Origin of the sequence: Collinsella sp. An2 (genome assembly GCF_002160065.1) — a bacterium.
GTDB lineage: Bacteria > Actinomycetota > Coriobacteriia > Coriobacteriales > Coriobacteriaceae > Limicola.
In genome coordinates, this window is sequence record NZ_NFJW01000017.1 from 1 (window position 1) to 41,697 (window position 41,697).

The window sequence follows — 41,697 nt, forward strand, 5'->3', positions numbered from 1 at the left end:
GAATCCTACACCTGCGGGGACGCGTCCGGAAGGCCGCCCGCAAGGGCGCGCCCCCGTCGCGCTAGGTGCGGAAACGCCCTGATCGCTCAAAGCGTTTCGCTGAGGTTGAAAATCAACCGAAACCACGCTGAGCGCCGGGACGAACGATGTCGGGGACAAGTTGCCCGACGTACGATCGGGCTTGAGGCGCAGACGCAGAATGCTACGACGCGCGCTGTGGGGCTGGCACGCAAAGGAGACGGGCGCCGCTCTAACATCGCACATGCGCACCACGTCTACTATATATAAGTGTACGTGAGACTCACCCGCGCGCGGCTCTGCCAGGCACCGCGCGGACGATACAGGGAAGAGGGGCATGCCATGCGGAAGATGCGACTGGCGAAACGAGAGCTGCGAGAGCAGGAACAGCTGCGAGAGATTGTCGACACCTGCCAGACCGTGCGCGTAGGCTACAGTGACGATGAAGGCATGGCGATCGTGCCCATGAGCTTTGGCTACGAATGGACCGGGGACGACGCAGAAGCGAAGCACCTCGTGCTGTGGCTTCATTCCGCGGGCGAAGGACGAAAGGCGGATGCCTTCTCGCGCAACGGCGAGGCCGGCGTGCCCGTGGCAATCGAAATGGATATTGAAGACGGACTCATCACCGGCGATTATAGCTGCGCCTATTCTTACGCCTACCGCAGCATCATGGGCGCGGGCACGATTCGTCCCGCGGTGACGGTGGACGAGAAACGGCACGGCCTCGACCGCATCATGGAGCACCTGGCGCCCGGGTATCCCACGGGCTATTCCGATGAAGCGCTCGAGCGTGTCTTCGTGTGGCGCGTTGACCTCGACCACATCACCGGAAAGCAGCGTGCCCCGAAATAGAACGCCCAGCAGAGCACCTAGCAGAACGCCTAGGGAGGGCGGCTCCGCCATGAGCACTTGCTGGCGATTCGTCAACGCTCAGTAATGTTCCGGAATCAGCCTCGATTTTGAAGCGAAACTGAGCGTTGGCGAACAGGGCGGCCGTCGACACTCAGTTTCGCCCCACATGCTTCGCTCCACACGCCTCGCTCCACACGTATTACGCGGCGCACCTGATGCCCGGACCCGTCACCGCGCTCACATTCTCTTCCCTTCTATGCAAAACGCCCTGCATCGCATGAGCGGTGCAGGGCGTTGCAGTTCCCGATATGTTGAGAACGCTACTCGGCGGCAGCCTCGGTCTCAGCAGCCTCGGCAGGAGCCTCAGCGGGCTCAGCGGCAGCCTTAGCAGCCTCGGCCTCGGCCTTCTTGGCGGCCTCGGCGGCGTACTTCTCAGCACGCTTGGCCTTTTCGGCAGCCTTGGCCTCGCGCTCGGCAGCCTTCTTGGCAGCGGCCTCCTCGGCGGCCTTGGAGCGAGCAGCCTTCTTGGCAGCCTCGCGCTCGAGGGCGGCCTGAGCAGCGCCACCGAACTTGTCGGCGAAGCGCTGGACGCGTCCACCGGTGTCAACGAACTTCTGCTGACCGGTGTAGAACGGGTGGCACTCGTTGCAAAGCTCGACGCGGATCTCCGGGACCGTAGCGCGGGTCACGAAGGTGTTGCCGCAGGAGCAGCGAACCGTGCACTCCATGTACTCGGGATGGATTCCAGGTTTCATAGCAGGGACTCCTTATGGTCGTGTCCTGGTTACCAATCAGGACGTAAGGCGTCTTGGTTTCCGACCAAGACAGAACAAGCCGATAGTGTAGCACACCGTCGATCTTCCTTTGCCGCACGACATTGCGCCACAAAAGGTTCACCAACGCGGCGACTGCTCGGCCGAGAAGTCCGGCTGGCCGCTTCTGCCAGTCGGTTCCGCTCGCCGCTTCCACTCGTCCCCTCCGCCCGCCGCCCGGCTCGCCGCTTCTGCCCGTCGGTTCCGCTCGCCGCTTCTACCCGTGCCGCCAGTCGCCCCCGCCCGCCGCCCCTAGTCGCCCCTGCTCGCCGCTGCACGCGGCGCGCCTTGCCCCCCTCTCTCTCTTAACGCGCCTTCATATCTGTGTTGCCTGCGTGTGTCGTGATAACGAGGACGAATGAACCGAGCTTAGACGCGGGTACAATGCTGGATACGTGCATCGCTTTCGGCTGGAGCGACATGGCTCTGCCCCGCAGCACAAGCGCATGCCGCACCTCGCGGGCGAACGGTCGCCCAGCGAGCTCGGGGGCCAGCCGGTCTCCCGGCCCAATCCCCGCGGGCCCGCCCCGCCAACCAGAAAGGACTTCCATGGCCGACCTCGCCTCGAACCGCATCGTCATCACCGTCCTCGGCAAGAACCGCCCCGGCATCGTCGCCGGCATCTCGCGCGTCCTCGGCGAGGCCACGGTAGACATCCGCGACATCACGCAGAGCATCATCGAGGACATCTTCACCATGACCATGCTCGCCGACATGGGCGACTCCCCGTTGGACTTTACCGAGCTCCAGGAGAAGCTGCAGGCCGCCGGCGACGAGATCGGCGTCACCGTTCAGATGCAGCGCGAGGACGTTTTCAACTTCATGTATCGCCTGTAAGCCACAGACTCGCAGGCCTCGAGGGACGCGCCGCCATCCGCAGGTAGTAAGCACCGCGCCAAAGCGGCGCGCCTCGACACCGACAATCGGCACACCGCACGAAGCGTCTGCACCGACGCTCGCTTTGTCTTAACCATAGGGATCATCTAGATGGGAGGCAGCTGTGATAGATCAGTATTACAACCACAGCACCGTATATCAGCGCCATACAACGGACTTTGCTAAATCGCGTCGCCTCTCGCCGGCATCGAAGCGCCTGTACACGGGCGCCTCGATGGAACCCTATGATGAAGAGCTCTACCGCGAGCATAACGTCAAGCGCGGCCTGCGCAACGCCGACGGATCCGGTGTGGTCGCCGGCCTTACGCGCATCTCCGACGTTCACGGATACCGTATAGAAGACGGCGAGTTCATTCCCGACGAGGGCAAACTCACCATTCGCGGCTATGACATCGCCGACCTCATCGACAACGCACAGGCCGAGGACCGTTTTGGCTACGAAGAGCTCGCCTACCTGCTGCTGACCGGAGCACTTCCCCGCTACGACGAGCTCGAGAGCATCGGCGCGCGCATCGGCAGCCTGCGCCTGCTGGAGGACGAGTACATCTCGGAGTTTCCTATCGCTACGAAATCCAAGAGCATCATGAACGTGCTTCAGCGCGCCGTGCTGCTGCTCTACGCATTCGACGAGACGCCCGACGACACGTCGGCGCCCCATGAGGTAGACGTGGCGCTGTCGCTGCTCGCCCGTTTGCCGCGCATCGCCGCGATCGCCCACATCACGCACGAGGCCGAGACGAGCGGCGTGCGCGTTGTGGTGCCCGCGCCCAACGCGTCGTCCTCCATGGCCGAGGCCATCCTGGAAGTGCTGCGCGGCGGCCCCGACTTCACCCATGAAGAGGCCATGCTCCTCGACGTCATGCTCATGCTCCACGCCGAACACGGCGGCGGCAACAACTCGACCTTCGCATGCCGCGTGCTTTCGTCCTCCGCGACCGACGCGTACTCTGCCTATGCCGCAGCCATCGGCTCGCTCAAGGGGCCTCGCCACGGCGGCGCGAACGCCCAGGTCACCAAGATGCACGCGGACATTCGCGAGCACGTCGAGCACTGGGACGATGACGACGAGGTTGCAGACTACCTGGCAAAGATCCTGCGCCGCGAGGCCTTCGACCATTCGGGCCTCATCTACGGCATGGGACACGCGATCTACACGCTCTCCGACCCGCGCGCCCAAATTTGCAAGCGCTATGCGCGCCATCTGGCCGAAGACAAGGGTCTGGGCGAGGAGTTTGCCCTCATCGAGCGCATTGAGCGGTTGGCACCCGAGGTCATGCGCGACGTGCGCGGCACCACGAAGCCCATCTGTGCCAACATCGACCTCTACACGGGGTTCATCTACAATATCCTGGGCGTGCCCGAGACCCTCTTCACCCCGCTGTTCGCCGTGGCCCGCATGGCAGGTTGGGCAGCTCATCGCATGGAAGAGCTCTACGGCGCCCACCGGATCATCCGCCCCGCGTACAACTCGGTCATGGACGACGTCACCTACGTGCCTATCGCCGATCGTCACTAGCGTCGCGTCCTGCCGAGCGAGCCGCATGTAAGAACCAGGACTCCCATGATCGTATTCTCCGACCTCGACGGAACGTTTTTCGACTCGCACAAGCGCATTCCCGCGCTGAATGCCAAGGCGATGGACGAGCTTGCCGCACGCAGCATAGAATTCGTGCCCTGCTCGGGACGTCCCCTGGCCGGCATCGTTCCCGAGGTGCTGGAGCATCCGTCGGTGCACTACGCCATCTCAGCAAACGGCGCCGCGGTGACCGACGTTCGCACGGGGATGACGCTGCATCGCATTGACCTGGGGCTTGAGCGGGCACTCGCCATATACCAGCTTGCCTGCAACCACGACGTGACCTTCGACTTCTTCGCCGACGGCCACGACTACATGTGCCGCGAGCAATACGACCGCCTGGCCGAGTTCGTGGACGACCCCTATGTGCTCGCCTCCATGCGCACCACGCGTACCCCGTTCGACGGTGACCCCGTGGACTTCGCGTATACGCTAAAGCACATCGAGCGCATCGCCATCTACTGGCGCGACCCCGCCGACCGCGACACCCTGGAAGCGCAGATCTCTCAGGATGAAAGCGTCGCCATCGTGCGCTCGTACGACACGAATATCGAGGTCTCCGACGTACGGGCCTCCAAGGGATCCGCACTCACGTGGCTCTGCGACCACCTGGGGATTCCCGTTGCCGAGGCCGTCGCGTTTGGAGACAACATCAACGACATCTCGATGATTGAAGCCGCGGGAACCGGCGTCGCCGTGGCAAACGCCGAGCCCGAGGTTCGCGCCGCTGCCGATGTCATCGCGCACTCGAACGACGAGGCGGGCGTAGGACGCTTTGTGCTGGAGCAGCTAGGAGCAACGCTGTAGATGCCGCTCTAGAGTGCACGCAGACGCCCCCGGCTCCCGACGACGAGTGGCCCGTCCGCGGCGCACGCCTCTTTCGACAGGGCCATTCACCCGTGGCGCATGGCCCAGAGGATGCGATTTAAAGGCTCGTGACATAGCTCCCGAAAAACTCGTTTCGGTTTTATGCAGTTAAAAATCAAAACACCGAGTAGAGGGCCCAATTGCACCAACAAAACCCCTGGATTCGCGGCGTCGACACGATGGTCTACTCGTCAAATTGGAAATTAACTGCATAAAAACGAAACGAGTTTTTCAATGCCATAAAAAGACCCACTGGAAACGGTTCAAAAAGCCCTTGATTGCACCACCCTGAAGTTACGAGCACGATTCCGAAAATACGAGCACCTTCCCGAAGTTGCGAACACGATTCCAAAATTGATAGAGCTTTTCGTCCAAAAACACCTTGAAAACAGGGGTGGAATGGCCGAATCGCGCACGTAACTTTAAGCGGGCGTACGCATTTTCAATCGAGCGCACGCAACTTCAAGCAGACGCATGGAGCGCTACTCGGCTGTGCGCAATATTGACCGACGTGTCTTTCAGGATGGCCAACTCAACGCCATGCGTCCATCCTGCGTTGTAGAGACTTATTGTCTGTAGACCATCTGTCGGCATTCCTGGATATTCCTTCGCGAAGGGGTACCCATGAATGTTATTCACGTGTTTGCCAGCAATGTTCGGATGTATCGAAAGCGCCTCGGCCTTTCGCAGGAGGCGTTTGCCGAAAAATGCGGCCTGCATCGCACCTACATCAGCTCGCTTGAGCGTGAAAAGCGGAGTATCTCACTCAAGAACATCCAACTTATCGCCGAGGCGCTCGGCATAGAACCGTATCGCCTCTTCATTGAGCACGACTCTCCCGCCGACCTCGACGCCGAGGACGCCCTGTTTGCCGACCGAACCCATAAGCAGCAATAACGCGCCCCGCCTCCGTGGACGGCCCATACAACGACGCCTTTGAATCAGCGAAAACCTACGCTCGCGGCGCCTAACAGTGCCTCGTCGCATCCTCCTGCGCCGCGCCAACCCGCAGCAAGATACTCTATATTCGTAGAAGCACCATACGTGCCGCCAATCGATCGCGGGGGCACCGAAAACCGCACTAACGGCGCTCGTCACTCAAGGCGCGCGGCGTCTGGTCGGGTGTCCCGGCGCTATGGCCCGACGCGCCATCGCCGTGACCGGGCATCCAATCGCCGCGGCCATCCGCCGCCGGACGCTGCTCGGCGGGCTATTGATAGAGGAGGAACCTGCTATGAACCGCATCGGACATACCACCAACGCGGGATCGAGAGCCATGTCGGTCAGCCAAATGTCGGTCAGTCGACGTGGTTTCGTGATGGGTGGCCTCGGCATCCTCGCCGGGCTGACGCTTGCCAGCTGCACGAACGCCGATGACCACAGCGCCGCAGGCTCGGCGCAGGCCGGCTCTGCACCCACAACGTCCGACGCTGTAACCATGCGCATCGGCGCTTTGAAGGGTCCGACCGGCATGGGCCTTGTCGGTCTCATGGACGCCACGGGCGCGCTCTCCGCGCCCGATAACGACGCAGCGAGCCCGGTGGGCACCGACCCTGCCGGCATCGGAAGCCTTGCCACGACCTATGAGTTCACCCTCGCCGGATCTGCCGACGAGCTCGCTCCCCGCCTCATCCAGGGAGACCTCGATGCCCTCTGCGTACCGGCGAACCTTGCCGCGACGCTCTATCAGCGCACCGAGGGCAACATCGTGGTATCGAACATCAACACGCTGGGAGTGCTCGATATCGTGGAGGCCGGACAGACCATCCAGACGGTACACGACCTGGCCGGAAGGACCATTCATTCTGCCGGACGCGGCTCGACGCCGCAGTATGCGCTCGAGTACATCCTGCGAGCGGCAGGGCTCGAGCCGGGCACCGACGTCTCGATTGAATGGCACAGCGAGCACGCCGAGTGCCTTGCTGCGCTGCAGGCGGACCCTACCGCGGTGTGCATGCTGCCCCAACCGTTTGCAACGAGCGCCCTGTCCAAAGTCGATGGCGCGCGAATTGCCATCGACCTCTCCGAAGCGTGGAATGACGCCGCGGCGAGCGCCGGAAGCGACGCCACCCTTGTGACGGGTGTAACAGTAGTGCGCCGAGCTTTCGTGCAGGACCACCCCGACGCCGTCGAGGAATTCCTGGACGCCTACGCGCGCTCCGTGGACTTCGTCAACGATGACCCCGCAACGGCGGCGCAGCTCATCGAGGCCGCGGGCATCATCGACGCGACGGTGGCGGAGCGTGCAATCCCCTACTGCCACATCGTGTGCACGCGCGGCGAAACGATGCATAGCGAGCTAGAAGGGTACCTGCAGACCCTCGCGGACGCCGACCCCTCCAGCGTGGGCGGATCCATGCCGGACGACGATTTCTATCTGGTCGACGCGACCTCTGCATAGCCTATGCCAGACCGAAAGCACAGCACAGGCGGGCGAAACGCCATCGCCAACGACACCCGCGCCGCACAGCGGCACGAGGATCGCCATCAACGTGGCTCGGGACGACGCCTTCGCGGCTGGGGGCAGCGCCGTCGCAGCCGGGAGCAATGCCTGCCGAACGACGGCCGAACGGGCCCACGTGGGAGCTCGACAGCCCCGGCCGCGTCGAAGCGCCCGACGCGTGGCCTATCCCTGTGGGCAATCGCAACCTGGCTTGTGCTGTGGCAGCTTGCGGCCCTGGCGCTTGACAGCGAACTGCTGTTGCCAGGCCCCTTGTCTGTGCTTTCACGTCTCGCTATGGCAGCGCTGCAACCCTCCTTTTGGGGCCGTCTGGGATTCTCGCTCATCCGCGTGGTCGCCGGCTTCGCAGGCGGCATGGCCATCGCCTCCCTGGGAGCTTCGCTCGCCGTGCGCCGCCCACACATAGAGGCGTTTCTTGCCCCGCCGATCGCGCTTGCCAAGAGCGTTCCCGTTGCGGCGATCACGGTCCTCGCCCTCGTGTGGCTGCGCGCAAGCGAGCTCTCCGTACTCGTTGTGATGCTCGTCGTGACGCCCCTTGTCTACGAAGCCCTGCTTGCCGGCCTGCGTGCTCGTGATCCACATCTCGATGAGCTGGCCCGCGTCTTTCACCTCGCACGCTGGCGCCGCGCTCGCTACATAACCTTGCCCCAGCTCATGCCGGCCATACGGTCTGCCTGCACAACGGGGCTCGGCATGGCGTGGAAGGCATGCGTCGCAGCCGAGGTCATCGGCATTCCTCTGGGCTCTGTTGGCGAGGCGTTCTACGATGCCAAGGTCCATTTCGACACGCCCGGGCTCTTCGCCTGGACCGTCGCAGTGGTAGTGGCTTCCGTGGCGATGGAGAAGCTGCTTGTCGTCGCCCTGGATGTGCTGCACAGGGCGGCGTTGAGTGACTTTACGGTCGAACGGATTTCCGCGGTGGGCGCGCCGTCTGTTCCCGGTTCCAGCTGCCCCGCGAGTGACAGAGCGCCGAGTGCGCTCCGCCTTGACGAGGTATCTCGCCACTTTGTCGGAGGCGCCGGCGTCGGCCCCATCTCGCTTGATGTGCGTCCCGGAGCGCCGATTGCCGTCATGGCCCCCTCCGGAGCCGGCAAGTCGACGCTGCTGCGCATCGCCGCCGGACTCGAGGTGCCGGGCGCTGGTACCGTCGCGCGACCTGGTAGCGGGCGCGCGTCCACGGTCTTTCAGGATGACCGGCTCATCGAGGGGGCAAGCGCGCTCACCAACGCGCGCCTAGCGGTTCCAGCAGGTTCGCGCGAGTGGCAAGAAGCACCCGATCTGTTGCGCCACCTTGGACTCGAGGACTGCATGGCGCGCCCCGTCGAGACCTGCTCGGGCGGCCAGCGCCGACGCATCGCGCTTGCCCGGGCACTTCTCGCTCCACATGACGTTTTGCTGCTGGACGAGCCCTTCACCGGCCTGGATGACGAATCCCGCGCCGCAGCGGCGGCGCTGGTTCGCACGCGTGAAGAGGGTCGCTGCGTGCTCGTTGCCACGCACGACCTGCGCGACGCGGACCTTCTCGGCGCGCAGGTCGTGTATCTCAGCTAGGTCAATCGGCTGCGCCCCAGCCCGGACGACGCCGGTGCGGGCGGGCACATGCCGGCGCGGGCGGCCGCACCCCAGCGCGGACAATCCCGGTACAACCCACTGCGCCCCAGCCCGGGCGCACGCCGACGCGACCAGCCACATGAACCCACTTGGTGAACCCGCTTACACGTATTCGAAGCGCTCGGCGTCGAAAACACCCTCCGGACGAATGCGCATGACCGGAATGACGGGAAGCGGCAAAAAGATCATGCCCATGATGGGGTCGAGCGGTGGCTCAACGCCCGTGGAGCGAGCTTCGCGCATGAACAGGTCGTGCTCGCGTGCGACCTCCTCGGCAGGCTTATCGCTCATAAGGCCACCCAGCGGTAGATCGATGCGCGCCACCACCTTGCCGGCGCGCACCAAAACAAAGCCGCCCTGCCCCACCGCCTGAACAGCGGCGAGCATGTCGGCGGGATTATCGCCCACCACGCACACGTTGTGAGAATCGTGCCCGATCGTAGAGGCGATGGCACCGCCCGAAATGGTGTAGCCGCGCACCCAGCCGCGCCCGATGTGCTTGCCGACCAGCCCCAGGCCCGCGGGCCCCTGGCCGTCTGCACCCGCAGCCTGCGCCGCCACGCCGCGACCGTGGCGCTCCACCAGCGCGATGCGCCGCAAGCCCTCGCCGCTCTCGGGCCGTGCGACGCCGGTGACGGCATTGCCGGGAATAACGTCGATCACTGCCTCGCCCGGCGTGAAGGGATAATCAAACACCTCCTGGGAAAGCTCCGGAAGATGGACGGACCCGCGCAGCGTGGCCTCGAGGCGGGCAACCTCCTCGGACTCCGGAAGAACCTCGCCCACGAACGCGCCGTCGCGCGCAACCAGCTTGCCCGCAGAAAAGACGAAGGCCGGCGGACGCACAAACGCCAGGTCATCCAGAAGCAGCAAGTCCGCACGTTTGCCGGGGGCAATGGCGCCGCGCCGCTCGAGCGGATCGGACACGCCATGGTCCAGCCCAAAGCACTCGGCAGTCGAAAGCGTTCCCATGGCAATCGCCGTCACAGGATCGATGCCGGCATCGATAGCCATGCGACACGCATTGTCGATCATGCCCACGCTGATCGCGTCCGAGGGCGCACGGTCATCGGTTGCCAGACAGCACCGACGAGCCCGGAAGGGATCATCCCGAACAAGCGGCGCAAGCTGCGCAAGGTCATGGCTGCAGGTGCCCTCCCTCAGCATGATGTACATCCCGCGCGAAAGCTTGTCGAGGGCCTCCTCGGGCTGCGTGCACTCATGGTCGGCGATGATGCCCGCCGCGGCATATGCGTTGAGGTCACGCCCCGCCGCGAGCGGCGCATGTCCGTCAACCTGGCGCGACATCGTCTGGGCGGCCACGCCGACGCGCCGTACGGTCTCCTCGTCCGCGGCATAGATGCCGGGCGTGTTCATCATCTCGCCCAGACCAAAGATCTCGCCGGGATGCTCATCCATAAACGCGCGCATGTCCTGCGCGGTAATGCTTGCCCCGGCCTGTTCATCGGGCAGCGCCGGTACGCACGAAGGCATCATGAACTTGATGTCGAGCGGCGCGCGGCGCGCATCCTCAATCATGAACGCCAGGCCATCGAGGCCGCAGACATTGGCGATCTCGTGGCTGTCTGCGATGGCGGTCGTGGTGCCGCGGGCAAGCGCCATGCGCGCGTACTCAGCCGGGCGCACGTTGCTCGACTCAATATGCAGGTGTCCGTCGATGAAGCCCGGCGCAAGGAACCTGCCCTTGCAGTCGATGACCTCGCGCGCCTCGTCGTCGGGCACCTCCGAGTCGCGGTCGTCAAACAGCACGGACGCGATCGCCCCGTCGCGCACCGCCACGCGACCCGGCACCACGCGATGCCCGTACACGTCCACGATGCGCGCGTTGACGAACAGCGTGTCCGCAGGCTCGCGCCCCTCGGCGGTGTCAATCAGCTTCTTGTGCTGCGCATCCAGCATGTCTGTTTCCATGCTCGCTCCCCTCGATGTCGCTCGTTGGATGCATCGTACCCGAGAGCGGCCGCCGCGATGCACCATACTGCCAACGGCGCACAGCTGTACCGCAGCCATATAAAACAGGGTCGCGGCGCTGCGCCACGACCCCGTGTCTCAATCGATTTTCGTCCTGCCGCGTTCCTTGGGGACACCGCAGAAAGAACGTATGGGCCCGTCCTACTTCAGGCGCGCGAACTTACGCTTGCCCACCTGCAGGACGACGCCCGCATGCAGCAGCCCGGGCTCGACGTTGTAGCTCTTGGGGGCAACCGGCTGCTGGTCGATCTTCACGCCGCCGCCATCGATCAGACGACGGGCCTCGCCCGTCGAAGGTGCCAAGCCGGCTGCGCGCAGCACGCCCGCCAGATAGATCTTTCCCTCGTCGTTGGGGGTCAGGTCAACCTCGACCTCGGCGATGTCCTCGGGCAGCTGGCTCTCCTTGAACACGCGGTCGAACGCGGCCTCGGCCTCCTCACCCGCGCCGGCGCCGTGGTAGGTGTCGCACAGGTCGCGCCCGAGCGCACGCTTGAGCTCGTACGGGTCGGCGGAGCCGTCGGCGAGCGCGGCCTCGATCTCGTCCACCTCGGCCGGCGTCTTAGAGCTTGCCAGGCGGTAGTACTTGCCAATCATCTCGTCGGGGATGGACATGGTCTTGCCAAACATGTCGGCCGGCTCGTCGGTGAGGCCGATGTAGTTGCCGTAGGACTTGGACATCTTGCGCACGCCGTCGGTGCCCTCGAGCAGCGGCATGGTGAGCGCGACCTGCGGCTCCATGCCCATCTTCTCCATGAGCTCACGGCCGGCGAGCAGGTTGAACAGCTGGTCGGTGCCGCCCATCTCCACATCGGCCTTGATCTTGACCGAGTCGTAGGCCTGCATGACGGGGTACAGGAACTCGTGCAGGGCGATAGGCGTCTGGGACTGGTAGCGCTTGGTGAAGTCGTCGCGCTCCAGGATGCGAGCGACCGTGAACTTGCTGCAGAGCTCGAGCATGCCCTTGAGGTCGAGCGACAAGATCCAGTCGCCGTTGTGCACGATCGTGGTCTTCTCGGGGTCGAGGATCTTCATGGCCTGGCTCACGTACGTGGCGGCGTTGGCCTCGACCTGCTCCTGGGTGAGCTGCGGGCGCGTGGTGTTCTTACCGGAGGGGTCGCCGATCATGGCAGTACCGTTGCCGATGATGAGCGTGACCTTGTGGCCGAGGTCCTGGAACTGGCGCATCTTGCGAAGCGGCACCGCGTGTCCCAGATGCAGGTCGGGGCTCGTGGGGTCGACGCCCAGCTTGATGTTGAGCGGCACGCCGCGCTCGAGCTTCTTCCTCAGGTCCGCCTCGGGCACAATCTGGGCGGCGCCAGACGTGATGATGCGCATCTGCTCGTCGACTGGCAGCAAATCTCTGTCCTCCTCATGAGATAGCACCCTCGCCTACGGCCGGCCATCGGCGCGGTGGCGGTGCTGGTGTTCGCATAACCCATCTAATATAGCCGAGAAATCCGTTCGTCGTGAATGATTCATGTGAGAGTGCGGCCCGTTATGCCGAGCAACAAAACGTACACTCGCCCGCGGTTGTGCAGCAATCCACATGCTCGTCTGCGGTTCTGCAGCAATCCACACGTTCAACCCCCGTTTTTTGGCCTCGAACGTGTGAATTGCCACCAAACATGTCCCGAGCGTGAGAATTGCGCAAAGATGCGGCCCCACTCGTCGGAGGCTTGCCTACAGCTGCCCGTGATATCCCACGATCGATTCCTTGCCGTACCACTGGGCCAGGCGGAAGTTGATGTAGTTGTCCATGTTGTCGCGAATATCCCCCATGAAGAGGACCTTCGGCCCCACCGTATAGAACGGGACCTCGAGCTGATCTTCGGGACTCGATTCAATGAGGTCGATGCGGTCGCACACCTGTTGGTCGTACTCCTGGGCCGTGCCGGTCATGAGCGCATGTGCCGCAGAGATGGAGACGAGGTCGTCCACATGACGACTGTCGACGGCGAGCGCTACCAGCGAAAACGCAAGCACCGCAGCAATCGATGCGTACAGCACGGCAAGAAGACGGCGACAGGACGAGGCCCGTTGCGCGCCGACTGTTTGGACGCCCGCGCCCGGCAACGCGGCTCGTCCATCGACTTCAGACACCGCGGGCCGCGCATGGGCACCCAACGCTGCGGGACGCTCCGCGGGAGGCGACGCCGCATCGAGCAGCCCGTGCGCCTCGGCACGGCGAACACACCAGCCCACGAACCATCCCACACACAGCAACACCGCCAATACGAACAGGTCGTAGCGAATGTTCTGAACGCGACCCGGGCCGACGGTTCCCATCGAGTAAAACGTGGGAGCAAAGCTCGCCATAAAGAGCGCCAGCGACGCCAGGGCGGGAACGCCGGGCAGATGATAGGAGCACCTTGCCTCTTGGGCGATGCGCACCATGACGGGCAGCAGGGCAAGCAAGCCCAGGACGAGGTAGCCGTTTGTCCACAGCACCGCATACTCGATACCCGCCAAGCCGCTGCGCACCAGCGTGAGTACCACGCCCAGGTTGTCCCCGGCAAACTGCGATACCTGGCGGGCCTCGTTTCCCGGCGCGGCCATGGAGACCACGAAGCCAGCAACAAGAACAAAGAGCGCCGGCAGCAGCAAGGCGGCACGACGCGGCCTGCGGGCAAGCCCTGCAACCGCCACAGCAAAGAGTCCGACGGCGCTCACAAGGCCCGTGACGAAGTTGCCGCCAGCCACCACAAACGCAAGCGCGGTAAGCAGGAGCGACCGCAGCACAACGCCGTGGCGAGTGAGCGGCCCCCGATGCGTGCATCCGCGTAGCAACCTTACGGCAAGCCCTGCCATCCCAAGCATGAGCGCATGGTAGAACGTGTAATAGATGGCCGAGTTATACCACCAGAATCCCTCCACGGGACTCGGCAGCAGCTGGGTCTGCAGCAACAGCGCCACGCACGTCACCGCAAGCCACGGCGCGCGGCTTGCGCCCACAACGTCCCGCACGGCAACCGACGTCGCATACCCCGTCGAGAGGACCAGGCTCGCCATGATGCCCACAGCGCCCGCGCCGTAAAGCGCCTCCGAGAACACGCCGGGCTGCAACGCCATAAGAAAGATCGCTGAGTAGGTGCCCTGCCAGGAATCGTAGGTATCGATGACCTCCTGGATCGCCGCGCGCACGGCACCCGCTATGCCGCCTCCCGCCTGCAGCACGAGATAGGCATCGACGCCGTAGTGCCAATCGTCGGCGTAGCTGTGGTCAAAGGCAGAGATCGCCACCATAGGGACCAGCGCGACCACAAGCAATGCCACCAACGCGGCGGCCAAAAGAACGAGCCAACGCGGGCTGCGGACTGGGTACGCACCCGTTATGGTGAGCGGCGGAGAGGCCTGCGCGGAATCAGGGGGCGCCACCGTCGACCCAGGGGACGCCTCAGCTGGCTCGGGAGACGCGCCTGTCGGCCCCGGTGTCACTGCGGTCAACCCGGAGGACGCGCCGCGGCAAACCGCAGGGGCTTCCTCCACCGCAGGGGATGCCCCAGCCGGCTCGAAGGCCGCCCGCACCGATTGCCGTACCCGCTTATGCCCGCTCAGTGACATGGCCTCTCCTACCTTTCGCCCTCGTCTTCGCGTGCGTCACGCTCCGGGTCAGACACGCCGCAGGGCTCCACCCCGCAAGCACCTGCCTCGACGGCCCAGACAACCCGATCGCCGAGTGCGCGCAACAGGTCGCGACGAACCGTTGGGCGCTCGTCGAAGATCCGCGTCCTTCCGCGTGCGTCCACCACCACGGACAGCCGCGCGCCGCCGGTCTCGACCAGCCAGCGCCTCTGTCGGCGACGCGAGCACGAGGCGCACCTACCGTCGCAGGGGCCCTCAGCGGTGAGCAGGCAATGCTCGCACACCATAAGCTCGGAGCGCGCGGCCGCGACCATGCCCATCGTGACCTCATCGCCCACGGCATCGACCACCAAGGGCGCATCATCCGCATCAAGCTCGCCGGACAACCAAACGCGCCGCGCCCCCATGCGCGCAAAGGCGCGGACCGCCTCCGCGTTGGTCGCATGCAAGGGCGTTGCGGTATCGAAGGACGCGCCCGTCTGGCGCGCGAGCTCGATCTGCCCCAGGTTGCGGCACACCACGCGCCCTGCCCGGGAACAGACCTGCAGGACCCGGTCCACATCGTCAGCGCGAAGCACCTCGTCGAGCACCACGGTCAGCCGGCCCAGGAGGTCCTCCCACGCAGCGAAGTCCTCGGCGATGCGCCAGGCAAGGACCGCGACTTCACGGCCCTGTGCAGTTGCAAGCGCGCGCGACGCCGCGTCGACGCTGTCGACGAGCACGACCTGCGCTCCGGCGACAGAAGCGCGCGCGTCCGCCCCATGCGAGCTCGCGCTGCGTGGGCCCAGCGACGCGCCCGCCGATTTGTCGGCACCCGTATCCGCCCACGTTTCGGGCAGGTCCCCAAAGGCGTACGCCTGCTCGATCGCGTCGAGGTCGGCATGCGCACGCTTTAGCGCGGCGGACGTCTCGGCGAGCACCCGGGCGCTGCGCACCAGGTGGACGACGCTGCCGACCGTGACCTTGCGCTTACAGCGAATCCACAGGCGCTCCCCCGCCGCCCCATCTGCCGTACACGGCACCTGGGGCCACCGTGCAGGAACGTCGGGCGGCGTGTCCGGCCCCGGCACAAAGCGGATCTCGAGCGTGTCTCCCGCAGCAACATCTCCCTCAAGCTCCACGAGTACCGCTTCGTGACGACGCTCGACCACCGTGCCCACCCGCACGCCTTGGTTACACGAGCGCTCCGTGCTCATGAGGTCGGCACCCGAGTCGCCGCGTAGGTACCCATCTGTAAACCCACGGTTGAAGGAGCGCCCGAGCTCTCGGGCAAGCGCCGGCGCGTCATACGGCACCCCCGCCGCCGCGGCGTCGAGCGCCATGCGATAGATGCGCGTCACGTTGTAGACGTAGTCGGGGTTCTTCATGCGCCCCTCGATTTTGAGCGACGCCACCCCTGCCGCACATAGCTCGGGAAGGTGCTCGAGCCCCAGATAGTCACGCGGGCACAGCAGCTTGTCGCCATCCGATCGGGCGCACGTGTGCCCCTCCTCGTCCTCCAGGCCATAGGACAGCCGGCACGGCTGCGTACAGTCGCCCCGCATGGCAGAGCGACCGCGGCGGCAAGCCGAAAACGCGCAGGCGCCCGAGTACGAGATGCAGATGGCCCCGTGGCAGAACACCTCAATGGGAACGCCCGTCTCCGTCAGGCCGAAAATCTCGCCGGTAGTGAGTTCGCGGGCCGAAGTCACACGAGAACATCCCAGCTCACGGGCCATGCGAACCGCCTGTACCGACTGCGCGCCCGCCTGCGTGGAGAGGTGCAGCTCGACGCCCCCCACGTCGCGAAGCAGGCGAGACGCCAGCCCCAGATCGGCCACGATGAGGGCATCCGCGCCGGCGTCGAGCACCTGGCGCGCCAGGGCTACCGCCCCGTCGAGCTCCCCCTCATAGACCGTCACATTGAGCGCCGCATAGACCCTCACGCCATGCTCGTGGGCATACGCGCAGGCACAGGCCAGCTGGCGGGGCGTGAACCCCTCGGCGCTCACGCGGGCGTTCATGCTGCCGGCGCCCACATAGACCGCGTCCGCCCCGGCGGCCACGGCAGCCAGCAATGCGTCCACGCCGCCGGCAGGAGCCAACAGCTCGGGAACCGCACCTGCGCCTTGCGTCATCATGCTGTCTGACCCCTCTCATCGCCGCCGATAAGGTATGCAATCGGTCTGGAATTTGCCTGCGTCTAGGATACACGAGGGCCTTTGGGAGCCGCTTGCGCTAATGTGTAATAACTTATGTTCCTCGCTAATCCCCGAAGCCCCTCGCTCCGGGGCGTCATTGGAGGTCTTCATGGGTCCACGCGAACGTCATCGTCGCACCGTTGCCAAAACGCATACCGCACCCATCGTCATCGTCTCGCTGCTCGGCTTCTTTTTGGTCGCAGGCGTCGCATTTGGCGTAGGTATGATCGGCAACGTCAACCGCTGGCTTCAGAACCTGCCCGACTACACCAACACCGACCTTTACCTCACGAGCGAACCCAGCGTGGTGCTGGACGCCGCGGGGAACGAGATCGCGCGCTTCTACACCCAGAACCGCACCAACATCTCGTGGGACGAGTGCTCGGACTACGTGAAGGATGGCATGGTCGCCACCGAGGATGAGCGCTTCTACGAGCACAACGGCGTCGACCTCATCGGCATCGCGCGCGCCGTCATGGTGCACCTCACGGGCGGCTCCGAGGGTGCTTCGACCATCACGCAGCAGCTCGTGCGCAATACCATCCTGTCCGACGAGCAGTTCGACATCACCCTCGAGCGCAAGGTGCGCGAGGCGTATCTGGCGCTCAAGGTCGAGGAGACCTACTCCAAGCAGGAAATCCTCATGATGTACCTGAACGCCATCTACTACGGACACGGTGCCTACGGCATCGAGGCTGCCTCGCAGACCTACTTCTCCAAGCACGCCAGCGAGCTCACCCTCGCCGAGGCCGCGCTGCTCGTGGGCCTGCCCAACTCGCCGTCCACCTATGACCCCACGATCAACCCCGACCTGGCCATGCAGCGTCGCAACACGGTTCTCGACCGCATGCTCTCGAACGGCAAGATCACCCAGGAGGAGCACGACGCCGCGCAGGCCGAGCCCATCAACCTCAACGTCACCGAGAGCTCCGGTACCGGCAAGGACGTCTACGCGTATCCCTACTTCGTGGACTACGTGCTCGAACTTCTGCAGGACCAGTTCTCCTACACCGCCATTTTCTCGGGCGGCCTTACCATCCAGACCTCGATTGACCCCACCGTGCAGCAGGCGGCCGAGCAGGCCGTCACCGACCGACTGAACACCGTGGGCCTCGACGGGCTTGAGGCCGGCGTGACCATCATCGACAACAAGACCGGCCAGATCAAGGCGATGGTGGGCGGCCGTGACTACTACGCCGACGAGAGCCACACCAACCACGCGACCGCCGGCCGCCAGGTGGGCTCCTCTTTCAAGGGCTTCACGCTTGCCACCGCCATCAAGGAGGGCATGAACCCGAGCATCCCCATCAACTGCAACTCGCCCATGACCTTCGACAACGGCACGAGCGAGATCCACAACTACGGCAACCAGAGCTACGGCACCATTCCGCTCACCCGCGCGACCGAGCTCTCGTCCAACACCGGCTTCGTGCAGGTGGCCAAGGCCGTGGGCAACGACAAGATCATCGAGCTTTGCCGCCAGCTGGGCATCGACGCCGACATCCCCGACGTGACGAGCACCACCCTGGGCGTGGCGAGCATCTCCACGCTTGAGATGGCCGAGGCCTACTCCACCTTCGCCACAGGCGGCCTGCACCGCGACGCCGCGGCGATCGTCTCGGTTACCAACCGCGACGGCGAGACCGTCTACCAGCAGGACACCACCGGCGAGCAGGTGCTTGACACCGGCGTCACCGAAGTCGTGACCGACGTGCTCTCGGGCGTCATCTCCCGCGGTACCGGTACGGCTGCGCGCCTGTCGGTGAACCAGCCCTTCGCCGGTAAGACCGGTACCACCACCGACGTTGCCGACCTGTGGTTCTGCGGCTACACCCCGCAGTACACCATCGCAACCTGGACCGGCTACTCCGAGGGTGCCATCCCCATCCGCATCGGTGGACGCGACGCACTGGGCGACGACCTGACCCTGCCTATCGTGCGCAACATCATGAACACCATCCTTGCCGATGTTCCGCGCGAGGAGTTCCCCACCGGCGAGACGCCCACCTATAAGAGCAACAGCGTGTGGCAGGTCGAAGGCAAGTCGCTCGTTGGCCTGAAGTCTGCAAGCACCGATGAAGAGGACGATGCCGAGTCTCCCGATTCCAGCGAGTCGCCCGAGTCGCCTTCTTCGCCTACGACCAGCCCCTCGTCGCCGAGCAGCCCGTCGTCGCCGTCGACCACGCCCGATTCGCCCACGGTGCCCGAGTCTCCGACTGAGCCCACCACACCTGTCGATCCCGGCACCGGCGGTGGCACTGGAGGCGGCGGAGGCACCGGCGGCGGCACTGGCGGTGAAACCGGAGGCGGTGGTACCGGCGGTGAGACGGGCGGCGGCACCGGTGGCGAAACCGGAGGCGGCGCTGGCGGAGAAACGGTTACTCCCGCAGCGTAGCGTCGAGCGCCCGAGGTTGAGCGTCGCCCCGCTTCGTCCGAGGTCTCGCCTGATTGGGAGCGACGACCGCACGTGCCTCCTTCGTCGACAGAGCTTACGTTCGTCGTTCTTGCGTCTCTCGTCATTGTTCCTCCGGCGCCTCTACATCCGACACCTCTACATGGATATGAGAAAGGCCCCTTCGCGGGGCCTTTCTTTTTGCCTGGATGACGCGTTGTTGGTGTCGCGTTGCCTAGATGTCGCGTTATGGATGTTGCGCTGTTGGTGTCGCGTTTCGAAAGATGGTCAATAGTAGTTGCTGGACTGATTTTCGCCACGTTATTCGACCAAGAATTAGTCAAAGGTAGTTGCTAGTCTAAAAAGCGGCGCGCCAAGCGGCGAAAAGATAGTCAAACGTAGTTGTTGGACTACATTTGGCAGCCGGGACTCCCAAGAGCAAGGCCGAGCAAGCGCTACTGCTTACGCGTATGCAAAAAGTAGTAGACCAGCAGTGCGATGAGCGCGATGGGAAGCAGCATCACCAACGCCATGACCAGGATATGGATGAGTGCGATCACGATAACGTCCTTCTCGATAGATCATCATGCTTGGTCGACAGTCCTCTGCAGCCCTGGGACCAAGCTTTGAGTGTACACGACGCTGCGGTGCTCAACCACCCCTGCAAGAGCCTGATATCGCGTAGAGGCTGATGTGCTCCCCCGCTCGCATACCTGTCGGGGCAAGGCGCAGCAACGCTCATACGGCCAGCGTCGCCCCACACAGGGAACGAGTCCGCATCGCCCCCACACAGGGAACGCACCCCTTTCGCCGCCCACATGCATGAACACATGCACGAAGTACCTACGGCTCCGCCTTAACGATGGGGATTGCAGAGCTTGCTGATAAGCGCCTCGAGACGTTCGCCGTCCTCGACCGTCTTCGCAATAACGAGAATGGTGTCATTGCCCGCCAAGGAGCCCAGGACATCGGGCAGCTCGGCAGCGTCGACAGCCGCAGCGATGCCCGACGCCGTTCCTGGCTGAGCCTTGATAAGCACAAGGTTGTCGGTGCGAAGCACCTCGACTACCAGCTCGGAGACCATGCGCTGCAGATGCAGGTCCTCGGCCAACACATAGACACCCTCGGGCAGCTTGCGCAGTCCCATGTCGGCGATGTCGCGTGATACGGTCGCCTGCGTGCAGTCGTAGCCACAAGCCTTGAGCTCATCCACCAGCATGCGCTGCGTGCGGATATTCTTGTTGCGCACGATGTCCCGGATGGCGTCCTGACGCCCGTTCCGCTTTTTTGCCATACGCCGTACCTCGAATCTGGATGCTTTTGAGAATCTCTCGTGATTGTGCATAGTTTACTCAAGATACACCGCAATGATGCATAGCTTGGCAAATAATTCAAAATGTAACGAATGATAGATGGATGTATGATGCACCGCGGCAGCCCGAGCCGCCCGATGCAAGTTCTGCGGGCTATACGGTATGGGGGGGTAAACACCTACAGCGGATGCGCTAGGAAGGAGATCGCTTCCCCCAGCAAAAGCCGACCGCCGGCCGCCAGGCCGCAGAACCGCCGCGCTAGGCTGAAGAACTAGGCCGCTTCACCCTGCAGGGCCCGTCCGATGCCCCTAGGCCACAGAACCGCCATGCCAAGCGAAGAACTTGGCCAGTTTCACCCAGCAGAGCTCGACCGGCGCGCTAGGCAGGAGATCGCTTCCCCAGCAAAAGCCGACCGGCGGCCGCCAGGCCGCAGATCCACCACGCTAGGCCGCAAATCCGACGCCGCCAGGCTGCAGAACCGGCGCCTCGAGGCTGAAAGAACTAGGCTGCAGAGCCTGCACCGATAAACGGCAGGTGAGACCCGCGAGCAAAGCGATTGAGCTTTGCGCTGAAGCAGCAGGCAACGACGTTGCCCTTCGCGATAGGCCCAAACATGATGCCAAACCTGTGGCCGTCCCCCTGCAGGGCAGCAATGGTATCGCGCGTGCTTGGAGCCTCAATCATGTCGCGCACCCGCTCGGTCCGCTCGATGGACGAGACGGAGCGCGTAGAGCACACATTCTCGATGCTCATGATGATCTGCGACAGATGCATGCGATGAATGGCGCGAGAGAAATGCGCGTCCTCGGCCATGTTCCAGCATGTCGCCAGGTTCTGAAGCCGCTCGTGCTCGTGCTCGCAGCGCACGTACAGGAAGGGGTCGAGCGTCGTCGGAATACCGCGCTGCTCGCGCGGCGCGTGATAGGCCGCCTCCTCAACCGACCCCACGCGGGAAACATCCTCTATGTAGCGGAAGATGAAGTCCTCGGGGTCGCCGGCAATGCCAAACCGCAGTCCAAGCTCGTCAAGGCGGTCGCGCTGCAGCAGCTTGCCCTTGTGAAGGTCGAACAGGCCCTCTTCGATCAGCATATAGGCGTTGCGCCGAAACTCGGACGCCGTCGTCGTGACCTCGCTCGAAAAGCTCACCACGTGCGACGAGCGCTCGCCGCTGGAGAAGTACGTGTCAAACGAGTACGAGGGGATGACCATCTGCAGGTCGTTGCGCTCGGCAGCCTCAACAAGGCTCTCGAGCCCCCGCATGCCAAACCAGTCCTCCTGCTCCATGATAAGCAGATAGGTGCCGCGCGCGGCATCGATGGCGGCATCGAGCCCGCGGCACACATCGTCGGTATCGAGATGGATGACATCAAGGCGCATGTCGCGCTCGGCGGCGCGGGTGCAAATCTGCAGGGTACGGTCGGTCGATGCGCAATCGGCCACAACAAGCTGGACGCTTTCCAGCTCCTGCCCCAGGACGCTCTCTGCGAGGCGCGCGATGTGCGTAGCAGCATTGTGCGCCGCAACCACGACGGTAACCCGCGGACGCTGTTTCATTCGACGCGCCAACTGCTCAGCCTCCAGAACGACGGAATTCGGCCTGTTATGCCATGGTATCACCATCATTTTTTGGCTTTCCGTCAACAGGGAGGGCTGCACGCCATGCACAGATGTTCATCACGCGGGGAACACACTTCCCCGCCGACTCTGCGGGCGCGTTACGGAACCGGCACGAAGGCACCCTCGTCATAGCGCACGCTTGCAAAGGTAAGACCCTCGGCAGGAGCCGTGGGACCCGCTGCGGTACGCTCGCACGCGGCCAGCGCGTCTGCAACCCACGAGGGCTCGCGTCGATGCATGCCCACCTCGACAAGCGTGCCCACGATCGTGCGCACCATGGAGTGTAGAAACGCGTTGCCGGTAATGGTGAAGGCCAGCACATCCTCGCCCAGCTCGCAGGTGCGCTCGAATCCGACCTCCATGACGTTGCGGCACGTCGGCTTACCCACGGCCGAGGCGACTTTGCAGAAGCTTTTGAAGTCGTGCTCCCCCACCAGATGCTGCGCCCCCTCGAGCATGGCGTCTTCGTCAAGCGGCAACCGGTGCCACCAGACGTGCCCACGCGTGAGCACGGGACGGTCGGGACGGTCGGCGATGCGATAGATGTAGGTGCGCGCCCTGGCGTCGAAACGCGCAGAGAAGCCCTCTGGGGCTCGGAAGACCTCGCCGATGGCGATGTCGCGCGGCAGCAGGGCATCCATAGCGCGCAGCCAGCGGCGCTGGGGAATCTCGAGCTCGGCAGACGTCGCCGGCACGCTGACGTACTGGCCAAGGGCATGCACCCCGGCATCCGTGCGCCCGGCGCAGGTGAGGTCCACCTCACGCCGCAGGAACGTCTCGAAGGCGCAGCGGAGCTCTCCCGCCACGGTATGGACGTCGGGCTGGGGCTGCTCGGCAAATCCGCTGTATGCGGTGCCGTCGTATCCCAAACGGAAAACGAGGGCCCCGTCCCAGGCCGTATCCTGCGGAGTCGTGGGCGTCGCGATGTCGGTCGTCATGGTTGGCTCCTTGCTCGGGTTGTTGACGCTATTGTATCCAAGGCACGGCGCCGCGCAGGGCGTGACGATGCGGCGCGCGAGGCGTCGCCGTGTGTCCACGCCGCATATCGGCTTAAACATGGGGCCGTGGGGCTGCGAGGCTGCGAGGCCGCTGGGCCGCGCCGACGCAGCCTGAGCCCGCGGGCCCAACACGTCGGCTCGACATGCGGAAGGGCTTGCCCGGTGTTTCTAGAGCTGCGCCGTCCCCACAACGATCGCGACGATCACCGCAGCTCCCACGGCAAGCGTCGCGCGGTCGAGGCCGGTGAGTGGACGGGGCGGCAAGTCGCTTCGAGACGCTTCCTCGTAGCAGCGCGCATCCATGGACTCCGCCACCCGGTCGGCACGGCGAAACAGCGACACCACCGCCGGCACGAGCACCGCACCCCACAGGCGGATACGATGCACGAGCCCGCCCTCATCGAACCGGACGCCGCGAGAGCGCTGGGCGAGATTGATGCGCGACACTTCGTCCATGGCAAGCGGGATGAACCGCAGCGAAAGCGACAGCACCAGCCCGATGGGACCCACCGGCACTCCGACGCGCCTGAGCGGGCGCATGAGACGCACGCACGCGTCGGCAAGCTGGGTAGGCGTCGAGGTGTCGGATACGGCAAGCGCAAGCCCCACGAGCAACACGATGCGCATGACCGCTCCCCCCGCACGCCACGCCCCGGCCAGACTGAGGCCGAAGGGGGCGGCAAGCATGATCTGGGCGGAGCCGTCGCACGAGATGAGGTTCGCGCACACGACGAGCACCAGCAGGGCCACGACAGGCCTGAGGGCGCGCACGGCTCGGCGCGGCCCAATCGAGCCGGCGGCGAGGACGCCCAGCAACACCAGCACCCACACTGCAAGCGCAAGCGGAGTCGGCGTCGCAAAGATCGCAATCGTAGCGGCCATGAGCAGCCCGATCTTGACTCGAGTATCCACGCGATGGAGCAGCGAGTCCGGGACGGAAGACGCCTTGGGTCGGCGCACGTCCGCCACCTCGTCCGACGTGGACGCAGCGGGTATCCCGGCGCAGACGTCCTCAACACACCAGCGCAACGTCCACGCCTCGGGTGCGGCCAGCCCTGCCCTACCGAACGCCCCGCGGTCCTGCGAGAGCTCCGTCACCGTGCCCGACCATGCAATCTCACCGGAGCGCAGCAGCACCACACGGTCGGCGACCTCAAGCCACTCCTCGAGGTCGTGGCTCACCACGATCACCGGAGCACCCTCATACGCCAGCGTGCGGACCACGCGGTGCATGTCGGCGCGTCCCGCGGCATCAAGCCCGCTCGTTGGCTCGTCAAACACGTATGCACGCGGCTTCTGAGCAAGGATACTCGCGACGGCAACGCGGCGCGCCTGACCTCCCGAGAGCGAAAACGGATCGCGAGGCAGCAGCTCATCCGCGACACCAGCCACCTCGCAGGCGCTCGTCACATACGTGCTCAGGTCATCCTCGGCAACGCCCGCATTGCGCGGCGCGAATGCGATTTCATCCGCGACGCTCCCCAAAAACATCTGGCGCTCAGGATTTTGAAAGGCGACACCCACCATACCGGCCGTCGCCGTCCTGCCGTCAACGAGCGCATGGCCCGAACTTGGGACATACAGACCCGCCACGACGCATCCAAGCGTCGACTTGCCAGAACCTGTGGCACCCGCAACCAGCAACACCTCGCCGGGGGCGGCATCGAGGGTCACGTCATCAAGCGCCGCATCCATGCCATAGGAATACGAGACGCCCTGCAGCTGGACGCCCGCCGTCTGAACGCCGCCGCCTCGCTTGTTTGAAGCGCCCGCCTGCGCACCGCCGCCTCGCATATTTGAAGCCCGCGTCTGTGAGCCGTCGCCTCGCCCGTCGGCAGCCCGTGCCGGCCCATCGACCCGGTCCGCGTACGCGCCTCCCACGCCTGTCGCACGCATAAGATCGCGTACCCATGAGCTGCAAGTGTCGCCAGAGCGCTCCAGACCGTCTGTAAGCCACGTTACAACCTGCTCGGGTGCCCAAGTACCCGAAGGCCGATACCCGTGGCTCAAAGCGCATCTGAGCGAATCGATATATCTACTTGCGACCAACGTGCGGTCCCAAAGGCCGCCAGACGACAGCAAAAGCTCGAACGGAGCCCCCTCCCAAACGACGCAACCCTGCTCGAGCACAAGGACGCGATCGCTCATGAGAACTTCAATGGGATCATGAGTGACCTGTATGACTCCCATGCCACGTTCATGTGCAAGAGCGCAGAACAGCGTCCTCAACGCGGGGCGCGACGCGCTATCAAGCTGCGCCGTGGCCTCGTCCAGCAGCAAAAAGCGGGGCTCCATAGCAAGTACGGAGGCAATGGCCAGGCGCTGCTGCTCGCCACCGGAAAGCGCTTCCACCTCCCGGGCCTCACAGCCGGCAAGCCCCACCGTTGCAAGCGCCGCCCCAACACGCGTCTCAACCTCGCGCTCTTCAAGACCGAGGTTCCGCGGACCAAAGGCGACCTCGTCGCCAACTACGGTGGACACCATCTGATCGGCAGGGCTTTGAAATACATGGCCGACGAGGCGCCTCACCTCACGGCGGGACACCTCGTCCGCTGCGGGGTCAAGGCCCTCGACACGCACCATGCCGGGATGCGCCAACATGGCGCCACAAAGAAGGTTCACAAGCGTCGACTTGCCCGAGCCGTTCGCCCCCACCAAGGCGACGACCTCACCCGTGCGAAACGTGCAGCTCACGCCTTGAAGCGCGTGAATGGCTGGAGATGTCGGCTCGCCATCGGCGACGTCGGCTTGCTCCCGACCGCCAAAGCTCACCTGTGCATCGCGCACCTCGATCATGGTTTCACCCCGTCTGTTATGCCCGTTCGGCAAAAAAACCGGCAAAATGCGAAGACCCCACAGCCTGGCGTTCCATCCACGCGAGCAACCTGCACGGTCCCATGGCTCAGCATCACGGCACGCCTGACATCCCTACATACAAAACGAGGGGCGCATATGCACCCCTCGCATACTTGGCATATTGTGCCACCGCTGTGTTACTCAGCGGTCTCCTCGGTAGCCTCAGCAACCTCGGGAGCCTCCTCGGCAGCCGGCTCCTCGACCTTCTCAACCTTGGTCGGGGCAGCAGCCTTCTTGGGGGCGGGAGCAGCCTTGCGCTCCTTCTTTACCACGGGCTCGGAAACGATCTCCATGATGACCATGGGGGCGTTGTCGCCCTTGCGGGGACCGAGCTTCATGATGCGGGTGTAGCCGCCGTTGCGGTCGGCCCACATGCCCTGAGCGGCCTTGTCGAAGACCTCGGCGACGAGGTGCTTGTCGCCCAGCTTGGCGATGGCAAGACGACGGGAGTGCAGGTCGCCCTTCTTAGCCCAGGTGATGATGGGCTCGACATAGCTGCGCAGCGCCTTGGCGCGGGTCTCGGTGGTCTTGATGCGATCGTTCGCAAGAAGGGCCTGAGCAAGGCTCTTCTTCATCGCACGGGTATGAGCGGCGTCGGTGCCGAGCTTCAGACCCTTCTTCTTGTTGTGACGCATGTGTACGTTCTCCTCTATACGCGAAGCATTAAGCCTTCAGGCTCAGGCCCATGGACTCAAGCTTGTCTTTGACTTCCTCAATGGACTTCACGCCAAAGTTGCGGATGTTCAGCAGGTCGTTCTCGGAGAACTCGACAAGCTGACGAACCGAATGGATGCTGGCACGCTTGAGGCAGTTGTAGGAGCGGACGGAAAGGTCCAGGTCCTCGATCTGCTTATCGAGCTCGGCGTTGTCGCTCGAGACCTCGGGAGCGAAGATCGAAACCTCCTCCTCTTCCTCGGGGGTGTCGGCAAGGTTCATGAAGGCCTGCATGTGCTGGTTGATGATGTTGGCAGCCTGCACCACGGCGTCACGCGGCGTGAGGGCACCGTTCGTCTCGATCTCCAGCACCAGACGATCGTAGTCGGTGTGCTGGCCGACGCGGCATGCCTCGACAAGCTTGGCGCAGCGACGCACAGGAGAGAACAGCGAGTCAACATGAATGACACCGATCGGATCGTTGTCACGCTTGTTGCCCTCATACGAGACATAGCCACGGCCGTAGCCGATGCGCATGCTCATGGTGAGGTGACCACCCTCGTTGAGGGTAGCGATGTGCTGCTCGGGGTTGACAAGCTCAAACTCAGACGGGATGAAGAAGTCCGCACCGGTGACCTCGCAGGGACCGTCAACCGAGATGGTAGCGGTCGCCTCATCGGTGGTGCCGAGAGACCTGAAGACCAGACCCTTGACGTTCAGGACGATGTCGGTGACGTCCTCGACCATGTTCGGGATGGTCGTGAACTCGTGCTGGGCACCATCGATCTGGATCGCCTCGACTGCAGCGCCCTCAAGGGAGGACAGCAGAACGCGGCGGAGCGAGTTGCCAAGCGTGTCACCATAGCCGCGCTCAAGCGGCTCAACGGAGACGCGCGCAGACGTCTCGTTGATTTCATCGACCTGAACCTGAGGCCTAATGAATTCTGACATGTATTACCTCCAGCCTCAGCAGCCCAAATGGACTACTTGGAGTAGAGCTCGACGATGAGCTGCTCTTTGATATCGGTGCTGATCTGCTCGCGGGTCGGGAGCGAGAGAACGTTGCCGGACAGCTTCTCGATATCGACCTCGAGCCAGCCGGGAACCTCGAAACGCTCGGACTGGATGAGAGCCTCTTTGATGGGGAGGAGGTCACGATACTTCTCGCCTACAGCGACGACGTCGCCCGGCTTCACGAGGAAGGAGGGGATGTCGACGCGGCGGCCGTTCACGGTGAAGTGGCCGTGACGCACGGTCTGACGGGCCTCGCGACGGGTGCGAGCGAAGCCGAGACGGAACACGACGTTGTCGAGACGGCTCTCGAGGAGCGTCATCAGGTTGTCACCGGTGACGCCGGGCATCTTGAGAGCGCGCTCATAGTAACGGCGGAACTGCTTCTCGAGCACACCGTAGATGAACTTAGCCTTCTGCTTCTCGCGCAGCTGCATGCCGTACTCGGATTCCTTGCGGCGACGCTTGGGCTGGCGAATAGATTCCTTCTTGCTGCTGTAACCCAGCTCAACGGGATCGATCCCGAGCTGGCGGCAGCGCTTGAGAACAGGCGTCCTGTCGATTGCCATTGTATTTCGATCCTTTCAGAGTTACACGCGACGACGCTTCTTGGGGCGGCAGCCGTTGTGCGGAATGGGGGTCTTGTCCTGGATGCTCGTAACCTCGAGGCCAGCAGCCTGGAGGGAGCGAATGGCGGTCTCGCGACCAGAGCCAGGACCCTTCACGAACACGGCGACCTTGTGCATGCCGTGCTCCATAGCGGCCTTGGCGCAAGCCTCGGCAGCCATCTGCGCCGCGAACGGCGTGCTCTTGCGGGAACCCTTGAAGCCGACCTGGCCAGCGGAGCGCCAAGCGATGACGTTGCCTTGGGGATCGGTGATCGACACGATCGTGTTGTTGAAGGTGGAACGGATATGAGCCTGACCCACCGAAATGTTCTTGCGGTCCGCGCGCTTGATACGGGTGGCGGCGCCGCGCTTGTTCTTTGCAGTAGCCATCTTCTAGCGCTCTCCTTATTTCTTCTTCTTGGCACCGATCTGACGCTTCGGGCCCTTGCGGGTGCGAGCGTTCGTGTGGGTGCGCTGGCCGCGGACCGGGAGGCCCTTGCGGTGACGCAGGCCACGGTTGCAGCCGATGTCCATGAGGCGCTTGACGTTCTGGTTACGCTCACGACGGAGATCGCCCTCGATCATGAGGTGATTCTCGTCGATGTACTTACGGATGACGTCAACTTCCTCCTCGGTGAGGTCCTTGACGCGCGTGTCCGGATTGATGTTCGTATCCGCGCAAATCTTCGTCGCGGTCGTGCGGCCGATGCCGTAAATGTAGGTCAGACCGATCTCAACGCGCTTCTCGCGCGGCAGATCGACACCGCTAATACGGGCCAACGTAGTTCTCCTCTCTTAACCCTGACGCTGCTTGTGACGAGGATTCTCGCAGATGACGAGAATCTTGCCATGACGCCTGATGATCTTGCACTTGTCGCACATCTTCTTGACCGAAGGACGTACCTTCATCGTTCTTCCTTTCGGTAGTGCTCAGACTTCAACCTACTATCTACTCGCCCAGCCGCAGGCGTGAAACACAATGGCTGGATCTACACATGCCAACGCGACCGCAGGTTGAGCAGGCCGGCGATCGCAGAAACGCACGTGTTGTGCTGGCGTTACTTATAGCGATACGTAATGCGCCCGCGCGTAAGATCGTACGGAGAGAGCTCCACCACAACCTTATCGCCGGGAAGGATGCGGATATAGTTCATGCGGATCTTGCCCGAAATGGAGCAGAGAACCTTATGACCATTCTCGAGCTCAACGCGAAACATTGCGTTGGGCAGGGGTTCGGTAACCGTACCCTCGAGTTCGATTGCATCTTCCTTCTTCACAAGCACATCTTTCTCTCGAAACGACAGCAACTGAGCATGATACAACACAAACGTGCCATATCTGCCTTTTTCGTCAACGCTTCACAAATTGTTGCAGCAACGATTTCGCTGTAGCAGGGCGGGACATATCATCCCGTGCTCAAACAGCGCTTACGCGAACTGCGCGCGGGACGATATGTCCCGCCCTGCCTCTCGACCGTTGACTGTCTAGAGGCGATCAAGTCGTGGCGACTTGCTTTTGTAAAGCGCCACATATCCGAGGGCCCGCCCGATGTATATCGTCCCGCGCGCAGTTCACGCCAGTGCTGTTTGAGCACGGGATGATATATATCGGGCGGGCCCCTGGAATACCTACATCACGCCGCCCTGCATGGAGCACCATTCGCCCTGAGCGTCGGCCGTCAGAATGACGGGGCCGTCGTTCGTGATGGCAATGGTGTTCTCATAGTGTGCAGCAGGCAGATGGTCGTTGGTGCGAACGATCCAGCCATCGGCCCCCACAGTCACGTGGTGCGTACCAAGCGTGATCATGGGCTCGATGGCAATGACCATACCGGCCTGGAGACGAACGCCCCTCCCCTTCTTGCCATAGTTGGGAACGTTGGGGTCCTCGTGCATGGCACGACCAACACCGTGTCCCACGTAGTCGCGAAGCACACCGTAGCCGTTGCTCTCGGCAAGCGTCTGAACGGCATGGCCGATGTCACCAATATGGTTGCCCGGCACGGCCTGTTCAATGCCCGCTTTCAAGCAGTCACGCGTGACCTCGCAGAGCGCCTGGACCTCGGGGGCAACGTTGCCCACGTAGAAGGTCCACGCGTTGTCGCCAACCCACCCGTCGACGATGGCGCCGGTATCAATAGAGATGATGTCGCCATCGCGAAGGATGATGTCGGGGTTGGGGATCCCGTGCACCACGGCGTCGTTGAGCGACGCGCAGATGGAGCCGGGGAAGCCGCCGTAGCCCTTGAATGCAGGGATGCCACCATGCATACGGATGATCTGCTCGGCAAGCTGATCGAGCTCGAAGGTGGAGACGCCGGGCTGAACCATGGCGCCAACGTGCCGGAGCACCATCTTAGACAGTGCTCCGGCCTTCTTCATAGCCTCGATATCTTCAGGAGACTTGATCTTGATCATAGACCGAGCGCTTCCTTCACCGCTGCATAGACCTCGTCGATAGCCTGAGCACCGTCCACGGTCTTCAGCAGACCCTGGCCACGGTAGTACTCGACAAGCGGGCTCGTCGACTTCTCGTACACATCGAGACGATTCTTGATGGTCTCAGGCTTATCGTCGTCGCGCTGGTACATCTCGCCACCGCACTTGGGACAGACGGCATCGGCAGCCGTACCGGTATAGCCGCAAGCACGGCAGGTACGACGACCGGACAGGCGCTCGACGATGACCTCGGGCGCGACGTCGATCAGCAGCGCGCAATCGATCGTGCGACCCATGGCAGAGAGTTCGGAATCAAGCGTCACAGCCTGGACGGTGTTGCGCGGGAAGCCATCGAGGATGAACCCCTCCTGCGCATCGTCGTCGGCAAGGCGCTCCTTGACCAGATCGATAACGAGCTGGTCGGGAACGAGCTCGCCGGCATCCATGTACTTCTTCGCCTGCATACCCAGCTCGGTGCCGCCCTTGACAGCAGCACGGAGCAGGTCGCCCGTAGAGATGTGGGCAACGCCGAAGTCGGCGACCAGACGCTGGGCCATGGTGCCCTTGCCGGCACCGGGACCACCCAACAGCACAATATTCATGAGGGTCTCCTTTCTCCCCTTACATGAAGAAGCCGTCGTAGTCGTACATCTTCAGCTGGCTCTCGACCTTCGCGATGGTGTCGAGCACCACACCGACCATGATGAGAATGGAGGTGCCGCCGAAGGACTGGATGAGCTGATTGTTCGTGAACGAGAACACAATCGACGGCACGATGGCGATAACCGCCAGGAAGATCGCGCTCGGGAGGGTGATCTTGTTCAGAGCATTCTTAATATAGGCAGCGGTAGCTTTGCCCGGACGGACGCCCGGAATGAAGCCGCCCTGCTTCTTCAGGTTGTCGGCCGTATCGTCGGGATTGAACACCATGGAGGTGTAGAAGTACGCGAAGAACACGATGAGTACGACATTAAGGATCCAGTTGATCCAACCCGAAGAGAGCGCGCCGGCCACAGCCTGAACCCAGCCAACACCAGGGAAGAACACCGCAAGCTGCGCCGGGAAATACAGCAGCGCCGAAGCGAAGATGATGGGCACGACGCCAGCGGTGTTGACCTTAATGGGCAGGTAGGTGGACTGACCGCCCATGAGGCGACGACCGACCACGCGCTTGGCGAACTGCACCGGGATGCGGCGCTGGCCGCGCTCGATGAAGACGATGAGCGGAATCACGATGAGGATCACCAGGAAGATGATCACCGTGAAGATGACGCCCATCGTGCCGCCCTGCATGGAGGAGATGATCGCCTGGGGTAGACCGGCCATGATGTTCGCAAAGATGATCAGCGACATGCCGTTGCCGATACCACGCTGGGTGATGAGCTCACCGATCCACATGATGAGCATGGCGCCCGCGGTCAGCGTGCCCACGACCATGATGTCGAAGATGATTTCGGGCGCGCCGGCACCGGTGAAGCTGATGCCGAAGTTCTTGAACAGGAACAGGTAGCCGATCGAGTTGAGAATGGCGAGCGCGAGCGTGAGGTAGCGAGAATACTGGGTGATCTTCTGCTGGCCGACCTCGCCCTCGCGAGCGAGCTCATGCAGGCTGGGAACCACGCTCTGAAGCATCTGCAGGATGATCGAGCTGGTGATGTAGGGCATGATGCCCAGCGAGAAGACCGACACGTAGCTCAGCGCGCCGCCGGAAAACAGATTCAGCAGCGCCATGGCGCCGGCGGCGACGGAGTCGTCACCGCCGAAAAGGCCCAGCATCCCCTGGACGGGGACGCCGGGCACAGGAACGTGCGCACCGATACGGTACGCGACGAGCATCGCTATGGTGAAGAGAATCTTATCCCGCAGCTCTTTGACGCGGAACGAATTCTTCAGACCATTTAGCACGGCTGCTCGACCTTTCCGCCAGCGGCCTCGATCTTGGCCTTGGCGGAAGCCGAGACCTTATCGACCTTGACCGTGAACTTCTTGGTGGTCTCGCCCACACCAAGAATCTTGACGGGCTCGAACTCCTTCTTGATGATGCCGGCGGCCTTGAGGGCAGCACCGTCGATCACCGCGCCGTCCTCGAACTTGGCGTCGAGACGGTCGATGTTCACCGCGCTGTACTCAACGCGACGGGGGTTGCGGAAGCCGGGGAGCTTGGGCAGACGCATCGCGAGCGGGGTCTGACCACCCTCGAAGCCCGAACCCTTGCCGCCACCGGAGCGGGAGAGCTGGCCCTTCTGGCCGCGACCGGCCGTGGTGCCGTGGCCGGAGGAGTTACCGCGGCCAATACGCTTACGCCGATGCGTGGAGCCCGGCGCGGGAGTGAGATCATGAAGCTGCATTTGCTACTCCTCTACAATCTCAACAAGGTGCTTGACCTTGAAGATCATTCCGCGGACAGACTCGTTGTCGGCAATCTCGCGGGTGCGGTTGATCTTGCCGAGGCCGAGGGCGCGGACCGTCCTAACCTGGTCCTTCTTGCAGCCGTTGGTGCTGCGGACCTGCTTGATCTTGATGGTGTCAGCCATGCTTACTGCTCCTTACCAACGAACATCTCGGCGACGGTAAGGCCACGACGCTGCGCGACCTCCTCCGGGCTCGAGAGCTCCTTCAGGCCCTCGGCAGCGGCCTTGATGATGTTGAGGCCGTTGTCGGTGCCCAGGGACTTGGCGAGAATGTTCTTGATGCCGGCAAGCTCGAAGAGGGGACGCACAGCGCCACCGGCGATGACGCCGGTACCCTCGACAGCGGGCTTGATGATGATGCGGCCGGCACCGAAGTGGCCGATGACCTCGTGCGGAATGGTGCCGGTCTCGGTCACGGGCACGTGGAACATGTTCTTCTTGGCGTCGAGCGAAGCCTTGGAGATGGCCAGAGGCACCTCGGCGGACTTGCCCATGCCAAGGCCCACGTTGCCCTTGCCGTCACCCACGACGACGAGCGCCACGAGCGACATACGACGGCCGCCCTTGACGGTCTTGGAAACACGGTTGATGAAGACGACGCGCTCCTCGAACTCGGAGGCCTCGCGCTGCTTGTTATCTCGATTACGAGCCATGTGCTACTAACCTCCTAGAATTCGAGTCCGGCGGCGCGGGCACCGTCGGCGAGGGCCTTGACGCGGCCATGGTAGATGCGGCCACCACGGTCGAACGCCACCTTGGTGATACCAGCCTCGAGGGCACGCTTGCCAACGAGCTCGCCGATCTTCTCAGCGGCCTCCTTGTTGGAGTTGTGGCCACCCTTGAACTCGGGCTCGAGGGTCGAGGCGGAAACGAGGGTGTGGCCCTTGGTGTCGTCGATGATGGCGGCATAGATGTGCGAGTTGGTGCGGGTCACGCGAAGACGCGGACGCTCGGGCGTACCGAAAATCTTGCCACGAACGCGACGCTGGCGACGCTTCAGACCTGCGAGCTTCGCTTTGTTCTTGTTCATTGAGACTCCTTAGTGTGCTGCCAGCACCTGACGGGGTGCTGGACTTACAGGACGCATGCCCCTACTACTTGGCGGCCTTACCGAGCTTGCGACGGATGTGCTCGCCGACGTAGTGGATACCCTTGCCCTTGTAAGGCTCGGGCGGACGCTTGCCGCGGATCTCGGCGGCAACCTGGCCCACCTGCTGCTTGTCGATGCCCTTCACGTTGATGTGCGTGTTGTCAGGCACCTCGAAGGTGATGCCTTCGGGAGCGGGGTACAGAACGGGGTGAGAGAAGCCCAGCGAAAGCTCGAGGGTGGTGCCCTTCAGCACAACACGGTAACCAACGCCGGCGAGCTCGAGGGACTTCGTGAAGCCCTGGGAAACGCCGTCGACCATGTTCTGGATGAGAGCACGGGTGAGGCCGTGGCGAGCACGGGTCTCACGCTCGTCGTCGGGACGAACGACGGTGAGGACGCCGTCGGCGACCTCGATGGAGAGCTTGCTGTAGATGTCAAGCTCAAGCTGGCCCTTGGGGCCCTTGACGGTCACATGCGAACCGTCCACTGCCACGTCGACTCCGGCGGGAATCTGGACAGGCTTCTTACCGATACGGGACACGGTGTTCTCCTTTCCTTCTACGCGCCTAGCCGCTTACCACACGTAGGCGACGATCTCGCCGCCGACGCCCAGCTTGCGAGCGTCGCGGTCAGCCATGACGCCCTTGCTGGTCGAGATGATGGCGGTGCCGAGACCGCCACGGACGCGGGGAAGGTCCATGACACGGGCATACTTGCGCAGGCCCGGCTTGGAGATACGGCGGATGCCGGAGATGACCTTCTGCTTCTTGGGGCCGTACTTAAGGGTGATGTGGAGGGTCTTCTGCGGGGTCGTATCCTCAACGGTGTACGACTCGATGTAGCCCTCCTCGTAGATGACGCGAGCGATCTCCACGAGCTTCTTGGAGCTCGGCATAGAGACCGTGGCCTTATTCGCAGCGTTTGCGTTACGGATGCGCGTAAGCATGTCTGCGATCGGGTCTGTAAGGTTCATACAGATTCTCCTTCGTTCTTGATGAACTCGCACATGCGGTTCTCGTCCACCCGTGGCGGACAAGCCAGGTCATGTGCGCTCTTCCCTGCACGCGGTGATCATGCCGCATGCACTGGCAGTGACTTACCAGCTGGCCTTCTTGATGCCAGGAAGCTCGCCCTTGAGCGCAAGCTCGCGGAAGCAGACACGGCAGATGCCGAACTTGCGGTAGACCGAATGCGGACGGCCGCAACGCTGGCAACGGGTGTACTTGCGGGTCGAGAACTTCGGCTCGCGCTGCTGCTTGACGATCATCGATGTCTTAGCCACGTATTTCCTCCTTACATGTATGTGCAGTCCCGAACCGGCGGAACCCCTTGTTCCGCCGGCCATATCGGGACAGTTCTACCTTATTTCTTGAACGGGAAGCCAAAGCCGTCGAGAAGCACGCGGGCCTCTTCGTCGGTCTGGGCGGTGGTGACGATGGTGATGTCCATACCACGGGTGCGATCCACGGAGTCAAACGGGATCTCGGGGAAGATGAGCTGGTCGGTGACACCCATGGAGAAGTTGCCACGGCCGTCGAAGCTCTTGGGCGAGATGCCGCGGAAGTCGCGGATACGGGGGATGGCAATCGAGGTCAGACGATCGAAGAACTCCCACATGCGGTCGCCGCGCAGGGTGACCTTGGCGCCGATCGGCATGCCGGCGCGCAGGCGGAAGGATGCGATGGACTTACGAGCGCGGGTGATCATAGGCTGCTGGCCGGTGATCAGGCGCAGGTCGCGAACGGCACCGTCGATGGCCTTGGAATCGGTCGCGGCCTCGCCGACGCCCATGTTCACGACGATCTTCTCCATCTTCGGGATCATCATGACGTTCTTATACTGGAACTTCTCCTGAAGCGCAGGGCGCACCTCCTCGAGGTACTTGGTCTTCAGGCGGGGGACATACTTCTCTTCAGCCATGTTCACTCCTTCTGGGGTTTTAAGCACGGGGCTTGGCCACGCAGCGAACGGTTTTACGACCGAACGCCTTGGGTTGTCCTCGTGCCTCCTGCCGTCGATGTGCCGTGTAGGCTGTCGCGGCACGCCGAATGGCCGACAGGAGCCGGGCAATACGAGTCGATATGATACGCGTGTGCGCGAGGAATTGCCAGAAAAACTCCGCGACCTGTTGAAATCCACAAACCGACCGCGTATCTGGCAGCCTGCAGCGGGATGGGCCCGATGGGACCCACACTCCTGCCGAGGTATCATACGTCCGAAGCACTTGACCCATCACAAAGGAGTTCCTCTATGACTTATGACTTTACTACACTCATGGACCGCCATGGATGGGATGCTGTAGCGGTCGATGGACTCGGTGCAGGAGGCGGGGCGCCGGAGCCCCCTCGCGCGGGATACGACTTCATCCCCATGTGGGTGGCCGACATGAATTTTCCGGTGTTGCCCAGCATCACCGAGGCCATCGGGGCCCGTCTGCAGCAGCCTCACTTTGGCTATTTCGATCCGCGGCCGGAGTACTTCGACCGCATTATCTCCTGGCAGCATGATCGCAATAAGGTCGAGGGGCTCGAGCCAGCCCACATTGGTTACGAAAACGGCGTGCTGGGCGGCGTTGTTTCGACCATCGAGGCGTTCACTGCCCCTGGAGATACGGTGCTGGTCCACAGTCCCACCTATATTGGCTTCACCAAGAGCATTGAGAACGCGGGCCGCCATATTGAGCTTTCCCCGCTCAAGCAAGATGAGAACGGCGTATGGCGCATGGACTTTGACGACATGGAGAAACGTCTTTCCGAACGACGCATCCACGCCGCGGTCTTCTGCTCGCCCCACAACCCCTGTGGTCGCGTGTGGGAGCGCTGGGAGATCGAACGGGCCATGCAGCTGTATAAACAGTATGACTGCGTCGTTGTGTCGGACGAAATCTGGTCTGACATCATCCTGCCTGGACAGCAGCACATCCCAACGCAGTCGGTTTCCGAAGACGCCCGAGAGCGCACCGTTGCGTTCTACGCGCCTTCCAAGACGTTCAACCTTGCCGGCCTCGTGGGGAGCTACCACATCATCTACAACGACTATCTTCGCGACCGCGTAACCGCACAGTCTTCCAAGTGCCACTACAACGAAATGAACGTACTGTCCATGCATGCTCTCATTGGCGCATATGGAACTGAGGGGCGTATCTGGGTAGACGAGCTCTGTCAGGTCATCGAAGGCAACATCGATTGGGCATGCCGCTTCATCGAAGCGCATGTGCCCGGAGTGACGGTTGCACGTCCTCAGGGAACATACATGCTGTTCCTCGACTGCACCCAATGGTGCGACGAACACGGCTGCGACGTTTCCGAGGTGCTTCATCGAGGCTGGGAGGTCGGTGTCGGTTGGCAGGACGGCCGCCCATTCCACGGGCCGTGCCATATCCGCATGAACCTTGCGCTGCCGCTTTCGAGCGTCCAGGAGGCGTTCCAGCGTCTGGAAAGCCACGTGTTTGTCGATTAGCAGCCTAAACAATCCGCGATGGTGGGAGCCCCTGCCGGCCTTGTAGCGCCGGCAGGGGCCCGTTCTTCATTCGGCCGTACAATATGCAGCATGTGCCGTTACTTCCTCAGTTTTATGCAGGCGTTTTCCATCTCGTTTCATGCGCCACGGACCAGCACGGGCCAAGGTGTTCAAAATCGTATCTTTTCGGCTCTTGAACTGTGCGCGCAGAGCCGAAAACCCGTTATGTTGCTCATGGCAGCTGCCCTGTTGCTCAATCTTGGCCTTTATCGGCTCTGCATACACCCTTTGAGAGCCGAGAAATCGCATTTTTGCACACGCGCACTCGAGTAGTTAAAAATATATGCTCTTGTGAGGCAGTGCCGGCCGTTCGCGGCGCCCTTCATAGCGGTACTCCTACCTCGATGGGTCTTATTAGCATGCACGCCGCCACAAACAGCTGCGTCATAGACATGTCCCCACAAAGGAAATAGGTCATTTGGTCGAGGATGCGCGGCTCCTGCTACCGACGCGTATACTGGGCGCGTAACCCAAATGCGAGAGATATCGGAACATCATGCAGCACGCCACCAGCCCCCAGACTGGACACAGCACCATCGACCGCTCCCCCGAGCTTCTTGCCCCCGCCGGCGGTCCCGGCCCCTTTGCGGCGGCCCTCGCCGCTGGGGCCGACGCCATTTACTGCGGCATGGGGTCGTTCAACGCACGGCGCAAGGCCGACAATTTCGACGACGACTCCTTTGCCGCCGCATGTCGCTCTGCGCATCTTGCCGGGGCCCGCGTCTACGTGACCGTCAACATTGTGATCAAGGACTTCGAGATGGTCGACGCCCTTGAGCTCATCCGTCGCTGCTCCACGTTGGGCGCCGACGCCTTCATCATTCAGGACTGGGGCCTGTTCGCCGAGGTCAGACGCCTCATGCCCACCGTTGAGACGCACGTTTCCACGCAGGCGAACATCCATGACGCGCGTGCGACCGCCTGGTGCCGCGATGCAGGAGCCGATCGCGTCACGCTCTCCCGCGAGCTGTCCCTTCGCGAAATCGCCTACATCCATGACCGTGTAGACATTGACCTCGAGGTCTTTGCGCACGGCTCCATCTGCTTCTCGTATTCCGGCGTGTGCCTGCTGTCGAGCTTTGCCTGCGCCGGGCGCTCCGCCAACCGCGGCATGTGCGCTCAGCCGTGCCGCCTCCCCTACAACCTGGTTGACGAGCGCGGACACGTGCTCTCCCCCGCAGGTCGCGGTCGTCCACTTTGCCCGCGCGACACCAACACGACCGACCTGCTGCCCGAGCTTCTTGCCACCGGCGCCCACGCCCTCAAACTCGAGGGACGCATGAAGGCTCCCGACTACGTCTATTCCATCGTCGACGTCTATCGGCGCGACCTTGACGACATCCTTGCCGGGCACACGCCTACAGAGGATGAGCAGGCGGCGCGCGCACGCCAGCTCAAACGGTGCTTTAACCGCGATTTCACGCATGCCTACCAGGATGGCCGCTCGGACGACGACATGATGAGCTACGAGCGTTCGAACAACCGAGGCCAGCTGGTGGGCGAGGTCACCGGCTTTACGCCGCGCCGGTCTCAAACGCGTGCCGAGCGGTTCCGCGAACGCGACAAAGGCCCGGCGGGAACTGCCCACATCGCTCTGTACGAGCCGGTCGGCTCAGGCGACCTCCTGGAACTTCGTCACGACGACGAGCCCGATCAGTTCCTTACCGCCCTCGCACGCGAGGACGCCGCAGCGGGCGATGTCATCGATGTCTCTGTACCCCGGCGCATGCCGTCGGGCTGCCGGGTGCGCGTCATTCGCAGCCAGAGGGCAATTGACGCCGCCGACGAGGTGCTTAAACGAACCGTGCCGCGCAAGCGCCCGGTGGACGTTCGCATTCAGGCCCGCCTCGGCAAGCCCTTCACCGTCGAGCTCACCTGCGCGGATGCGCCGGATGTCTCCGCCTGTGCTGAGGGCTTTGTCGTAGAGAAGGCGCGCACCAAAGCCGTCTCCCGCGAGGACCTCATCGAGCACGTGGGGCGCCTTGGCTCCTCGCCGTTTGAGGCCCGCAGCTTCTCTGTCGATATGGATGACACCTGCGGCATGGGCTTCTCCGCCGTCCATAAGGTGCGAGCGGAAGCCTGCCGCCTACTTGAGGAGCGCATTCTTGCCCCGTATGCGGAGCGTGCGAGGGCTCTGCAAGAACTCCCGGCATTCTCTTCGATCGCGGTTACAGCTGAGCGTGCCGCCGGTGGGGCCGATGATGCGCGGGATGCGTCGACGGACTGGCCTTCGGCCGAAGCGCCCGTAATCTGCGCGCTCGTCACATCGCGAGAGGCCGCCGAATCCGCCCGAGAGGCCGGAGCGAAGCGACTCTACGCCACGACCGACGACCTGGACGCCGCCGGCATCTCACCTCATGATGCTGCCGAGCTTGGCCTCATCCCTGTCGTCGACGAAGTATGCCGCGAGGGTGACCACGACCGCCTGGATCCCTGGATTCTCCCCGATGGGGCCGCCGCTGTTGGCAATATCTCCGAGCTCGCCTATGCCGCCGATCGCTCCTGTCTGGCTGAGCTTCGCTCCTGTATACCCGTCCACAATGTCGCTTGCGCTCGCTTCTTGCACGCCAAGGGCGCACGGGGCTTCTGGCTCTCCCCCGAGCTCACGCTCGACGAAATCGAACGCCTTGTTCCGCATGCCGGCATGTCTGCGGGCATCGTCGTTGTTGGACAGCCGCGCGTCATGACGAGCGAACACTGCATCTTGCAGGTCGCCAACGCATGCATCCATGATTGCGCGCGCTGCAAGCTGCGTCAGCCCAAGCTGTATCTGCATAACATCGACGACCGGCTGCTGCCCGTCCGCACCGATATCCACGGGCGTTCGCGCCTCTACAGCGCCACCCCGCTTGACCTCACGCCTCAGATGCCCCGCCTTCTTGCGGCGGGCGTTACGCGCTTCATGGTCGACGGCACCCTACTGGAGCCCGGCGAGCTGGCCACTCAGGTTGGGCGCGCCGAACGCGCGCTCGAGGCTGCGCAGGCGGGACGACGCCCCGCACCGCGGCAAAAGGGCGCGAGCGCCGGCTGCCTCTTCGTAGGCGTGGACTAGAAGCGAGTCGCCATGGATACCCTACTCGCTGCTGCCCGGCCATCGATTCTTTTCGAGTCGCCGACGCTTCTTGCCGTAGATAAGCCCGCCGGCGTCATCATCCACGGCGACGGCACCGGTATCGGAACGCTTACCGACACCGTGCGCGCCATGCTGGTCGCGCGCGGCGATGCGCCCGCCTCAGAGGCGCTACAGGCCCTACAGCGCCTCGACCGCGATACGTCGGGCATCGTGCTCTTCTCGCTCGACAAGGCCACACAGCCCGCCTACGACCGCATGATTGCCGAGCACAACATGACGAAGCGGTATCTCGCCGTTGTAGAGGGGCGTGTTCCCTGGCGTCAGCACACGTTTCGCGATCCGATTGGCCGTGACCGCCACGATGCCCGCCGCATGCGCGTAAGCAAGACCGGCAAGCAGGCCGTAACCCATGTTGAGTTGCTCGACGTGACGACTGTCCGCCGCCGTACCTACTCGTTGCTGTCCGTGCACATTGAAACCGGCCGAAAGCATCAGATCCGCGTACACCTTAGCCATGCAGGCTTCCCCATCGTGGACGACACCCTCTACGGCAAAGCGCATCCCCAGGGCCTCATGCTTCACGCGCGCGAGCTCGCATTCACCGATCCCGTCACACACGGCTCGGTGCGCATCCTCTCCCCTGTTCCGACGCGCTTCCAGATGATGTTCCCTCAACGGTAGTGCGTCCGCGCACCCCGTAATCCAGGCACGCTTCTTAAAACCCAGCCGTCTCTACCACTACGCTTCAATCAGAACCACCCGCACAGCGGGTGGTTTGCTCTTAGGGTATAACCCTATGGCCCCAGGCCAGGGACTCAAGTCCCTGGCCTGAACTGGCGTTCAGGCCCGATGGCCCCTTGACTCGT

38 protein-coding genes are annotated in these 41,697 nt (G+C 63.2%); 11 read left to right on the plus strand and 27 right to left on the minus strand.

The window, feature by feature from the left end; genetic code table 11:
* The first annotated feature begins 360 nt into the window (after positions 1-360).
* Positions 361-873, plus strand: coding sequence for a pyridoxamine 5'-phosphate oxidase family protein (locus tag B5F33_RS09150; protein ID WP_239285009.1), 513 nt, complete (start codon positions 361-363; stop codon positions 871-873).
* A gap of 320 nt (positions 874-1,193) precedes the next feature.
* Here B5F33_RS09150 and rpmE read toward each other — a convergent pair whose 3' ends face one another.
* Positions 1,194-1,628, minus strand: a complete 435-nt coding sequence (rpmE, locus tag B5F33_RS09155; RefSeq protein WP_087411509.1) for a 50S ribosomal protein L31 — start codon at positions 1,626-1,628, stop codon at positions 1,194-1,196.
* Between the two features lie 606 nt (positions 1,629-2,234).
* Between rpmE and B5F33_RS09165 the strand changes: the two genes are divergently transcribed.
* The 6 genes from B5F33_RS09165 (at position 2,235) to B5F33_RS09190 (ending at position 9,037) form a co-directional block, all read left to right on the plus strand.
* The gene (locus B5F33_RS09165; RefSeq protein WP_087411511.1) at positions 2,235-2,522 is read left to right on the plus strand and encodes an ACT domain-containing protein; all 288 of its coding nucleotides are present in this window, start codon (positions 2,235-2,237) and stop codon (positions 2,520-2,522) included.
* A 163-nt stretch (positions 2,523-2,685) separates the two neighbouring features.
* On the plus strand, positions 2,686-4,098 hold the full coding sequence (locus tag B5F33_RS09170) for a citrate synthase (RefSeq protein WP_239285012.1): 1,413 nt from the start codon (positions 2,686-2,688) through the stop codon (positions 4,096-4,098).
* A gap of 45 nt (positions 4,099-4,143) precedes the next feature.
* Positions 4,144-4,965, plus strand: coding sequence for a Cof-type HAD-IIB family hydrolase (locus B5F33_RS09175; RefSeq protein WP_087411512.1), 822 nt, complete (start codon positions 4,144-4,146; stop codon positions 4,963-4,965).
* 684 nt (positions 4,966-5,649) lie between these two features.
* Complete coding sequence (locus B5F33_RS09180) at positions 5,650-5,922, plus strand: helix-turn-helix transcriptional regulator (protein WP_087411513.1); 273 nt, start codon at positions 5,650-5,652, stop codon at positions 5,920-5,922.
* A 337-nt stretch (positions 5,923-6,259) separates the two neighbouring features.
* Positions 6,260-7,426, plus strand: a complete 1,167-nt coding sequence (locus B5F33_RS09185; RefSeq protein WP_239285014.1) for an ABC transporter substrate-binding protein — start codon at positions 6,260-6,262, stop codon at positions 7,424-7,426.
* A 336-nt stretch (positions 7,427-7,762) separates the two neighbouring features.
* Positions 7,763-9,037, plus strand: coding sequence for an ATP-binding cassette domain-containing protein (locus tag B5F33_RS09190; RefSeq protein WP_239285016.1), 1,275 nt, complete (start codon positions 7,763-7,765; stop codon positions 9,035-9,037).
* Between the two features lie 162 nt (positions 9,038-9,199).
* Here the strand turns inward: B5F33_RS09190 and B5F33_RS09195 are convergent, their stop codons facing one another.
* The 4 genes from B5F33_RS09195 to B5F33_RS09210 form a co-directional block, all read right to left on the minus strand.
* A complete protein-coding gene (locus tag B5F33_RS09195; RefSeq protein WP_239285018.1) occupies positions 9,200-11,029 on the minus strand; it encodes an adenine deaminase C-terminal domain-containing protein in 1,830 nt (609 codons plus the stop codon).
* Between the two features lie 201 nt (positions 11,030-11,230).
* Positions 11,231-12,445 (minus strand): tyrosine--tRNA ligase, encoded by a 1,215-nt coding sequence (tyrS, locus tag B5F33_RS09200; RefSeq protein WP_204214495.1) that lies wholly within the window; start codon positions 12,443-12,445, stop codon positions 11,231-11,233.
* Positions 12,446-12,769: 324 nt separating this feature from the next.
* On the minus strand, positions 12,770-14,350 hold the full coding sequence (locus tag B5F33_RS09205; protein ID WP_087411515.1) for a hypothetical protein: 1,581 nt from the start codon (positions 14,348-14,350) through the stop codon (positions 12,770-12,772).
* 308 nt (positions 14,351-14,658) lie between these two features.
* Positions 14,659-16,791 carry a U32 family peptidase gene (locus B5F33_RS09210; protein WP_087411516.1) on the minus strand — a complete coding sequence of 711 codons (2,133 nt, stop codon included), beginning with the start codon at positions 16,789-16,791 and terminating at the stop codon, positions 14,659-14,661.
* 169 nt (positions 16,792-16,960) lie between these two features.
* Here B5F33_RS09210 and B5F33_RS09215 point away from each other — a divergent pair, with 169 nt between their 5' ends.
* Positions 16,961-19,246: a PBP1A family penicillin-binding protein gene (locus tag B5F33_RS09215; protein ID WP_087411517.1), complete on the plus strand. Its 2,286-nt coding sequence runs from the start codon at positions 16,961-16,963 to the stop codon at positions 19,244-19,246.
* Between the two features lie 853 nt (positions 19,247-20,099).
* Here the strand turns inward: B5F33_RS09215 and B5F33_RS09220 are convergent.
* The 22 genes from B5F33_RS09220 to rplE all read right to left on the minus strand — a co-directional run bounded on the left by B5F33_RS09220 (position 20,100) and on the right by rplE (position 36,159).
* Entirely contained in the window at positions 20,100-20,537 is a 438-nt protein-coding gene (locus B5F33_RS09220) for an ArgR family transcriptional regulator (RefSeq protein WP_087411518.1), read from the minus strand.
* Positions 20,538-21,057: 520 nt separating this feature from the next.
* Positions 21,058-22,110: a glycosyltransferase family 2 protein gene (locus B5F33_RS09225; RefSeq protein ID WP_158095348.1), complete on the minus strand. Its 1,053-nt coding sequence runs from the start codon at positions 22,108-22,110 to the stop codon at positions 21,058-21,060.
* A 161-nt stretch (positions 22,111-22,271) separates the two neighbouring features.
* Entirely contained in the window at positions 22,272-23,111 is an 840-nt protein-coding gene (truA, locus tag B5F33_RS09230) for a tRNA pseudouridine(38-40) synthase TruA (RefSeq protein WP_087411520.1), read from the minus strand.
* A 228-nt stretch (positions 23,112-23,339) separates the two neighbouring features.
* Positions 23,340-25,967 (minus strand): energy-coupling factor transporter ATPase, encoded by a 2,628-nt coding sequence (locus B5F33_RS09235; protein WP_087411521.1) that lies wholly within the window; start codon positions 25,965-25,967, stop codon positions 23,340-23,342.
* Positions 25,968-26,164: 197 nt separating this feature from the next.
* Positions 26,165-26,662, minus strand: a complete 498-nt coding sequence (gene rplQ / locus B5F33_RS09240) for a 50S ribosomal protein L17 (protein ID WP_087411522.1) — start codon at positions 26,660-26,662, stop codon at positions 26,165-26,167.
* Between the two features lie 28 nt (positions 26,663-26,690).
* Positions 26,691-27,632: a DNA-directed RNA polymerase subunit alpha gene (locus tag B5F33_RS09245; protein ID WP_087411523.1), complete on the minus strand. Its 942-nt coding sequence runs from the start codon at positions 27,630-27,632 to the stop codon at positions 26,691-26,693.
* Positions 27,633-27,664: 32 nt separating this feature from the next.
* Positions 27,665-28,261, minus strand: a complete 597-nt coding sequence (gene rpsD, locus B5F33_RS09250; RefSeq protein WP_087411524.1) for a 30S ribosomal protein S4 — start codon at positions 28,259-28,261, stop codon at positions 27,665-27,667.
* Between the two features lie 21 nt (positions 28,262-28,282).
* Positions 28,283-28,690, minus strand: a complete 408-nt coding sequence (gene rpsK / locus B5F33_RS09255) for a 30S ribosomal protein S11 (RefSeq protein ID WP_087411525.1) — start codon at positions 28,688-28,690, stop codon at positions 28,283-28,285.
* Between the two features lie 15 nt (positions 28,691-28,705).
* The gene (gene rpsM, locus B5F33_RS09260) at positions 28,706-29,080 is read right to left on the minus strand and encodes a 30S ribosomal protein S13 (protein WP_087411526.1); all 375 of its coding nucleotides are present in this window, start codon (positions 29,078-29,080) and stop codon (positions 28,706-28,708) included.
* Between the two features lie 15 nt (positions 29,081-29,095).
* Positions 29,096-29,209, minus strand: coding sequence for a 50S ribosomal protein L36 (rpmJ, locus tag B5F33_RS09265; protein WP_016309305.1), 114 nt, complete (start codon positions 29,207-29,209; stop codon positions 29,096-29,098).
* A 149-nt stretch (positions 29,210-29,358) separates the two neighbouring features.
* Positions 29,359-29,577, minus strand: coding sequence for a translation initiation factor IF-1 (gene infA / locus B5F33_RS09270; protein WP_087411546.1), 219 nt, complete (start codon positions 29,575-29,577; stop codon positions 29,359-29,361).
* A 351-nt stretch (positions 29,578-29,928) separates the two neighbouring features.
* The gene (gene map / locus B5F33_RS09275) at positions 29,929-30,717 is read right to left on the minus strand and encodes a type I methionyl aminopeptidase (RefSeq protein ID WP_087411527.1); all 789 of its coding nucleotides are present in this window, start codon (positions 30,715-30,717) and stop codon (positions 29,929-29,931) included.
* Entirely contained in the window at positions 30,714-31,340 is a 627-nt protein-coding gene (locus tag B5F33_RS09280; RefSeq protein WP_087411528.1) for an adenylate kinase, read from the minus strand. Before B5F33_RS09280 ends, map begins: the two co-directional genes overlap by 4 nt.
* Before the next feature lie 19 nt (positions 31,341-31,359).
* Complete coding sequence (secY, locus tag B5F33_RS09285; protein ID WP_087411529.1) at positions 31,360-32,643, minus strand: preprotein translocase subunit SecY; 1,284 nt, start codon at positions 32,641-32,643, stop codon at positions 31,360-31,362.
* Positions 32,637-33,086 (minus strand): 50S ribosomal protein L15, encoded by a 450-nt coding sequence (gene rplO, locus B5F33_RS09290; RefSeq protein ID WP_087411530.1) that lies wholly within the window; start codon positions 33,084-33,086, stop codon positions 32,637-32,639. Before rplO ends, secY begins: the two co-directional genes overlap by 7 nt.
* A gap of 3 nt (positions 33,087-33,089) precedes the next feature.
* On the minus strand, positions 33,090-33,272 hold the full coding sequence (rpmD, locus tag B5F33_RS09295) for a 50S ribosomal protein L30 (RefSeq protein ID WP_087411531.1): 183 nt from the start codon (positions 33,270-33,272) through the stop codon (positions 33,090-33,092).
* A 2-nt stretch (positions 33,273-33,274) separates the two neighbouring features.
* Positions 33,275-33,802 (minus strand): 30S ribosomal protein S5, encoded by a 528-nt coding sequence (rpsE, locus tag B5F33_RS09300; protein ID WP_087411532.1) that lies wholly within the window; start codon positions 33,800-33,802, stop codon positions 33,275-33,277.
* Between the two features lie 14 nt (positions 33,803-33,816).
* The gene (rplR, locus tag B5F33_RS09305; protein ID WP_087411533.1) at positions 33,817-34,179 is read right to left on the minus strand and encodes a 50S ribosomal protein L18; all 363 of its coding nucleotides are present in this window, start codon (positions 34,177-34,179) and stop codon (positions 33,817-33,819) included.
* 64 nt (positions 34,180-34,243) lie between these two features.
* On the minus strand, positions 34,244-34,780 hold the full coding sequence (gene rplF / locus B5F33_RS09310) for a 50S ribosomal protein L6 (protein ID WP_087411534.1): 537 nt from the start codon (positions 34,778-34,780) through the stop codon (positions 34,244-34,246).
* A gap of 33 nt (positions 34,781-34,813) precedes the next feature.
* Positions 34,814-35,212, minus strand: a complete 399-nt coding sequence (gene rpsH, locus B5F33_RS09315) for a 30S ribosomal protein S8 (RefSeq protein ID WP_087411535.1) — start codon at positions 35,210-35,212, stop codon at positions 34,814-34,816.
* Positions 35,213-35,335: 123 nt separating this feature from the next.
* A complete protein-coding gene (locus B5F33_RS09320) occupies positions 35,336-35,521 on the minus strand; it encodes a type Z 30S ribosomal protein S14 (RefSeq protein ID WP_087411536.1) in 186 nt (61 codons plus the stop codon).
* An 80-nt stretch (positions 35,522-35,601) separates the two neighbouring features.
* Positions 35,602-36,159, minus strand: coding sequence for a 50S ribosomal protein L5 (gene rplE / locus B5F33_RS09325; protein ID WP_087411537.1), 558 nt, complete (start codon positions 36,157-36,159; stop codon positions 35,602-35,604).
* Positions 36,160-36,489: 330 nt separating this feature from the next.
* Here rplE and B5F33_RS09330 point away from each other — a divergent pair, with 330 nt between their 5' ends.
* From B5F33_RS09330 to B5F33_RS09340, 3 genes are all read left to right on the plus strand, one after another.
* Positions 36,490-37,698 carry an aminotransferase class I/II-fold pyridoxal phosphate-dependent enzyme gene (locus tag B5F33_RS09330; protein ID WP_087411538.1) on the plus strand — a complete coding sequence of 403 codons (1,209 nt, stop codon included), beginning with the start codon at positions 36,490-36,492 and terminating at the stop codon, positions 37,696-37,698.
* A 556-nt stretch (positions 37,699-38,254) separates the two neighbouring features.
* Entirely contained in the window at positions 38,255-40,810 is a 2,556-nt protein-coding gene (locus B5F33_RS09335; RefSeq protein ID WP_087411539.1) for a U32 family peptidase, read from the plus strand.
* Between the two features lie 12 nt (positions 40,811-40,822).
* A complete protein-coding gene (locus tag B5F33_RS09340) occupies positions 40,823-41,512 on the plus strand; it encodes an RluA family pseudouridine synthase (RefSeq protein ID WP_087411540.1) in 690 nt (229 codons plus the stop codon).
* Positions 41,513-41,697: the final 185 nt, after the last annotated feature.

Bases quoted from the DNA above. Each gene is read 5' to 3' on its own strand.
- rpsK (WP_087411525.1), bottom strand. From the start codon at position 28,690: ATGGCTACTGCAAAGAACAAGCGCGGCGCCGCCACCCGTATCAAGCGC.
- B5F33_RS09225 (WP_158095348.1), bottom strand. From the start codon at position 22,110: ATGAAACAGCGTCCGCGGGTTACCGTCGTGGTTGCGGCGCACAATGCT.
- B5F33_RS09280 (WP_087411528.1), bottom strand. From the start codon at position 31,340: ATGAATATTGTGCTGTTGGGTGGTCCCGGTGCCGGCAAGGGCACCATG.
- rpsD (WP_087411524.1), bottom strand. From the start codon at position 28,261: ATGGCAATCGACAGGACGCCTGTTCTCAAGCGCTGCCGCCAGCTCGGG.
- rpsE (WP_087411532.1), bottom strand. From the start codon at position 33,802: ATGGCTCGTAATCGAGATAACAAGCAGCGCGAGGCCTCCGAGTTCGAG.
- rplE (WP_087411537.1), bottom strand. From the start codon at position 36,159: ATGGCTGAAGAGAAGTATGTCCCCCGCCTGAAGACCAAGTACCTCGAG.
- B5F33_RS09210 (WP_087411516.1), bottom strand. From the start codon at position 16,791: ATGATGACGCAAGGCGCAGGTGCGGTTCCCGAGCTGTTGGCTCCTGCC.
- rplQ (WP_087411522.1), bottom strand. From the start codon at position 26,662: ATGCGTCACAACAAGAAGAAGGGTCTGAAGCTCGGCACCGACGCCGCT.
- B5F33_RS09340 (WP_087411540.1), top strand. From the start codon at position 40,823: ATGGATACCCTACTCGCTGCTGCCCGGCCATCGATTCTTTTCGAGTCG.
- truA (WP_087411520.1), bottom strand. From the start codon at position 23,111: ATGACGACCGACATCGCGACGCCCACGACTCCGCAGGATACGGCCTGG.
- B5F33_RS09215 (WP_087411517.1), top strand. From the start codon at position 16,961: ATGGGTCCACGCGAACGTCATCGTCGCACCGTTGCCAAAACGCATACC.
- B5F33_RS09180 (WP_087411513.1), top strand. From the start codon at position 5,650: ATGAATGTTATTCACGTGTTTGCCAGCAATGTTCGGATGTATCGAAAG.
- rplO (WP_087411530.1), bottom strand. From the start codon at position 33,086: ATGCAGCTTCATGATCTCACTCCCGCGCCGGGCTCCACGCATCGGCGT.
- rpsH (WP_087411535.1), bottom strand. From the start codon at position 35,212: ATGAACCTTACAGACCCGATCGCAGACATGCTTACGCGCATCCGTAAC.
- B5F33_RS09195 (WP_239285018.1), bottom strand. From the start codon at position 11,029: ATGGAAACAGACATGCTGGATGCGCAGCACAAGAAGCTGATTGACACC.
- B5F33_RS09220 (WP_087411518.1), bottom strand. From the start codon at position 20,537: ATGGCAAAAAAGCGGAACGGGCGTCAGGACGCCATCCGGGACATCGTG.
- B5F33_RS09185 (WP_239285014.1), top strand. From the start codon at position 6,260: ATGAACCGCATCGGACATACCACCAACGCGGGATCGAGAGCCATGTCG.
- B5F33_RS09190 (WP_239285016.1), top strand. From the start codon at position 7,763: ATGGCAGCGCTGCAACCCTCCTTTTGGGGCCGTCTGGGATTCTCGCTC.
- rpmE (WP_087411509.1), bottom strand. From the start codon at position 1,628: ATGAAACCTGGAATCCATCCCGAGTACATGGAGTGCACGGTTCGCTGC.
- rpmD (WP_087411531.1), bottom strand. From the start codon at position 33,272: ATGGCTGACACCATCAAGATCAAGCAGGTCCGCAGCACCAACGGCTGC.
- B5F33_RS09330 (WP_087411538.1), top strand. From the start codon at position 36,490: ATGACTTATGACTTTACTACACTCATGGACCGCCATGGATGGGATGCT.
- B5F33_RS09335 (WP_087411539.1), top strand. From the start codon at position 38,255: ATGCAGCACGCCACCAGCCCCCAGACTGGACACAGCACCATCGACCGC.
- rpmJ (WP_016309305.1), bottom strand. From the start codon at position 29,209: ATGAAGGTACGTCCTTCGGTCAAGAAGATGTGCGACAAGTGCAAGATC.
- B5F33_RS09150 (WP_239285009.1), top strand. From the start codon at position 361: ATGCGGAAGATGCGACTGGCGAAACGAGAGCTGCGAGAGCAGGAACAG.
- rplR (WP_087411533.1), bottom strand. From the start codon at position 34,179: ATGAACAAGAACAAAGCGAAGCTCGCAGGTCTGAAGCGTCGCCAGCGT.
- B5F33_RS09235 (WP_087411521.1), bottom strand. From the start codon at position 25,967: ATGATCGAGGTGCGCGATGCACAGGTGAGCTTTGGCGGTCGGGAGCAA.
- B5F33_RS09175 (WP_087411512.1), top strand. From the start codon at position 4,144: ATGATCGTATTCTCCGACCTCGACGGAACGTTTTTCGACTCGCACAAG.
- B5F33_RS09245 (WP_087411523.1), bottom strand. From the start codon at position 27,632: ATGTCAGAATTCATTAGGCCTCAGGTTCAGGTCGATGAAATCAACGAG.
- B5F33_RS09165 (WP_087411511.1), top strand. From the start codon at position 2,235: ATGGCCGACCTCGCCTCGAACCGCATCGTCATCACCGTCCTCGGCAAG.
- map (WP_087411527.1), bottom strand. From the start codon at position 30,717: ATGATCAAGATCAAGTCTCCTGAAGATATCGAGGCTATGAAGAAGGCC.